Here is a 55,121-nt window from a genome sequence, read left to right as displayed (position 1 = left end):
ATCAAGCGCGAATTGCGTTTCGCCGTTCACTGAACCTAGACGAACTGCTTCTACTTCTTGACCTAATTTTGTTTTTAGCGCAGCGTAGGCAATTGCTGAAGTGATTGAATCAGTGTCCGGATTTTTATGTCCGAAAATAAGTGTTTTTGACATTGTACGACTCCTTAAATGACATTTTTTAGTGAGTGTGCTTCTCATCTCTATATACGATTATACTTAAAATTCTGGGTAAATCCACTACTAAACTAGGAATGTGCATAAATCCACTCGAAATGCTTGGTAAATAGACACATACTCAAGGGATAAAATGAATCTCACCTAGAAAGGCGCCGGTTCGGACAATTTCCGAACCCAATCTTCGAATGGTTTTTGGCTGTCTACCACGATGCGATGCAGTTCCAGTGGCGGTTGATCAGACGACGCCCAGCCTGGATGCGTGGTAAAGGCATACTGAAAGTGGGCCTTTCGTAAAAGCTTTAATGTCACGCGATTGTACTCGCCATACGGATAAGCGAACGTATCCGCTGGTTTCCCCAGCTCTTGCTCGATGCGGGCACGCGCTGCGAGAATCTCCACGCGCTGCTCCTTCTTGCTGAGCTTGGGCAGATGCGGGTGCGTCATCGTGTGCGACGCAATATCCCAGCCTGCTGCGCTCAGCTCTTTGACTTGCGGCCAGGTTAAGTAACCTGGCGTGTTAACGAGACTCGTCGACAAGTATAGTGTCGCAGGAAATCCGTGCCGCTGGAGGATGGGCAACGCCACCTCCGCGTTATTGGCATAGCCGTCATCGAACGTGAGCAGCACGGGGTGAGCCGGTGACGGACGCTTGTGTTCGAGGACGCTGGCGAATTCGGCCAGCGTCAACGGGGTGTAGTGATGCGCGGCCAAATAGTCCATTTGGCGCGCGAACATTTCGGGGTGGAGCACGTACGTGTTCCCAGGGGCCACCCCGATGCTGTGGTAGTTCAGCACGGGGATGGCGATCCCGTGCCCCGCCTCCGACGCGGAGACCGGGGCTTGTGCTGGCGCTGCTGAGCTAGCCAGCAGGAGGCACGCGAGCAGCATGGCTCGCGCGGAGACCGCGAGCGTGCTCTTGCCCGCGATCTTAGTTAGGACAAACTTTTGCAATCGTGTACTCATAGATCGCCTGCCTCTTAGTGAACATACATGTCCAATGGTTGATCTCCTAAGGCTCCCCTATCCCCGCACCTAATATGCAAAAAATCCCAAGCAATTGACCAGAATCGATCCTTAAGAAGAAAGCACATTTTAAGATTTGTCCTCACCATTCTACCATTTTAAACATTTACTAATAATAGAGTTAGGAGGTGTTGAAAATGAAAGAGATGATTCAAAAAATTGTTTCCTATGAACCTTATTTCGAAGAATTGGTTACGGCTATGCAGGAATTACTTCATGAAGGCAATCTTGATTTAGAGGCTCAGGCGCGTCTCCAACAACTACTCCAAGGCGTGCACCTTTTATAGGAATCGTGAAGAAATAATATGCCAATAGCATAAGGGGGTTATGATAATGAGTTTGATTGTAAGTCCGCCCATAGGACAGAGACTGAATCTTACTGATGATAGTACCATTTCCGTACCGTTTGGTTTAGGCTTTACCTTCACCTTTTACGGTATTGTTTATACGAGTGTCTTTGTTAACTCCAACGGTAACTTGACCTTTGGCGCTGGGGATACCTCATTCACTGAATCAGTTCCAGCATTTATTAATGGCCGGCCAAGAATCGCACCGCTCTGGGACGATCTTGACCCGGATCCATTCCCACCACTTAATCCATTTGCCGGTGGAGGCGCAATTTTCGCGAGACAGGAACCCGACCGATTCGTTGTAACATGGTATAGTGTCCCTGAATTCGCAGCAGATAACACAAATACGATGCAAATCGTACTATTTAACACCGGTGTAATCGGTTTCACTTATGATCGCCTAGATTCCAATGATGGCTTAGTTGGTGTTGCAAGTGGAACGGGTGGCCCATCCAGTATCTTTCAATATAACGGTACGACGAACCCACCCGTAACGATTTTCAACGGTCCACAAGGTCAACTGGATTACACTCAGTTGTATTGGGAATTCGATGGAACTAATTATATTCTCGCTATCTTTGATAAAATGAAGGTGGAGGACGGGGAGCTGAAATTCGATAGTCCCAAGATCAAATTCGAGATTGAAGGAAAAATTAAACTTAATAGTAACAGCAATGGAATAGACCCAGTGAATGAACATGTGGTCGTACAGGTCAATAGGCAGACATTAGCCCTCATTCCACCCGGATCCTTTATCCAAAACGGAAATAAGTACGAGTTCTCAAATGCGGTAATGAAGATTAAATTTAAAGTTTACGGTGATACTGTCAAATTTGAGATCAAGTTCCATCAGTTAGAGGTCATTGGTATCGATAACCCACTCCGAGTCGGGCTTGCTATCGGTGGCGATTTCGGATCAACCCTGATCCCTCTCTGCGGAGAAATTGATTTAGAGAAATAAATCGAACTACCTGGGGTGTGACTAAAATGGTTATGGTTACACCCTTTTCCTATTGCTTCGAACTACTTTCGGCCAATTGTATCAACTTGTTCACCGTTTCCCAATTCCGTGTGGTAGCAGCCACACCAAGCTTCTTCTCAATAAAATTGTTGCTGAATTTGGAATCGCCGTAGTTCTTACGAATGAGCAGATATACAGTTAATCCCTTTACGCGATACTCGTCCACTTCACTTTGAGCAGCATGTAACTTAGTAAGTGCAGCATCTGTCGGAGCCTGAGACAGGAATGTGACATATCGTTGCTCATTTTCATCCACATTCACTGTCGGATAAGGTGTGTCTAGAACGACCTCTTGCAACTCGGCCGGGGTCCGAATAATGACAGGGATGTCAAATGTCAACTGAACCTTCAACTCATGTACTATCCGATCACGAAGGACCGCTGGGTCCACCTCTTCACTATCAAAGATCACATTCCCGCTCTGGATATATGTACTCACATTCGTGAACGCCATCGATTCAAAAAGCTGCCTAAGTCGATCCATTTTAATAATTTTCTGGCCACTTACATTAATTCCGCGCAACATAGCGACATATCTAAGCATCGCGAACCCTCCCTTTTCAATTGCTCTACTCCTAAATTCCCCAACCAGCTTACCCTACCTCATTTACACGTATAATATAGGTCAGAATCAGCGTCCGCAAACTCTTCGAGCTGCTGAGTTCCTCCACCTAATGGAACCTCGGATCATTCGGTCGACTAGCCATGAATTGAAGATCCCCCGTACGCTCCAACCTCTCATGAAGCACGCGTTCGTTATCCTCTTCATCCAGTGCAAAACGACAGCGTGTGAACTCTGATAACTTCGTGCAGTCGCGTAACTAACGACCGTTCCCTGCGCAAGTACTTGCGTAAGTACGCTAACTGTATAGTCAGATGGCTTCGCATTGGATCTCAACAAGGTTCCGTCCAAGTCAGTCAAGAAATAGTCTCTTTTCATCCGATTTTCTTCTCAAAGCATAAACTGCTCTTGCTTCCAATATACTCTCCAAAACATTCAATCGGGTAATACCCGCATTTGGTATAGAACGCCACGGCTTCTGGCTGAGCTTCCCCTGCTTCCAAACGAATCGTATGATGCCCATGTCGCAAAGCCTCATTTTCCAAAAAAGCAAGTAAATTCGTCGCAATCCCCTGTTTTCGATAGGTCGAATCAACGAAAAAACGCTTCAGCTCCGTACACTCCGGATCAATCGGACGCAGCGCGCCACAACCGACGGGGATGTCATCCAATAGCGCAATGGCAAACGTAATCCGCTCAACAGAAGGATCGCTAAAATCAACAAAATAAATCTCCTCAATCGGGTATCTTGCCATTAAATCTTGATCTAACTTTGCTATTAAAGCATGTAAAATAGGGTCCGTATGTTGAACGAATTTGATTTCCAAGCTCATTGCTGGTCTCCTCCAAGTCCTTTGTTTTTGCAGACAGTCATTTTTATCCAAAAATTATAGCACAAACGAAGAGAAATTTGCCCATTCCATGCCCCGCGCTCATTTTCAATATCTTCCAATATGATTTATACTAAGGTCAATTACTTCAAATGAGAAAGGATACGGATCACATGGCGCAGCAGCCTGCAGCGACGAATTATGAAATCGCACAAGTGTGTTTACTCGCTGGTAAAATTATGCTGGAAAACGGCGGCGAAACCTATCGTGTAGAAGATACGATGACCCATGTTGCCGAGGCCTTTGGTATTCCGAATTCGCATAGCTTTGTCACGCCAACTGGCATTATTTTCTCGATTGACGGGCCTGAGCAGACAACTCGACTGATTCGCATCTCATCACGATCAACGGATTTACGTAAAGTAACGGTAGTCAACGCCATTTCTCGCAGAATCAGCCAAGGTGAGCTGTCACCTACAGAAGCGTATCAGGAGCTTGAAACCCTGGGTGCGGATAAACGAAGATATCCCGCCTGGTTGCAGGCGTTAGCCGCAGCGATCGCTAGCGGTTGTTTTCTCATTATGTTTCAAGGTGAATGGTCGGACTTTTCCCCTGCCTTCCTTGCTGGTGGAGCAGGTACGATATCCTTAACTTTTTTCCATCGTTTAGTTCCCATCAAATTTTTCGCTGAATTTCTCGCGTCTTTAATCATTGGACTTATTGCTTACTTAACCGTCAAAATAGGGCTCGGTCATAATCTGGACACGATTATTATCGGCTCCGTCATGCCACTCGTGCCTGGGCTGCTTATTACGAATGCCGTGCGCGATTTAATGGCAGGTCATTTCGTATCCGGCGTTTCCAAAGGCGCTGAAGCATTTTTGACCGCATTTGCCATAGGTGCAGGCATCGCTTTTGTCTTAACATTTTATCCAGGGAAGGGGTTCTAGCATGGAAATGTTGGAGCAGCTGGTAACAAGCTTCATATCGACTTCCGCTTTCGGCATCATTTTCAATGTACCTCGAAGAACACTTGTGCAATGTGGTTTTGTGGGTATGATTGGTTGGATGCTCTATTTCTCTTTTCAAAAAACTTATCTAGATCCCATCTTAGCCACTCTCATTGCATCCTTTGTTGTGACGATTATTAGTCAATTTTTTGCCAAAATATATAAAACACCCGTCATCGTTTTCAGTGTCTCCGGTATCATACCACTTGTACCTGGTGGACTAGCCTATGACGCCATGCGTAATGTCGTTCAAAACCACTATGATGTGGCTGTACAGCTTGCAGCAAAAGCATTTCTTCTCTCTGGTGCCATCGCCATAGGACTGGTGTTCTCGGAAGTCATTAACGTGCTGTTAAGACGGACACGAGCTTAAAACAGCCCAAATATCCAATAGCCATCTTAACCTTAATAGGAATTACCTATAACCCTATGTCTTTTACATCTTGGATTTTTTCCCAACTGCCCTTTACACTAAGGGTATGGAGCAAATAAGCCAAGGATTGGAAATGGAGCTGATGACAAATGGACAACAACGCAAATCATCACATTTTAACGAAATTCGATGAAATTGCCCAAAAGTACGATAGCCAGCGGAGAAAGCTGATTCCTTGCTTTGATGATTTCTACAATACGGCCGCTTCCTTAGTCCAGCTAGAGAATGAAACTCCGCGTATTCTTGATTTAGGAGCAGGAACGGGACTTTTCTCATCCTATATACTGAACACTGCATATCCGCAAGCTAGGTTAACCTTGATCGACCTTTCGACGGGGATGCTTGACATTGCCAAAGAAAGATTCGAGCATGCTGGAGCTTCTGAAGTGACTTACCTTACCGGAGATTATTCGTCATTCGAGGATGCAGAGCCTTATGATGCCATCATCTCCTCCCTATCGATTCATCATCTAGAGGACGAGGCCAAACAGGCGCTATTTTCCCACATTTTTCAATTATTGAAGCCAGGCGGCATTTTTGTTAACGCAGACCAAGTCTTAGGTGATACACCATTTCTGGATGGCTTGTACCGTTCAGATTGGGTCGCCAAAATTGAAGCAACGGATCTATCCCAAGAAGCGCTGCAAGCTGCCTACGAGAGAACGAAGTTGGATAAAATGGCTCCACTAGATGCGCAGCTTGGCTGGCTTCGTGACTCTGGCTTTAAGGATGTGGACTGTGTCTACAAGTCCTATAATTTTGTCGTGATGTTTGCGAGAAAGCCATAGCCCACGCCAGGATCGAGAACCCAATTCTCGCTATGTCACCAGATCATCGGCTTGGACACCATGAACCACATCATCGCAAGCGTAATGATCACATACAAAATCAAAGCTTTCCGGAGCTTGTTTACGAGGAGATCACGATCTTCGTGGGGAGCTTTCAGCTGTCTCATAAGTGGTGAGAATGCACGTGCGATGAAGTACAAAGAAGCTACCATGATTAGGACCGTAGCGACAATCCATGAGGTTTTCCAACTCCATGCCGTTATCCAAGTCAGAAGAATACCAGTAGCGACCAGTACATGCCCTGCATGCTTCGTTAGTCGAACTGTAATCCGAAACGGCTCTAAGTAATCAGGAAGCTGCTCAAAAGGGGCTCTGCGAATAAGGACAAGTAAAGGAAAGAGGACGAAATAAGGGCCGATGCTTAATATGACGCTAAAAATATGAATATAGAGCATGACAATGTACCAAGACAAGATGATCATCCATTCTACTATTAATTTGAATAAACCGTGTGAATCCAAGGATCCACACGGTTCTTTGTGTTATTCTGCTTTTTGAAATTCGTGTACCCATACTTTCATATGTGGCAGCCAAGGCATACCAGGATGCATAGCAAGAATACTGTCGCGATACTCATCAACGGTCTCGTGACCTTCCATTTTCGCATGCTCAGGTGTAATTTCACCTAAGGACTGTTGGTACACGTTCGTTACAGTAAATGCTGTGCCTTGCAAATCCATTGTTTCGCCGATATCCGCATAGCGTCCATTGCGACGACAAGCTGTTTTTTGACCAGCTAGTACTTTGCTTACTTCTGCTTCCTTCGTTACCAATCGATCGATGGAACACGTTTTTGGTGGTAAAGTTTCATTCACGTTCGTTTCACTCATGTTAGTTCCCTCCTTTTGCCAGATTTTATTATAACGAATCCCAATCGCTTTGTCGAACTGAGGCGGTTCTTTGCATCCAACAGCCGAAATTACTCTCGCAATGCTTCTTTTAGCTTCGTTGACATGCTCTCCATTGAACCCGACGCAGGAGGCTTAACACCGCGCAGTCGTGCGATCTCCGCCTTCAATCTTTCATTTTCAAGCGATACCGCTTCAACTTTGGCTACCAACTGCTCTCTATCTAAGTGATCCCACTTCCCCATATATACACCCCTTATGATCAAAATACCCCCTCCACGCAAGTCGATCATCCCATCGGATTCTCGCCATGCATCAAAGGGGGTGGTTCCTATCGCTTCATTATCACTTATTTCGATACTTGAATCGTATACAAACGTGCTGTTTCTTCCCAAACCTCACCTGGCTCCAAGGAAACCAGACCAATTTGATCTGCAGGAAGATCCACATTTGGCGCATTGACCAAATTCATTTGCGGCTCTGGACAGAAGAAGCCTTCTGTTTTGCCATTGTTCCAGATCATCCATTGCTTGTAAGAAGTCCCCACATCATAGACGAGTTTGATGCCTTCACGCGCATCTGTTAATGCCATGAAGTTACGGCTGTTCTGCGGAACGCTCGTGTAGTGATTATCCATACCTTCGAAAAATGGCGACAACCCGCCTACTTTCATCTTCTCTTCATCCGCGGAAAGTGCCTGATACTCGCCAGTTGGCAGCATGCGTTCGTTCAATGCCCAACGCTCTCCGATCGTCATTTGGAACGTATAATCGGACGGCTGGCTGTTTACTGCGAAAGGCGCATTAATCGTCGTATGGAACGCAAGCAAGCACGGCATTGCTTCTTTGCCTTCATTATAAACGGAAATTTGTTGATGTAAACCTTGTTCATTCAAGGTGTAGATCAAGCGGATCGTGAAATCAAAAGGTAAGAATTCATGGACCGAATGCCCTTCGCGCACACGCAAAGCTAATGACACGCGACTTTCTTGCTCATCTGCGCTGAAATGCTCAACGTTCCATGGAATATTGTGTACAAATCCGTGTAAATGGTTGCCTGTTTTGGCTTCATTAACTGGGAATTGATAGACGTTCCCTTTCCAAGGGAATTTCCCATCTTCATAGCGGTTCGGTGGGAATAATACCGGAATCCCATGAACGATTGGCCGCTCTTTAAACGCTTCCATCTCTTCTAAAGTTGGCTCGCGCAAAAAACGATATTCTTTCTCTATATCACGAAAAGCAATTAGATTTGCACCGACTTCTGGCAAAACAACAGCCTCATATCGTCCAGCTTGTAACCAAATGGCTTGTTCGCCGTTGTACGTTCCTTCATACGCTTTTGTAGACATTCTCGTATTCTCCTCCTAAATAAACTGCTTATCCGCTATCCAACATATGGACAGCCACATTGATTTCACTTTAGCCCATATCTGCGAAAAAAGTCAATGGACGTAAATCGCTAAAATATAGACAAATGTGACTTCCCATCAAGTAACGGAAAAACCTGGGGCTGAAGGCATCAGGTCATTCGCGATCACGATCTGATTAGCGTTTCCACACTGTTCCAGCTAGTAATCTTGTTCCAAGTATAACACTTGTACGTACAAGTTGGCTACCCTTAATATTTTCAATAAATTAGATGCGTATCGTTGACTCTCGAATGATCAATTCAGGCTTGTACAATTTACCCGTTTCACTGCCATTTGCGCGTTTATTCTCAATCATGTCAATTAAAATGCCCGCTGCGTCACTGCCAAGCTCGGTTTTGGGATGTGAAAGTGACGTTAATTTCACCTCTGTCGCTGTGGCAAGTGTAGAGTCATCGAACCCGATCATTGAGATGTCCTGTGGCACTTGCAAGCCAATTGTACGTACAGCTTCAAGCAAATGAATGGCGAGCTCATCATTGTAGCAAACGAAGGCCGTCGGGCGCTCATGAACATCACGATGTTCGAGCATGACAATTGCGCTTGCATAAGGCTTTTGCCTTTTTTCCTCCGTTGTGTAATGAATGACGAATTCCGGCTGTAACGGGATTTGGTAGTGCTGATGAGCGCGAATAAAGCCCGTTAACCGATTCACACCTTGTAAATCATCCGACTTAAAAAAGCCCGCCAAACGGCGATGTCCAAGCACAATCAAATGCTGCGCAGCCTTAAATCCACCCTCTTCATCATCCACGGTTAAAGAAGGACAGTTCATTTCCGGATATCGCTCGTTGATCATGAGGTATGGTATATGCTGATAATCCAAGGATAGATAGCCGCTGAGATTTGGGTTGCCCTCCGCGCTTTTCGTTGGCTCAATAATCAATCCACTGAGTGGTTGACTCATCATCATATCTAGGCTTTCACGCTCTTTGGCTTTGTCATTATCCGTGGAAGACAGCAGTAAACGGTAGCCTCTAGCCCGCAGCGCGGCCTCTGCCCCACGAACAATATGAGGAAAAATACTCGGGGCTTTGATTGTGAACGTATTTATACCATTCGGTTAACTTGCATGTTTTGATGAGAATGCGGGACATTATGAGATTCTGTAATTACCCACTTAATTTGCTCATCAAAAGCCTGATTTTCGTATCGGTATCGGACCCAATCGACGGCGTATATACACTGCATCTTAGATCCGTTCGTCCTTGCACCTGCAAGGTCGTAAGATCAAACAGCATTTTCCCTACCTTCGCATGGCGAAATTCGATAAACACTTCAGGCGCGGTGCTGACATCACTCTCATTCCAGAAGGCACGAAAATCCTTGCTCCGCTCACTCATGTCCTCAATAAAAGCGCTGTACCAGTTATCACTCACGTATTGGCCGTAGTAGGAACGAAACATCGCCAAAAAGCCTTTCGCAAAGTCGCTCCAGTTGACGGCCAATGCTTTCAACTCTTTTCGGGTAAAAAGCAGCCAAATCATATTACGCTCCCCCTCTGGGAGCTTCGCAAAATCAAGAAACACCGCCGCAGCCGCTTGATTCCAGCCAACAATGTGACATCTGCGGTCGGATACAATCGTTGGGCAATCATGGAGCTCACTCAATATACGATTCAAAGCCGGGCTGATCGTTGGTATTTTATCAACAAAGGTCGTGGGCGCTGGTTGCTCGAGTGCTAGCATGAATAAATACTGCCGTTCATCCTCATTGAGCTGTAAGGCTAATGCGATGCGATCGAGCACTTGTACGGACATTTTGATCTCTCTGCCCTGCTCTAACCACGTATACCAAGTCGTACTTACACCAGCAATCGTCGCGACTTCTTCTCTGCGCAATCCCGGCGTACGCCGCCTAGTTCCACCTATTAATCCAACTTCATGCGGCTGTAATCGTGAACGATGTGCCTTGAGAAAATGAGATAACTCCTGAAGTCTCTCCTTCGTGTTCATGCCCGGTCCCCTCCTCAACCTAGTATCCTAGCAGTCATTATACCAGTATAAACGGTAACTTGTAATAGGATACAGAGTATGACATTCTAAGTGACATACACGGTTATGCCATCCTCTTTGGACGGATGAGTTAATAAAAACATATATAACCGACTTATCGCAAGAATCAGATCATGACTTTAATTGAATTATGGAGGACGACGCGATGCAACGTGTGGTTATTACAGGCATGGGTGTCATTACACCCATAGGAAATAGTGTGGATACATTTTGGGGTAATTTGACGCAAGGTCAATCTGGCATATCTAAAATAGAGCATTTCGACACATCCGATTACAAAACGAACTTTGCTGGCGTTGTAAAGGAATTCAATGCCGAAGCTGAGGTTGGGCGACGTGAGGTTCGCCGCATGGATCGTTACTGCCAGTTCGCTGTTGCTGCAGCCAAACAGGCTATAGATGACGCTGGGCTTGTCATCGACGCCTATAACGAGGAGCGTGTTGGCGTTTATATCGGCTCGGGGATTGGCGGCATTCAAACGATCTTGGACAATTATCGTACGTTACTGTCCAGAGGTCCAAGCCGTGTCAGCCCAACCGTTGTGCCGATGATGATCGCCAATATGGCAGCGGCTCAGGTCAGTATCCTGTACGGTGCCAAGGGTCCGTCCTTGGCACCCGTAACCGCCTGCGCGACAGGTAATAATGCGATAGGCGAAGCTTTCAAGCTCATCCAGCGCGGAGGCGCAGATGCCGTTATTGCCGGAGGCGCGGAAGCGACGGTCACCGACCTCGCGCTCGCAGGCTTCGGCAATGCAACAGCGTTGTCGACGCGCTGTGATGCGCCGGAACAGGCGAGCCGCCCGTTCGATGCGCAGCGCGACGGGTTCGTCGCCTCCGAAGGCGCCGGCGTGCTTGTGCTGGAGTCGCTCGAGCATGCCGAGCGACGTGGGGCTCGGATCCATGCCGAGATCGTCGGCTATGGATCCACCTCGGACGCCTACCACATCGTGGCGACCGATCCTGAGGGCTCGGGGGCCTACCGAGCCATGCGCGAAGCGCTGGTTGATGCGGGGATCGACGCGTCGGAGATCAGCACCATCAACGCGCATGCGACGAGCACTGTCGCGGGTGATCTCTCCGAGACGCTGGCTATAAAGCGTCTGCTTGGCCGCGGCGCGTACGACGTCCCGATCAGCGCGAACAAGTCGATGATCGGCCACATGCTCGGCGCCGCTGGCGGCGTCGAAGCCGTCGCGCTGATCAAAACCTTGCAGGAGGGCCTTATCCCGCCAACCATCAATTTGGACAATCCAGATCCACAGTGTGATCTAGATTATGTGCCTCACGTGGCGAGACGTGCGGAGCTGCAGTATGGGTTGTCGAGTTCGTTTGGGTTTGGTGGGCATAATGCCGTATTGATTTTGAAGAGGTTTGGGTGAGCGATGCTTGGTATGAGGTGTAGATATAGGCAACTTTGGAGACTGCCATTTCGGCAATGTCACGCACCATCATCTACGACAAAAAACCGCGCATAGCGCGGTTTCAGGTTTAACGACTCTATTCGACGGTCGAGGGAAACAAAGTTAGATCACTTCGACAGCGTTGAATGGGGTTAGTTTCTTTTTGACTTATATGCAAGACTATTTCAGTAATGCTTCCCGCGCCGTGTTCACAAGCAAATCAAACCACTCATCTTCTTCAAGCAGCTCCTCTACTGCCTCGATATCCTCTTCCTTCCCGGATTCACGCAAAAAGTGAAGGGCATAGCTCCAGTCGTTTTTGCCTTTCGTACTTTGTAGGGTGATTTCATACGGATGCTCATGGCCTTCCACTTTGAATTCAACATGCCCGAGGTAGCCATCTTCCTTGCTGTGTTCCATACTTGCTTTTAAAATTTCAATCATGTTCAACATCCTTTTCTAATGTTTGTAGCCATGTCCAAATGGTGTGCATGGTGGTTTGTAAATTCGTTGCCTCTTGCCATATGTACGGGGAATGGTCTCGAAAGTAATCCGCATGCCCCCCTATAATGGGGAGCATGGAACGATGTTCAGGCGCATGCTTCATGCGATTCCATTTGCGCAGACCTAAGCGAATCCGACTCCAGCCACCCCAGGTGCCCAGACGTGGAACTGGATCACGCGATTGATTTTGCTGATTCGTCGCATGTACATACAGTACTTTGTGCTTTAAAGATAGCGGAATCGCGCATTTCGGGGATCCAATTTGGATCACGCCGAGCACATCTTCTCCTTCTCGCTCAAGCTCTTTTGCTGCCATGATAGAGGCTACGGCACCGGCACTATGCCCGATAAAGAGCAGCTTTCCCCCATGCTCCATCGTATCTAAGACGAAATGGTGCAAACTTCGACCGCCATACAGGGATTTTTTTCGATGCGCATTATGCCATATGTCTCGTACGATTTCTTGTAGCTGACCTCGCTTCGAGCGGCCCCAATCACCGTATGGAAAATGAACATGAACACGCACACGCTTGCCAACTTGCTCATAGCGCGAAGCAAGTTTAACTGCAAAGTCATCCAGAAAATTAGACGCAGTTGCAAATCCAGCTGAAACATAAATAACGATGTCCGCAGTATCAGCGTGAATAGTCATTGCTTGCTTCGTTCCCTTCTTGGCATGGTTCAGGTTCTTGGCTTCGCACGGTTCGTCGGAATCGCCGCCATGGGATCATCAGGCCAGTAGTGCTTGGGGTAGCGGCCTTTGAGATCTTTTTTCACTTCGAAGTAGGCTTCTCGCCAAAAGCTCGCCAAATCCTTCGTTACCTGCATCGGTCGTTGCGCTGGCGATAACAGGTGCAGAGTGATGGGGACCCTCCCTTTGGCAATTCGAGGCGTATCCGCCAACCCAAACATCTCTTGTAATCGTACAGATAACGTAGGTGACTCCGTATTGCTATAGTCAACGGGTATACGAGACCCGCTCGGCACTTGAATATGCGTAGGCGCCCACTCGTCTAAGGAACGGCGCTGCTCCCATGTTAGCATTTCCTCTAATAGGCTTGTCAAGTTAAGGCGGCTCAGTGCTCCTTTACTTTTCAGCCCATACAGGTGCGGGCCAGCCCATTCCTCTAGGCTATCCAGTAAGGTTTCATCGCGTAGATCAGGCCAATTTTCTGTAAATCGATGCAAAAATATGCTGCGCTCCTGAAGCTGACGCGCATTCCGCGTCCAAGGCAATACATCCAAGGACTCCGAACGAATCCCCGCAAGTAACGCTTGCAGAACGAGATCAGGATTAGGGTCTTGAATCGGTTTATCTTTAACTGTGATGGCGCCGAGCTGCCAACGTTCTCTTGCCTTAACGGAGCCAACTGCGCCATCCCATTCCACAACTTGCTCCTTACGAATGTGCGCTTCAAAAGCGGTGAGCAGCTCCTCCTCATGCAGAGGAGCCGCGAGAAAGATCCGGCTCTCCGTTCCGCTGTCGTCTAGCTCCGCAGCGACGATATACCGCTCATTCGAGAGCGGTTGCAGCTCAGGAAGCACGGCCCCGCGGCCGTTGCTGAGCGTAAACCGCCCCACCGACCGTCGCTGCGCGACGCGGTCGGGGTAGGCGAAGGCGAGCAGCAGCCCGCTCGCCTCCGCTTTATTGTCCCTCGGCCGCACGCCGAGCGACTGCATCAACACCTTGGCCTCCGCCGCGATGCGGCGACAGAGGTGGGCATCCACACCTTCGCGTGCGTCGCCTCGCACCGCACGCCAGAGCACTTCGATGCGGCTGCGCACATCCGCATCCCGCCTAGCTTCGCGCATGAAATCGCGCTCGCTCAGCATGACCGCGAGCTCGCACGCCAGCGCGCCGAGCTCAAGCGGGATGGCTTGCAGCACCATGTGCGCAAGCCGCGGGTGTAAACCTAACGCCGCGACGCTTTTGCCGTGCGGCGTTAATCCGTTATCGTTCAGCGCGCCGAGCTGAACGAGCAGTTCCCGCGCCTGCTGATACGCAGGGGCAGGCGGAGGGTCTAGCCAGACCAGCGCAGCGGGGTCTGGTGCCCCCCAGGCGGCCAGCTCCAGCGCCAGCGGGGCGAGATCAGCTTCGCGGATCTCGGGCGTAGAGCTCGGCGGGAGCTGCCGGTGCTCGGTCTCGGTCCATAGTCGGTAACACACGCCTGGACCGAGACGCCCTGCACGGCCTCTGCGCTGATCCGCAGAGGCGACGGACACCGGCACCGTCGTAAGACGTGTCATGCCGGTGCGGGGCGAGAACCGCGGCACACGCATGAGGCCGCTGTCAATAACAACCGTGATCCCTTCGACTGTTAAGCTTGTCTCCGCGATCGATGTTGCCAGCACGACTTTAGGATGGCCGGGCGAACGGACGGCAGACAGTGCCTTATCTTGTTCTTCAATAGAGAGATTCGCATATAGAGGTGCAATCTCCACCTCTTGTCCTAATCGTAATGCTGCAAGTCCGTTTGCCACGCGATGAATTTCCGCTGCACCAGGAAGGAAGACAAGCAGACTGCCCGTGTGTGTTTGTAACGCTTGCTGGATACTCGCAACAACAGCCGTCTCCATTTTCCCCACTACTTTATTGGGCAAATAATAAGTGTCAACTGGATAGGTTCGTCCTTCACTCTCAATAATCGGTGCATCATCTAATAGCGCAGAAATCGCCTTAGCTTCCAATGTTGCGGACATCAGCAGTATGCGTAAATCGTCTCGAAGCAACATTTGCGACTGACGACACAACGCTAGACCGATATCTGCGTGTAAGCTGCGCTCATGAAATTCATCAAAAATGACAATCCCCACGCCTTCCAAGGCTGGATCCTGCTGCAGCATACGAGTTAGCACACCTTCAGTGATGACTTCAATGCGAGTCTTGGGTCCAATGCGAGTATCATTTTTCACCCGATAACCGATCGTCTGACCGACTTCCTCACCTAACAGCTTTGACATAAAACGAGCAGCTGCGCGGGCAGCCAATCTTCTGGGCTCCAACATGAGAATCTTCTGACCTCGAAGCCATGAGGCGTTCAATAGTGCCAATGGAACCTGCGTCGTTTTGCCGGCACCAGGTTGCGCAACAACGATGGCACAGGTTCGTTCTTGTAAGGTATCTAATAGTTGTGGAATCACTGCGGCTATGGGTAACACGTTCATGGGGTTCACTCCGAGCTTTCTATCTTATTCATGCCATTAAATGTTAGGATATGAAATGAAAGATCACGATTTGTTCATCTGTTTTCTCTGTCGAAACCTGTTCCTTCGCTTTTCAATCGTGTATACTAGAAGACAATCTAGTCACTAAAGGAGAACTTTAACATGAATGTACATGAAGCGATTTCCAAACATTCGAATGCACAACATATGCATCTCGTTCGATTTGCTGAGCTAGATGCACAGCGCGAGCAAGCGATTGATGCTGCTGTTGATTTGTGCAAACGCGGGCAGCCTTTTAACGTTGATGCCATCAACGCCATTACCGCCCGAATTATCGCCCATGCCAAAGAAGGTATTTCTCCCCTCCGTTCCCTTGTTACTGAGGAAATGGTTCGTGATTACGTAAACAAAGGGTAAGGAGATACATTTCCATGGGTGTACTAACTTTTATTTCAATGCTTATCATGGGATCCGCCTTCAGCGCTGGATTCTTGCTGTTGTTTAAGCAGAAAATCGCATGGGGAATCACCTGCATTGGTCTCTCCATCGTATGCTACATCGCTTATGTCTACATTGCGAATGCCTACTTCGTCTAACGAAGCCTTGAAGCTTCGCACTACGAGAACCGCTCAGATCATCTGAATCGGTTCTTTTTCATTCATACATTCATTTGTTCACTTTGCATCTAATCACTTTCTCATTTCCAGCCATGTTCTTCAAGTTTCTGAAAAAGAAGTTCGAAATAAGCCGTAGGATGCGGTACTAATTCCTTTAACGAAATCAGCCATTCTACATCCATGTACTCGCCGTTCATTCCCCTTTTGAAACCACTTGCTGTTATTTCCACCCGTTCTCCGCTAATTAGTTGTTTAAAATCAGAAACGGTAACTGCAAATAGTCCACTCACCTCATCTGGCTGCAATACATAGCTCTTTAAAGCTTGATCGCATCGATAGATGAAAACATGACAGAACTCACGATCAATAAGCTTGTCCGAAATCAAATCTTCCTCCGCAAATACGCCGCAGGAGATCAAAGTCTCGAAGTGGGCGGAAAGACCCAACTCTTCCTCCAGCTCACGGGTTCCTTCTTCTATCGTTTCACCTGCAGCCAGATGTCCTGCACAGGAGATATCCAGCAAATTGGGGAACAAATCCTTGTCTGGATGCCTTAACTGAAGCAGCAGCTTCGGCACGTTCTCTTCCAAGCTGACAATCCAGCATTGAAAGGTCTGATGCCATAGCCCCTTGGCATGAACTTCGGAGCGAGGCGCCACGCCGAGCCAATTCCTTTTCGCATCAAACACATCAAAAAGCTCTTCTGACTTCCTCATCCCTCTTTCCCACTCCGATCCGTAAGTAACACTTGACCATGGACGCTATCTACGTGTTAACTTTGTAACTTTCAGCGCATAGAGATCGTCTTCTAGCACCGTCATTCGGTCTCTTACTCCCTTTAACGCATCCTCGATGGCTTGGTTGTAAATAGGAGCTGTCAGCTGCTGAAGCATGTAGTCTAGCAACTGCTCTGCTGCGATTTGACCTACTGTTACGCCGAGCTCCACGTCCAAATGCTCCTGCAAATCGCTGATCAGTGCATCCTTTTCATCCTTGGGTAATTTTAAAACTTTCATATGTTCACACTCCTCTTACTCGAATACTTGAAAATCGATTTCTTGAAAGGAGCTAACTTCCTTCAACCAACGCTCAGCGACGTACTTGGTATGTACAGGATGATTATTGTAGGCCTCATATGCGGCTTGATTGGTAAAAACCATGGAAAATCCGTAGTCATAATCAGCCTTCGCACTCACTTGACGGAGTACTTCAAATTGCTCAACCCCAGGGATTGTTGTAAGCTCATCTGCACTGACTTTCAGGAATTGCTCGGCTTCTCTGTTCTCCTTGCCTACGTGCAGCTTGAAAACAACCATATGTTTAATATTTGTCGCATTCATCCGTATCATCTCTCCTTCATTTTCCATCTTCGCTTATTATAGCGGATTTTGTAGCTAGGAACTATATGGACTCACTCAGTTACCTCACCTTGCCTAAAAAAGGGAATAAAACCCTTCTTTTATGAACACATTAACGGAGTACTGTAAATCAGAAGAAAAGGAAGTGCTCCTATGGAAAACAAGAAACATGAAGGCAACTATCCAGGAACAACGAATATGAATGCGGAAAATCAAGATATGGCTTTCGTTAATGATACGTTGGAAAACGCGCCAAGCACGACTTCAATCAATCTTGCCAAAGACGATATTAGTGAAGAAAATGAAGAAAAGCAGTTGAACCAAAAATAATCGACCGGGGCCGTACCGAGCAGTCATCTCGTTCCTTTTTAGGAGCTGGTGGCTGCTCTATTTTCGTTAATTCTACTTATTTTCAAGGGTATTCAAACTTGGCATCTCCTACCACGTGCGCTACTATAGACTAAGGAACATGTATTAGAGGAGGTTGTTAATGTGGAACAGGTGATCGTTATTGGGGCGGGTCCTTGCGGATTATCGGCGGCTGTTGCCTTGAAGCGTGCAGGTCTGTCGCCTTTACTCATAGAGAAAAGCTGTATCGTGAATGCCATTTATTTATACCCTACATATTTGCAGTTTTTCAGCACACCAGAACTGCTTGAAATTGGCGGTTATTCGTTTACTACTCCGCATGATAAACCTTACCGCCAGGAGGCGCTGGTTTACTACCGCGAAGTCGCTCGCAGAGAGCAGCTGCGAATTCGTTCTTATGAGGAAGCTGTCCAAATCCAACAAGTCGGTGAAGGCTTTATCGTTCACACAGCCGATCAATTTGGCAACAAAGCTACCTATGAAACGCTTAAAGTTGTTGTCGCTACGGGCTATTTCGATCATCCCAATATGCTTGGTATTCCTGGTGAGGAGCTTCCGAAAACGACTCATTATTATAAGGAAGCTCATCCTTATGCTGGAGCTAAAGTCGCGATCATCGGCGGCAACAATTCTGCTGTGGATGCTGCGATGGATTTACTCCGAGTTGGTGCTGACGTGACTGTTGTCTATCGCGGGAAAGACTTCTCGGCCAATATTAAGCCTTGGGTCCGCCCATTATTTGAAAGTATGGTTGTTAAAGGGCGTATCCGGATGTGGTTTGACTCCCAGGTTGAACGAATTGACGAACACACTGTCCTCGTGCGAAAAGAAAGCGAACTTGTCAACCTGGATAATGACTTTGTTCTTGCACTAACTGGCTTTAGGCCGGATCGGCAGCTGCTCACGGATATTGGTGTGCAGTTTCATGAAGAAACGAACGCTCCCTTGGTCAATCCGGATACGATGGAAACAAACATTCCCGGCTTATATGTGGCAGGTGTGGTTGCCTCATCGAAATATGATGCGAACGAGATCTTCATCGAAACAGGCCGTTTGCACGGACTTTCAATCACGAAACATATCATTTCTGGCCAGAGCCATCAATCATAGAGATTGGTGGTTTTTTTACGGCTTTACTATGAAAATATTTCCTTTTTTTCATAGATTCCTCTTCCATTACGAACATTTGTTTGTTATAATATAAATAAGAACAAATGTTCCAATTAGATGAGGAGGTTGTTAACATGATGAACCCCAGTCACAATTTTCGTTTTATCGAGAGAGATTATTGGTACCAGAAGGCATTGTGTGACACTGACCATCTTCTTCCCGGACAGATTGACGCCATGCTGGACGAAGCTCACTCTTACTATGCCGACTACACGTTCAAGTTCTATGACGATGGTTCGGTGACAATCATAGATAACGATACGAACAATCGCATTAAACCGAAAGAGCTTACAGGCGCTGTTTACGACTTCTACATCCGCAAGCGGATTCATATGATCAAAGCCAACTTAATCGAGAAACAACTCCAACATGCCAATTGAAGCACAATAAGGCCATCTGATTCGGACAATTCGTCCTCTCAGATGGCCTTATGTTTGACTACCTTCTATTCGGTATGATAACAGAAACAGGTTTGGATGTGATCGTTTACCATGCCCACAGCTTGCATATAGGCATAACAAATCGTTGAACCAATAAATTTGAAGCCACGCTTCTTCAAATCCTTGCTCATGCGATCTGAAATTTCAGTCTTGGCCGGTAATTGCCGGCTATCTTCCCAGTTATTCTTGATCGTTTCTCCGCCTACGAAGCTCCAAATGTACGCATCGAACGTACCAAACTCCTGTTGCACCTTAAGAAAGGCCTTGGCGTTCTGAACGACCGCAGCAATTTTCAAGCGATTGCGCACGATGCCGGGATTTTGGATTAAATCCTGGAGCTTTGCCTCATCATAATTCACTATCACATGCGGATCAAAGCCATCAAATGCTTCACGGTAGTTGTCCCGCTTTTTCAAAATCGTATACCAGCTTAAACCCGCTTGAGCGCCTTCCAAATTCAACATCTCAAACAAGACGCGATCATCATGCACGGGAACGCCCCATTCATGGTCATGGTAATCTTGATATAAAGGGTCTTCATTCACCCAACCGCATCGGTTTGTCATGTTTTTCTTTCACCTCACCCAAATATCGAACACTTGTTCTATTATATTATAGAACGATGGCGAACAGTTGTCCAGTTGGATTTAGCGAAGACCTAGTGACAACTGATAAAATCGATGCGTGTTTTGGAGCAAAATGACCGCTGTTTCTTGCACAGATCTAGCCTTCAGCTCAGCGATTTGCTCAACGACTGCATGAATCATGCGAGGATGTGTCTCTTCACCAGCGAACGGCCCTTCAAAAGGCCAAGGACCATCTGTCTCCACCATCATGAGCTCGAGCGGATAATGGCGAACAAGTGAACGAATTTCTTCCTCATAGAGGATATCAGGCGTAATCGAAATGGAATAACCGGCCTTTATCATACGTTCCACTATTTCACTCGATCCCTTAAACCAATGAAAATGGGCCTCCTTGAGCCCATATTTCGCAAGCAGGTCACATACGATCTCAGCATCTTCGTACACCGCATGAAGAACAACGGGCTTGTCCCACTCAGCCGCAAGCTGGAAGAAACGTTCAAGTAGATGAACATATGGCGCCATGTCGAACACCTGTCCCGCAGCTTCCACTTCTTGTCGCGTGTAATAAGGCAGTCCTATTTCGCCAACTGCAATCATTTCGCCCTTATTTTCATGCATCCAGCTGATGAGTGCCTCCAACTGGGCTTCCGTTGGAATCTCCTGTTCCGGATGAAACCCATAAGCAGCAAAGACACGATCTGGGGCACTCATTTGTAATTGCTTTGTGGCTTTACATGACTCTAAATGTCTGGACACCGCAATTAACGCCTGCACCTGTGAAGTTGCCATGTCATCTAACAAAGCATTTGCCTTAGCTCCCGTATACATGTCGAGATGAATATGTGCATCAATGGCTAGCATCATTCGTTTTCTCCCGTCGTAAAAGTCCTTGTATATGCTGCCTAAGCGCAAGAAATTCTGGATCTTGGAGGACAACTTCTTGTCGTGGTCTTGCAAACGGAACCGTCACCTCTTCCAAGATACTTGCAGGCTTGTTCGATAGCACGTAGATCCGATCAGACAGAAACAACGCCTCCTCGATACTATGCGTTACAAATAGAATGGATCGTTTATTTTGCTCCCACATGTTAAGCAGCCACGCCTGCATATCTTGCCGAGTTAACGCATCTAAAGAGCCGAATGGCTCATCCAAACACATTTGCTCCTGTGGACTTAACAACGCTCGCAAGAATGAAACCCGCTGCTGCATCCCGCCTGAGAGCACATGAGGAAGATCCCGTTCGTAGCCGCCTAAGCCGACTTTTGGCAGCCATTCTCTAGCTTTCGCAATCGCAGCATGACGCGACTCCCCAGCCACTTCCAGCCCGAGTGCAACATTCGCCTCGATGGACCGCCATGGAAACAAGGCCGGTTGCTGCGGCATGTAAGAAATTAATCCCTTTTTCCCAGTTACCTGCTCGCCATCTAACCAAACTTCACCCGAATTAGGCTTCAGGAGTCCACCGATGATATGGAATAACGTACTTTTCCCACTGCCGGAGGGTCCGATGATGGAAACGAATTCCCCTTGTTCGACATGCAGATGAATATTTGCGAGCACGGGAACTTGCCCTTTTTTGCTAGGGAACTCATGATGGATCCCCGTAAGCTTTAATTTGCTCAAGGTCACAGCTCCCCTTTCTACGATGACCGTTTGACGTTCCAACGAATGACAATTTTCTCCAGCCCTGCAATCAGCCAGAAAAAGAGTAAACTCAGGATCACGATGATCCCAATCGCTACAAATTCGCGATCCGCACGGAAGGCTGATTTCTGTAAGATCATGTAATAGCCGAGCCCCACATTTCCGCCCAGCCATTCGGCGATGACAGCTCCCATGACACTGTAGGTGGCCGATATTTTGAGTCCCGTAAACAGGAATGGCAGCGCATGCGGAAGCTCTAATTTATAGAAAATTTGGCGTTTCGATGCACCGATCATTTGCATATAGTTGTACATACTTCGATCGGTCTGCATGAAGCCATCTAATGTTGACATCGTCACAGGGAAGAAACAGACAAGTGAAATCAATAAAATTTTAGGTAAAAGGCCAAAACCAAATAAAATAATTAATAGCGGACCCAACGCGATGACAGGGATATTTTGAGATAGGATCAGAAGCGGATAGAACCCAGCCTTAACGAACGGCAGCCTATGTAATAAGCTGGCAACGAGAACACCGCCAAGTGCCCCTACACCAAAACCAATACACATCAATCGCACCGTTGCCCACATATGCATCCAAACGCGAGGCATATCCGTCGTTCCGTCTCGCCAAATTTTAAGTGGACTCGGAAGCAACCAATCTGCGGTCCCCCCCCAAGTGACAGCAAGCTGCCAAATAAACAAGAGAAGGATGACTACCACAAGTGGTGGCCATCCTGCTTTCATCCAACGCCCAATGTTCATTATCTGTATTTCTCCGTCAGCTTGTCCATCGAAGCTCCCGACGGATTGAAATAAATTTTCACTTGTGAGATGACGTTCGGACTCCCCATATCGATCATCGCGGTATTCATATCTTGAATAATCAGTAAGAGTTGATCCAACTCGCCTTCCATCGTCGTCTCTAGTGGGGATACGAAATATTTAACGCCTGACTTTGCGATCACTTCGATCGCGCGGTCAACATAAGGAATAACGTCTTCGCCATTCACTGTTTTAGGAATGATTTGAATGCTGACAAGCGCATTAGCCATTGGAAATCTCCTCTTTTAGCCTATTAGTTTATTTCGTGCTTCCCGGTAAAAATGTGTTCGTGAATGCCGCATCAACATCCAGCTTTTTCTCCAAAAGCTTGTGGTCCAGCATCCAAGCAGCGTAATTTTCCCACACGGATTTCTTCTGCTCGCCCCAACGTGCTGCATCATCCTGATAACGTGGGCTTAACCATTTTTGACTAGCAACGACCAACTTAGGATCAAGATCTGGGACGGCTTTGATCAGAATATTAGCTGCTTCCTCTGGCTTCGTTATCGCATATTGATAACCTTTCGACGCCGCAGCTACGAATGCCTTGACGATTTCAGGTTTCGCCTCGATCATCTTCTCATTTGTCGCCAGAACCGGTGTATAATAATCCAGTTTATCCGAATATTTGTTCAAATAAATCATGTTCAGAGGCTCACCGCGAAGTTCCGCATCAATACCTGTCCAAGCGTAGTAAATCCAAGCAAAATCGATATCACGTTTGACCGCTGTAAAATAATCTGCCTCGCCGATATTGACCATTTTCACTTTCGTCGGATCTGCTTTCTCGGATTGCATCAGGGAATCAATCATCGCACTTTCGGATGGAGCTCCCCAACCGCCGTACGTTTTGTTTTCGAAATCCTTAGGCGTCTTGATGTTCTTGGCAACCGGCGAAGCAAAGCCAGAAGTATTATGTTGAATAACTGCTGCAATCGAGACTAATGGAACACCCTGAATTCGGCCTTGTGTAATACTTTCTTGATAGCTCACGCCAAACTCTGCCGCTCCAGAAGCGATCATCGTATCCGCTCCGCCTTCGCCTGGCGCAATAATCTGAACATTCAAGCCCTCTTGCTCAAAAAAACCTTGATCCTTCGCGACATACAACCCCGTGTGGTTCGTGTTCGGCGTCCAGTCTAGGACTACCTTCACATCGGTCAGCTTTTTAGCTCCATCTGTCGGTTGAACCGACTTCGTTGAATCGTTGCCGCAGCCTGCCATTAACACTGTGAAGCTGACAAGCATAAGTGGTGCAATTTTGTTCCATTTCATTTTTTGTTTCCCCTCTCCGCGTCCCTTTATGTACCCATAAGAAAAAGCCCCCGTTATCCGGGAGCGCCATGTGTAGAAAATGATATGTCCGATCGATATCTTCGATGGATGTGCATTTATATGAGATCTCTACGCTGGCATTACCCAGATCAGATAAACGGTTAGTGACAAAAACGGTCACAATCTCAGCCTGACTTCTCAAGCTCCCGTGGGTTCTTATTAGGTTAGTTTCTACCATACCGCATGTTTCGACAAAATGCAACTGATACGGAATGTCGGCTGCTCTATACCTATCAAAGATGGCTGGCCGCCCTCAGCACATTCAATTATATGAAGCTATCTCACAAGACTTAATTGCCAAGATACACCGAACCGATCACCCACCCAGCCGAATCTTTCACTAAATGGATAGGCATCTAACCCCATATAGACTTTGCCCTCTTGTGATAGCGTTTCAAATACGCGATTAATTTCCTCGACACTATCACAAGTCACAAACAATGATATCGAAGGAGTAAACGTAAAAGCATGCTCAATCGGACTGTCACTGCATATAAATTGTTGTCCATGAATGGAAAATGTCGCTTTCTTAACACTTCCCTCAGCACCAGGCTCATTAGGTCCATAACGTTGAATGCTGAGAATCTCAGACTGATCGAACAATGAGGTATACAGATTCATTGCCTCTTCAGCTTGACCGCTAAACATCAAAAACGTCGTTACTTTCTGTTTTCCTTGACTCATTCCTTGCAACCTCCTAATGTAGTAACCATTCCTTCAACTGTGGTCCAAGTCGTTTCGCATCTTCATATCCAAGCTCATGCAATTTCTCAAGCTTTCGCGGATCCTTCTCCATACGTCCAACTTCCACTTTCGTTGATGGCCGGATAATAATCGCACTTCCATCTGCTTCCATACGTTCAATTGTTTCTAACGTAGAATTGTAAATTTCACTGCGATTCACAAGCACATCCACAAGGCCGTTATATTTCGGATAAAAGCTTTTCGCTAGCCAACGCTGTTTAAAAGGCCTTTTACGGTAACCAAGTTCCTTGGTCAATACTATAATGTGTTTTTTATTGCCGTCGGCTACTGATTTCTGCACGGGGATCGGATCCACCAATCCACCATCAAACAAAGTTCTGCCCTCATATTGAATCGGTGTAGCCACAAAAGGCAACGAGCTTGAAGCTTGTACGATCGGCATCGTTTCTTGTTGGAGCTCATGTTTCGTAAAATAAATTGGCTCCCCAGTATGCGCATCTGTTGTACCAATGGCAAATTGCTGAGAAGAGGCATAGAACGTGTCGTAATCAAATGGCACTAGCCGGTTCGGCAGCTCATTGAAAATAAAATCCATGCCAAATATGCTTTTGCTACGTAATAAATTGCGATAGCTTAAATAACGATGATCCGCGATATAGCCGATCGTCACTTTCTTATTCCGCCCAGGTTGTTTAGAGATATATGAAACGGCATTGCATGCCCCTGCTGATACGCCGACCACATAGGGGAAATATAAATCCTGCTCCATAAAGTATTCCAAGACCCCTGCGGTGTATACCCCTCGCATACCTCCGCCTTCCAGTACGAGTCCAATTCCTTCCATGGTGACACCTTCTTTCTGTCTGTCTCAAGCCCCTTTCTAGCATACAGGAATTGTAAATTAAAAGAAACGGGCTTCTTTCTTCGAAAATGAGACAAAGACGAAGATTTCATCCTACTTTCTAAGACAAATTAGGGGAAATCCTACTTCAACCGTATTTTTGCCGAAATTTACGTGTACGTTAACTTTCTAAAACCTAATTCTGTACACAAATGGGGCGCACACCAAAAAAGCCCTTGCTCCGAGGAACAATGGCTTTTTGGCATACACATGGAACGAATTAAGATTTGTTTTTACTTATGTTATTTAAGCTTGGCGGAAATTCAGCCGCATTTTGCTTCGTTAGCGTCTGCGCCTCTTCCGTGAAGTGAGCGGCATTTTGTTGATTATTTTTCTTATCAGGTCGATTAACTTTTGGCATCCCTTTCACCTCCATCATCTCAACGGTAGTATGAGAAGGTGACCCTGATCTTATGCCATCAGAAATCCTTTAGATGGTTAACGATTTTCTTTATACAATTCTTTGATGACCATAAATTCGTCAAGATGATCTAGAAAGAGATCAACGATGACAGGGTCGAAATGTTTGCCTCGTTCAGACTTCAATAAATCTAATACCCGATCTAGTTCCCAAGCCTTCTTATAAACACGATCGCTGCAAAGTGCATCAAATACGTCTGCTAGGGCCGTTATTCGGCCATACAAGTGAATATTGTCCCCACTTAGTCCTTGTGGATAACCTGTCCCGTCGAATCGTTCATGATGCTGATGCGCAATAATTGCCGCGGCGTGAAGTACTTTCTTATTCGAATGCTTGAGCATTTCATAGCCTAAGTTTGAATGAGTTTTCATGATTTCGAATTCTTCCGTGGACAAGGAGCCTGGTTTATTGAGGACGGCATCTGGAATCCCAACTTTTCCAACATCATGCATCGGTGTCGCTAATCGTATGATTTCGGCTTCCTGCTCGGACAAGCCATACTTCAGAGCTAACAATCGCGAATACTCAGCCACTCTTTTCACATGATGTCCCGTTTCCTGCGACCGTGTCTCTGTGATCTCACCCATCGTGTAGATGATTTCCTGTTGCGTGCTTTCAAGCTCATTGTTCAAATAAATATTCTCGAAAGCAACAGAAACATTCGTGCAATAAATATCGACGAGGTAATGTTCCCATTCACTAAGTGCATTGAAACCATTCATAAAAATGACATTTTCCATCATCATCTTACTCTGGAAATAGATAACGAAACGATCCGCAGCAAATTTGCTTTTGCGAGTCTGAAACGCTAGTTCAATCTCCTCAAGTACATCCATAGGAACTACATCACGTGCTCTCGCATCTTGATTGGCTGCATAATCCCCGCTTGCTGCGAGAATATAAATATCCTCAACACCTTTGGTCACAGCAAAGCTGCAATGAATTGCGTTCTTATGTAAATTAACGATCGAGGTCATTTGGGTTAGTACACCTGAGGCAAATTTCTTCATCGACTGCAATTCAAATAAAGTCGCCGATGACTTAATAATCTCTTCCAAGCCGATCCTGCTTTTCTCAATCGTTTTGATATCCCGGAAGGATCGCAGTGCTGTAACTACCGTTGTAAATAGCTTCTGAGAGGTCAATTCTGTCTTTTCTTTATAATCATTAATATCATAATCCATGATGACGGTTCGCTCAGGCGCTTGACCAGGCTGACCAGTCCGCAAAATAATGCGCACAGCTTGATTATTCAATTCTTCACGAATATATTTAACGATCTGTAAGCCAGCGTCCTCGTATTCCATAACGACATCTAATAAGACGAGGGCCGTTTGTGGTTGCTCTCTCAAAAGTTTCTTCGCTTCTACTGCAGAGAAAGCACTATGAAATTCCAGTTTTCTTCCGGCGAATTCGAAGTCCTGCAGCACCATTTTCGTCACTTGATGAATTTGCTTCTCGTCATCCACAATAAGCACAATCCATGGTTCTTGCTCCACTGTCCTTAGGTTCGCAATTTCATCGTCTTCCTCAGCAGCAAAAAGAAGCTCATCCTGATCGACAGACTCCACTTCATTTGTCATAATTCAGCTTCCTCCTCTTTGGGGATTGTTATAGCAAATAAACTGCCTTGTCCCAATACACTCGTACATTGAATCGTGCCTTTTAAGGTTTCTTTGACAAGGTTATAAACGATATTCATACCTAATCCTGTTCCGCCATGCCCGCGGCTAGTTGTGAAGAATGGATCAAAAATGTGATCCAATACTTCTGCAGTCATCCCTTTGCCATCGTCGGTATAGGCAAGCAGGATATGGTCGGGATAGTCCATTACTCGGATACATAGTTTCCCTTCCTCATTAGCTTCATAAGCGTGATTCAATGAATTCATAACCAAGTTCGTAATAATTTGGGATAATGCACCAGGGTACGTAAATAACTTAAGTTTCTCATCGCAGTCTACTTCCAAGTGAATTTGAGTCTTCTTAAGCGCCGGTTTCAAACTTGCAATAATACCTTCAACATAATCTTTAAACAAGAAAGTCCTCTTAATCTCTACACTTTGATCTACTGAAATCTGTTTAAAGCTTCTTACTAAGGAAGAGGCACGTTCCAAATTCAACTGGACCATCGAAATCGTCTCATGCGTAATGGATAGAAATTGTTCTAAATCTGACTTTTTCATTTTCCCGGACTCATACAAAGACTGAAATTGTTTTGCTTTCTGATCCAGATAACTGATAGCTGTTACGCCAATCCCAATCGGCGTGTTAATTTCATGCGACACACCAGCAACTAAATTGCCCAATGCTCCCATTTTCTCCGAATGGACAAGCTGATCCTGCGTAACCTGCAACGTAGTCAGTGCCTGCTCAAGCTCATGATAACGTTCATCCAAATTGCTGACCATATCATTAAAAGCTTCCGAAACCTCAGCAATCTCCGGCGATGCCTTGAATTGCAGCTTAGGTAGATCCCCGCCTTGTTTAACGATAAGAGCCGCTTCTCGCAAACGACTTAATGGACGAATGACTATAACACGTATAATAAGCCATAATAAGGCTGATAAAAGAATGGCGATGCTAAGCCCTACGATCAAAATCAGCTTAGATCTATGTTGGAGCAGCAACTCTTCTTCCGACGAGTCGATAATAACCTCAACGGCCCCAACAACAACGCCGTCCTCTTGCAGCGGTGCGGTCAAGCGAACAATCGGCATATTCCTTTCTGCCATGGGAACGCGATCTACAATGGTATTATCCTGCGTTGGAATAATGATATGACCGGCTTTCATATAAGTTCCAACTTCTTCACGTCGCGAAGCCGCCAAAATTTTCCCTTGTTTATCGTACAGTTTCATTTCTAGAACACGGTTATTCTTGTACTGAATATAATCGAAAATCTGTTGAATATCTGTGATTGATTTTGATTCTTCGTAACGACCGTTAATAGCAATTGTCATACCGCTAATTTGACTTACATACGCTTCTCGAATCGATTGATTGAGACTAATGGTATCAAACACCATCATCGTCGAAATCATGCCTACAGTTACTGCCGTGACAAGGAATACGATACGCTTTTGCAAGCTTAGCTTCTTTTTTCGAAGAGACATGGCCATACCTACTTCACATCAAACGTCACGATTTTGCTAACATCGTAAGGCGTGTGGTCGTTATTATGTAAGGAAACCTTCACTTCGTGGGTCCCTTTGCTCAAATGATCTAATACCTTTTGCTTATCAGTGACTACGATCTTATCACCTTTGTCTAACGAAATATGAACATGGCCTTCGCCTTGAACACGTTGTTGATCGTAATGTTCCTTCGAAAGTTTTAGATTCGTTGTCAGATCTAAGGTCACCGTGTCGTCTTTAACAACGGCAGTCACCTCTAGAGCAGGAGTAAACGTTGTTGCTGTAGTAGTCGTTGTCTTCGCTGAACTGCAACCGGAAATAACTAACGATAATGCAGCAATCAAATAAAAACCCTTGATTGTATTCATTCTGTAATCCTCCATAAAGATGTTTTTTGTCTAAACATGCCAAAAAACTATCCTCTCTAGCTTAAGAATAATCAGGTAATTTGTCCACTTTTATTTTGGAAACATGTGTAAGAATAGATGTACTCTCGTAGTAGTCATTTTATTCAAAATTGTCTGACAATTGATGTCGAAAATTCATGATACCGCTCACATTTTGCGCTTACCCAGGAAATAATTTCATTTCCCGAAATCGAATGATTTCCCCACTTTTGGTGCAATGTAGTAAAGTCGCTTTCTTAGCTTCTCCCTTTTCATTACGAACCCATAGGAGGTCTTCCCCCAATGACAGAAACCCATCAGCATCAACAGCCGGTTCAGCATGCTATTGACGCCGCTGATCATGCCATGCTACATGCACAAGCCGCCCAGCATGAGCTGCAAGTCGCGATTACAGAAGCGAATCCGCACGCGATCCAATCCGCTCAAGCAGCTCTTGTTCAAGCTTACAAGGAGGTTGAACAAGCGCAGGAACAGCTGCGTACATTTGATAATGAGCAGTTTGGACAACAAATCAAGCAAACTTTCGAGCAATTGAATCAAGCCGCTCAAGATATCGAGGCCAATCAGGAGAAGTTTCATACGCCAAAGCAGATACGATAACGGCTTTCTCATTCTAAAAGTGATCGATATTCGATCGCTTTTTCTTTTTGTGTGCACATTATGTTAAACTACATAGGAAGGTTTTCAAGTTATTTGGGGAGGCACTACATACATGCTCGTGATTGGAATTGCCGGTGGCACCGGTTCAGGTAAAACAACAGTAGCCAGGTCGATCATTACTAAACTCGGATCTACGAATGTGACGTTAATTTCACAAGATAATTATTATCTTCATCATAGCGGACTGACCTTTGAAGAGCGGGAGCGCATTAATTACGATCATCCTCGTGCTTTTGAAAATGAATTGCTCCTACAGCATTTGAAAATGTTGAAAAGCGGGCAAGCCGTCGACATTCCTGTCTACGATTTCTCCCAACATGCACGTTCACAAGAAACAATCCGCATAGATGTTAAACCGATTGTGTTGCTAGAAGGCATTCATGTACTTACGGATGAAGAGCTGCGCGGCGCACTGAATATCAAGGTTTTCGTTGATACAGACCCTGATGTCCGTATCCTCCGTCGTCTATCTCGTGATATTAATGAACGCGGGCGGTCTTTGCAATCCGTTTTTGATCAATATTTAACGACAGTCAAGCCCATGCATGATGCTTTTATCGAACCCTCGAAGAAGTACGCGGACATTATTATTCCAGAAGGTGGAGAAAATCAAATTGGTATCTCCCTGCTTACCATTTTGACAGAACGTTATATGACGGATCAAGCAGCCAATTACGAAATCGGCTAAAGAATGAAGAAGAAGCCACCTCCCTTGGAATCAAGGAAAGTGGCTTTTTATCACTGTGTGCGCGCTCGGAAGATGAAACCTGATAGTTCCATGTAGCCAAATAGCAGCGATGTAATAAGCGGAAACCAAGCCAATGAAATGACGCTTGTTGTTCGTTTATGGGCGGCTTCAGCTCGTTCTGGCTTCTCATTTTGGAGTCTGGTCAGAAGAATCAAAATGAATAAAAAAATGCGCTAGTCGCCATAAAAGGCAGCCAAATCCCTGCTTTTAGCAATGTAATCCCTAAGGGTCCCAAACTAAATCCGATCCTATAAGCCATACCGTAAAGGAGATGTTGAGTCCTCTCTTCTTTTTCGGGCTTGAGGCAACTATCCATAACTGTGTGGCAAAATGCAAAGCACTATCCCCAATGCCCACAAGTAGGCGCAGCACAAACCAAAAGCCAACCTGTTGCCACACTGGGAAAAGTTAGTTAGCGATAATTATTAAGCTCATCCCGATCATAATAACGGGTTTATAGCCGAATCGTCGAACGGGCTTCTCGATGAAAAACATCGTCGAGAAAATCCCAAGATAGAGCGCCGCCGCGTTTACACCATTTGCATACGTTGAAACACCTGAGCTGTCGAGCAAAATCGTAAGCAATGGCAGGAGCATACCTTGACTCATACCTGCCACGATAATCAACATAATTAATGTGGTTAATTGATAATTAGATCGTTGTAATTCAAGTCCCATTCCCGAAATCCACCGTTTCCCATCTCTCGGCATAGTCATTTAGCTTGCCATGAAGGGGAACAAGGAACTGCGTAAAGATAACGAGTCTTGCTTTCTTAATCCACTCTTTGAAGGAAGGGTATGTAACGAATAGATTCGCATAGCGGTCACTCATACAAATAAAATGGGGACTAGGCGATTTCTCTGTCAAAAAACTCAGCGATGTATCTAGCGGCGTGTATTTCTTTCGCTTTCCTTCCCACTTATCTAGTTCTACTTGAAGTGTTGTATCCACATCTTCCAGTAATGCCTCTAAGTGCTTTACACGGGCATAATAGGGCATTTCCGTTCGAATATCCATCCTGCGAAGCGTCTCTTCATGTTGGGGATAGAAGATGACGCGAACGAATTTCCGTTCCTCAGCCCAAGCAATAAAAGCGCTCATTTCGCGCTCAGTCCAGTCCTCGAACGTTTCGAATACTAAGACTGTACCTTTCTGCGCTTCAGACGGGGGTTCATACCCGAAGGGTACCTTGATCTGATCTCTTGCCATAGCGTCCTCCTCTAGTTGTCGTTATATCTGGGTGAATTGTTGAAATAATCTTGCTCCTAAGTGTAGTATACCCCTTCCATCTCCTTGAAGCCATTGCCTTGATTGGATTACAGGAACGCGTTGCGTTATAATTTGCTGGTACGTATTTTTTATTAAGGGAGCCCTACAAAATGAGAGATCCGAGACTTCAAACTTTTGCCCGAAACATTATTCGATATTCCGTAAGCCTTCAGCCCGGTGAGAACATATTGATTGAAATGATTGGTGTCAAAGATCCAGAACTCGCGAAATGCTTAATTGAAGAAGTGTACGCGGCTGGAGGCAACCCATTCATCGAATTGCGCGATCCCGCGATTACGCGGAGCCTCCAGATGAAAGGCACACAAGCGCAATTCAGCGCATGGTCTGACATTGAGCTTGCTCGGATGAAACAAATGGATGCCTATGTAGCTGTTCGAAGTGGTGATAACATCACGGAATCCTCCGATGTGCCTGATGAACAAATGAAATTGTTCCTGAAATATTTCCAACGTCCTATCTTCGATGAGCGTATTAATAATACCAAATGGGTGGTTATGCGATACCCCAATCCTTCGATGGCTCAGTTGGCTGGTAAAAGCACAGAAGCTTTCGAAGATTTCTACTTTAATGTGTGTAACCTTGACTACAGCAAAATGGCGAAAGCCATGGAATCGCTAGTCGATCTCATGAATCGAACAGATCGTGTTCGTTTGGTAGCCAAAGGAACGGATCTCAACTTCTCCATTAAAGGTATCGGAGCTGTGCCTTGCTCCGGACTGCGAAACATCCCCGATGGCGAAGTTTATACAGCGCCTGTGAAAGATTCCGTTAACGGTGTCATTAGTTACAATACACCAACCATCTATTCCGGCACTTCCTTCGAGAATATTGTGCTGACATTCGAAAATGGCCGAATCATTAACGCAACTAGTAACGATACCAAGAAACTAAATGAAATCCTTGATACGGATGACGGCGCTCGTTTCATCGGCGAATTCGCGATTGGCGTGAACCCATATATTCAACATCCGATGAAAGATATATTGTTTGATGAGAAAATTGACGGCAGCATCCATTTCACTCCAGGGCAAGCCTACGAAACGGCGGATAACACCAACCGTTCCTCTGTTCACTGGGATATGGTTCTTATTCAACGTCCCGAATATGGCGGTGGCGAAATTTACTTCGACGACGTTCTCATCCGTAAAGATGGACGCTTCGTCATTCCTGAGCTGGAGAAGCTAAATCCAGAGAACTTAATGTAGTTAATGAATAGCAACACGACTAAAAAAGCAGTTGAGACTTACGAGAAAATTCTCTCGTTAAGCTTCAGCTGCTTTTTTAACCCAACCAATGAAATAGGACCTTTTCTGCCTTTTCCGAATGTATGGGTAAGCTTGCTGGGATTAGTAGTGAGGTGTGATTTACTACTCCAAGAAGAGGAGAACTGCCCGTGTTGGGGAGAATTTGCACTTCAGTCCCCTTGGGAACGAAAGGAAATATTTCCTGTATGTCTTCATTCGTTAGGCGGATACAACCCAAAGATTTATCCTCACCGATGGAACTCTCATCATACGTGCCGTGTAAAGCGATTGCTCCTAGTCCTAAGCCTGCATCTCCATAGCTCTGGGTAGTCTTCCCTTTCGGCTGTTGTACGCGGTCTACGACGTGAAATTTGCCTTCTGGTGTGCTTCCCTTGGCCCCAATTCCAATTTCTTTATCCCACAGTAAATACGGGCCACTAACGAGCTTCAACTGATGTTCAGCCTTATTGACTTCGAGATGGATAGGATCATATGGAATCCCTGCGCCGCCAGTTGTATTCGAATAAAACATATGCGCGACATCTGCCGCTTTGGGATCAAACACCCACCCCCCATCGCCACTGTAAGCATCAGAGATCTCATTAGAGCCCGAGATCGCCTCAACAGGGATGAAGCTCAAATAATTATTTGGATAATCCTTCAGCAGATCATTTAGGTGCATCGGCGCTTGTCCTACGTCCTCTCGATACGTCTCCAACGCGGTTCGAACTAAATTAGCACCAATCGCGCTAAGCGGTTGGTGCTCTTCAAATTCAGCGTTCAGAAACCGGATGTGAACCATGGAGTCTGCCCCTGGTTGATACGTTGCGACGACAATCGCGCGCTTGATAACGTCCTCATTGGTAAGCAGCATAGTTTTTCCTTTATCCCTGTCATCTTGCGAGACAATGCCGTAGATCATAATATTCGCATTTGGTATATCTTTTGCCAAAATCAAAGCTTGATCGTGAAGCTTTTTTTCGATCATTGAACGTTCGGTCTCTGGCGACAGATACAAGATAAATGGCTTGTCCACCGTTTCATAAGTAACCTCGCTGCCTACTCCCCATACTTTCATTTTGGAAATCGTGCGAGAGATCGAATGATCCCCTACGAAAAACAAAACCAAAAGTACATTAAGAACAAGAAGAACAAGCAGCAGCATTTTCATAAATGGAGGTAATAGAGGTTTACGAAGGGCGGGTATGGTTTGTGCTAATGTCGCAGCATGCGAAGCTTCTTGTAAATCTAATTGGTGAATCGCACGATTCGCTGCAGAATAGAAAGGTGATGGGTAAGTTTTCAGTACTTCCTTGTAGTGAAATCGAGCCCGTTTCCAATTCCCTCGCGCACGAAATTTCTGCCCCAAATTAAAATGAGCCTCCGGAGAATTCGCATCCAAATAACGAATCACTTTCTCATGGTACATCGGATCAGAATGACTAATGAACAAGTTCTTGTGCAAATGGATGAGGTGATCATCAAGTTGATTACGGAATCGTTGGTTTCGTCTGATCATTCGGCTCGTCTCCGTTCATGGAATTAGCTTGTCTCCTCAGATGATTGATACATTAAGTATCTTTGATACATAATGTATCATGTGTCAAATAGAAAGACAACCCTTTTATTGTTGAACGGTCGGCACACACGTCAGAACAAAATAGACGCCCTCAGCCAATCTAAGATTGGCAAAGAACGTCTGTTACTTAGTGATGTTAAAGACTTAATGAACCACTGTATTATATGTCATGATCCAGATCGAACCAGCTACGATGGTCAAAAGGATAACTAGACCAAAGATCAACGCCATGATGTTCCAACGTGCATTCTCGCCTTCTTTAACATGCATAAAGAAGAACAATTGCACACCGAATTGCAGGACAGCCATGAGTAGAATTAATACGAGTGTTCCCGTTTTATTCAGCATATGGTTCATGACAGCAACTAACGGGATAATGGTCAAAATAATCGATAATGCAAACCCGATCATATACGATTTCAATGATCCATGAGACTCATGATTGTTATGTGACTCTGTATGTGGTTGACTCACTTACATCACCCCCATGAGATAGACGACCGTAAATACGAAGATCCAAACAACATCAAGGAAATGCCAGTACAGGGAAATGACCGCAACTTTACGCTTCGTTACCGCCGTGATTCCGCGGCGTTTTAATTGAAAGATTAAACCAATCATCCAGATTAAACCCACGGAAACGTGCAACCCGTGTGTACCTACCAATGTGAAGAAGGCAGATAGGAAGGCACTCGTGCTGATTGTAGCACCCTCATGATTAACCATGTTAATAAATTCATTCAGTTCTAACCCAACGAAGGAAGCCCCTAGAAGTACAGTTACGATCAGCCAACCGATCAGTTGCTTCATATTTCCCTTATGCATACCAAGTACAGCTAACCCACTTGTAAAACTGCTAGTGAGCAAAATAAACGTCTCGGCGATAATCCCAGGCATTTTGAATAGCTCTTCTGCTGTTGGCCCACCATTTGTATTCTGATGAAGCACCACGTAGGTTGCGAATAAGGAGCCGAATAAAATACAGTCAGTGATTAGGAATATCCAAAATCCGAATGTTTTGAGTGATTCATGATCATGCTCATGATCGTGTTCATGATCGTGAGCACCATGTGCAGCTGTGTGTGCCATTAACCCTTCACTCCTTTCCACGCGTCTTCAGTCGCTTTCACTTCGGCCGCTGGAATATAGTAATCCGTATCATAGCTGAAGGAACGAGCAATCATACAGATGGCAACACCGATTAAGGCTGGAATCGTCAGCCACATCCAATCCCAAACGAAGCCAAAGCCTGCGAAAAACCACATGGCCGAGATAATGAACGGAATCGCAGAGTTCTTCGGCATATGAATCGGTTCATAGGTTGTAGGTGCTGGTTGCTTTTTCACCGTACCTTGTTTCTCTTCCCACCAAGCATCTGCGACATCCGCTTTTGGCAGCACAGCAAAGTTGTATAGAGGTGCAGGTGAAGGAATTGACCACTCGAGCGTGCGTGCATCCCACGGATCGCCAGTAAGATCTGGTTCTCTGAACTTAATGGAATGGGCAATTTGCCACACTTGGAAAATGAACCCGATGCCCATCAAGAAACCGCCAGCTGTTGAAACCAGATTGAGCGGGCCCCAACCCATATCCCAGCTATATGTGTAGGTACGTCGGGTCATCCCATCTAAACCTAGGAAATACTGCGGCATGAAACATACGTAGAAACCGATGTTCCACAACCAAAATGCCCATTTGCCCAGATGCTCATTCAGTTTAAAGCCGAACATCTTCGGCCACCAGTAATAGAGGCCTGCGAAATAGCCGAACGCTACCCCACCGATTAATACCTGATGGAAATGCGCGATTAGGAAATAACTGTTGTGGAATTGAAAATCAGCAGGCGCTACGGATAATAAGACACCCGTCATCCCCCCAACAACGAAACATGGAATAAAAGCAATCGTCCATAACATCGGTGTGGTAAAGCGAATTTTACCTCTGAACATCGTGAAGAGCCAGTTAAATACTTTTGCCCCCGTAGGAATGGCAATTAGCATGGTACTTATCGCGAAGAAGGCATTCACATCTGCCCCTGAACCCATCGTGAAGAAATGATGCGCCCAAGTGAAGAAGGACAATAAGCTAATAATCAACATGGCGAACACCATCGATTTATAACCGAACAGCTTCTTTTTGGAAAAGGTCGAAACGATTTCCGAGAATATACCGAAGGCTGGAATCACGACAATATAAACCTCAGGGTGACCCCACATCCAAATCAAGTTAATATACATCATTGGATTCCCGCCGCCGTCTAATGTGAAGAAGTGCGCACCCAAGAAGCGGTCTAGGAATAGCAAAGCAAGTGTAACCGTTAAGATTGGAAATGCAAAGATGATCATGATACAGCTTGAAAATACAGACCAAGTGAACATCGGCATTTTCATCAACTTCATACCTGGCGTACGCATTTTCAAAATGGTCACAATGAAGTTAATCCCTGTTGCTAAACTCCCGATACCTGATATTTGAATTCCCCAAAGATAGAAGTTCTCTCCCACACCGGGGCTATGCGACATTTCGGATAGTGGCGGATAGCTTAACCAACCTGCGTCTGGTGAACCACCTATAACGAAGGAAACGTTGAATAGCATTGCACCCCAGAAGAACATCCAGAAGCTTAGTGAATTTAAGAATGGATACGCGACATCGCGCGCTCCGATTTGTAATGGAACTACAATGTTAAATAACCCAAACATAAGCGGCATCGCCATGAATAAAATCATGATAACGCCATGTGTTGTGAAAACTTGATTATAATGTTCTGGCTGTAGAAACTGATTATCCGGAACAGCCAGTTGCAATCTCATCATGAGCGCATCAACACCGCCGCGGAATAACATCATAAGCGAACAGATGATGTACATGATCCCGATTCGCTTATGATCGACACTTGTCAACCATTCGCGCCAAAGCCAACCCCATTTCCTAAAGAAGGTTAGTACGAACACTATGGCTACTAACGAGAGGCCGATACTAACCTGAGCTCCCAGAATCATTGGATCGCCCGTTACGAAAAACTCGGAGGCAAAATCTTTTATTTTATCCAACATGAGCAGATCTCCCTTTCATGAAACTTTGATCTATGATCAATTACTTCGACATATTCATTTGACTATGGTCCATTTGTGAGTGGTCCATGGTATTTTCTTTCTTAGTATCCATACTCTCATGACCAGTCCTGTGACCATTGTGGACGGGCTGACCATTCGTATATTTCGTTACGGTTTGTTCGAAAAGCCCCTCTGGAATCGCTGAGAAATATTTCACGCCAGATTTACCTGGCATCGCTAATTCATCGTAGCCTTCTTTGGTTAATTTCGTAGGAACTTTCTTGGTCTTCGCAATAAACGCATCAAAATCTTCTTGCGAAGTGGCATTGACGTCAAACGTCATGTCAGCGAAATGCTCCCCACTAAAGTTCGCTCCAGTACCGAAATAATGTCCAATCTCATCGGCTTGCAAATATAGCGTCATCGCCATTCCTGACATTGTATAAATTTGCCCCCCTAGTTGTGGAATCCAGAAGGAATTCATCGGTGCATCCGATGTGAGTTCAAACTTAATCGGTGTATCTTCAGGAATTTGCAAATAATTCACGGTTGCAATCCCTTGCTCTGGATACGTAAACAGCCATTTCCAGTCGAGTGATGTCACTTGAATGGTTATAGGTGCTTTATCCGACTTCAAAGGCTTTGAAGGTTCTAGAGCGTACGTGTACTTAATTGTAATAACAGCCAACGTGACAATAATGATGATCGGCACAGCCCACCAAACAATTTCTAGTGACGTGCTGTGAGACCAATTCGGTTTATACGAAGCTTTGTTTCTTTTGCTATCCCGATACCGCCATACAATCCATGCCGTAAGAGCAAGTACTGGAACGAGAATCACCCCACACAATATAGAGGCGATCACAATTAAATCTCTTTGCTCAGCACCTACGGGTCCTTTGGGATCCAATACCATAGCTTGATGGCTGCAGCCTGAAAGTACTGCGATGATGGCGACCATCATGAAGAGCATCCCTGCTTGTACAAGCTTTCTCTTCTTCATCCTCTTTAACCTCCCAATCAACGAATCCTATCTGTTATGCTATCTGTTATCAACATATCATCTTGTTCAACAAAGATCATCATCACAAATCCATCTTAACAAATACGTCAACGGTTCGACGTTGGAATGTAAAACAAATGTCACAGAACGTTTGTTGACTCTGCAAGTAAAATATGAATAGCAAAAAGCCTTTCAAGTATTTAGACTTGAAAGGCTTGATATAGTATTCCTTCGAACCTTCGTTCTCATTCGCCTTTGGAAACACTACGAGAATGTACCAAATGGATCGCAGTCCGAATCACATAAATGTGGACACTTCCTACCATGAAACCAATACCCACCATTAATGTTGTATTGCGATCACTGAAACTTTCTAAACTAAACAAACTAAGTACTAAACCTATAGCAAGCAACGTCCACGCAGCAAAGGTCATCAATTTCACTAATGGCATCACATCACGTTCAACGCGTTCAATTGGATTCACAGATACAGCTCTATTTGACATTGTCATCACAACTCCTGACTTAAATGTAAGTGCTTTATAAATAGTATAACACAAAAAGTCGGTTTTGTTCATATTTTATTCACACGATGATCAAGATTTGGACAAATATCTTTAATATTTTATTGATCAAAATTAATCATTGACATTATTTCATAATTGTGATATGATTATATATTTATTTGACACTTCCTCATCAGATGGATATGATAATCCTATTCCTTTTCACACTTATCATTCCAAATCGGAGGTTTTCGCATGCAAATTTCTGAAGGACTTTTTTCCCTTGAAGTGTCAGTACCCATTATGGGTCGCATTAATGTCATTCACCCCAGCCTTTTGGTAGATGATCAAGGCGCGATTCTTATTGATACCGGCTATCCTGGCATACTCCCGCTTATAGAAAAAGCAATGGAAGGCTGTGGCGTCTCTTTATCAACCTTGGACTCCATCATCATCACGCATCAGGATATTGATCATATTGCGAGTTTGCCTACGCTATTGAAGGAATCCACTCATCCGATAGAAGTTCTGGCTTCAGAACTGGAAAAGCCCTATATTCAAGGGGATAAAATGTTAATCAAAGTAACACCAGCATCTATCGAGCGAGCCGTTGCGAATTTACCTGCGGATACAATACCAGAGTGGCGCGATGCGTTTCGCCGAAATCTTGAGAATCCCCCGAAGGCACCCGTTTCAACCATTTTAGAGGATGGACAAGAAATTGACAGATGCGGAGGGATCATTGTTATCCTAACGCCAGGCCATACACCAGGACATATGAGTCTTTATCATAAAAAGAGCAAAACATTAATCGCCGCGGATTCCATGGTTGTTGTTGACGGCGTTCTTCAAGGACCCCTACCTGCCTATTGTTCCGATTATCCGTTGGCTTTGCAGTCGTTGAAAAAATACGCGCAGTTCGACATCGAGCGAGTCCTATGTTATCACGGTGGTCTCGTCACAGATAACGTGAACCAGAGAATCGCTGAATTAGCTCAAGAAGCAGAGGCTTAACATACAAATAAGGGCTGACCTCGGGTAGTTCATCTACCGAAGGTCAGCCCTTGCTTCTATGTACGTTCTACTTTAGGAGTGTGTAGCTGCCGATAATCGGAAGCGGTTTGACTTGACCTTGTGCGGCCGCAACAATGCCCAGCACTGCCAAAATCACCAAGGCTAAGTTAGCAAGCGGCTGAAGGAACCAACCGATGAACGGGATAATGCCGAGCACGACATTCACAATGACCCATGCCAAAAATAAAGTTAGTCCTTGATTGGCATGGTACCAAGCATACTTGGAGTCCTTCGCAGCGATTAACGGGACAAAAAACAAAATGTACGCAAGAATAGCCATTCCCTTGTTACTTTGAATATCCGTGGAATCGTACATGGACAGCACCTCATCTTCTCAGAGTTTACTCTTCCATTATATTCAGAATCCCACAGCTATTCGCTCACGTCTTGGACGAATCACAAATTATTTTTGTCCACTATTGTTGCGCTTCTCCCAATCCCGCAGCAATTGCTCCTCACGTTCTGGTTTTAATCCAGCCAGCCGAACAACCTCAGGGCTTCGACCTTGGTCCCATGTCAGCGTATCTCTCGCTGTTTCAACGAGCGGCCTCGTAGTTAAACCCGATTTGATAGCTTTCGAGTTGTTCAGCTGCAGCATGCCGATCAGACTGTCGCTTGGCAACCAAAGTGGAAGCTCCATCCACCCTCCTACTCCATGTTCGAGCAAGAACTCTTCCGTCACCCATGTAATCGTCGTCTCTTTGTCTTGCGATCTACAAGCTTCCACGACTTCTTCCATTGAATACTCACTTCCACTTGCATGAATAATCCCTGTTATCCTTTGTTCAATTAAGTCCAACGTCCACGCTGCAAGATCACGCACATCTATAAATTGCAGTCTGCGCTCTTTCGGAAGCGGTACTAGCACTTGACCTCCTCGATGTAAGCGTATTGGCCAATACGTGAATCGATCTGAAGCATCATGCGGCCCAACAATGAGCCCTGGACGAATGATGAGTGCACCATTTGAAAAGGCTGATCTCACAACATCCTCACACGCGGCCTTAAGTGCCCCATACCGTTGCCCAGGATCTAATGCCTCTTCCAATCGTAATACAGGAGCGGATTCATCCAAATAAACCTGCTTTAAATTCGCATACGCAGAAATGGAAGAAATAAACGTATAATGCTTCGCATGACAGTTCAATACCTCGGTAGAAGCGGCTACAGATTCGGGCTGATAACCACTTGTATCAATAACCGCATCCCATTCACCGTCCTGCAGTTTGTCCAAGTCGGTATTCCGGTCTCCAATAATATGCCGAACCTGGGGAAATGCTTGTACATCATGCAGGCCACGATGAAATAAAGTTACTTCATGACCTTTAGCTAACGCTGCTTCCGTTAAGGCTCTCCCCAGAAATTTCGTACCGCCAAGAATTAGAATGTTCATGGTTTACCTCCCCTATGATGTTATTGATTTTCGATGTTATCTAATAATCCCATCTAGAATTGCTCTCGCTTTTCTTACCAAATCCTCATTAACGGAGCCATCCACGCTCCAATTCTCTCTTACTCCTGTCCCCAAATGAACACTTCGCACACCCGTAGAACGTACGAATGACTCCAAGCTTTCAAGTGTAAGTCCACCACCAGCCAATATGCTCATTGCTTGCCCTTGTGTAAGCGACTCTAAAATTCGAATTTGTTCAACTGCTTGGAGTGCACTAGCCACCCCTCCTGAGGTAAGAACGGAACGAATTTGATTATAAGACAGGAGAATGTGCAAGGCTTCTTCCTGATGCTTAATCTCGTCAAAAGCACGGTGGAAAGTAACTGGTAACGAAGTTGCAGCTAGGAGTATTTCTAATGTATGACGATCGATCTCACGTTCAGTGGTTAATACGCCGAATACAAGCGCGCTCGCACCAGCTTGCTCTACCTGTTGAATCGAATTGAGCATACGTGCTACATCATCCTTTGACATATGAAACGACCGAGCATGCGGCCGAATCATAACATGTACAGGCATATGTACGGAAGCTGTAATTTGTTTAACAAGTTCGATATCCGGCGTCAAGCCGCCCTGTCGCAAATCAGCAATCAGTTCTATGCGATCTGCACCGCCTTCTTCAGCACGCTGTGCATCTTCCAGCGTAGTTGCGATTACTTCCAAGAGCATGATTCATTCAACCTGCCTTTCTATGCACAATCCTTCTCATTCACTCTATCATACAATAGAAAACACAAATAAACTCCTTTCATCCGTAAGATGAAGGAGTTGTGACTACGGTTATGAGTAGCTGTAAAGTCCTAGATATTCGAAGCTGTCTGCCATTGTTGCTGCACTTCGACGAGCTCCAAATTGGCAAAGGATCGACTAAGCTTCAACATTTTCTCTGTTGCTGCTAATTTCGGCAGTGGTGCACTCAGAGGCTTGCCTTTGTAACATACGATAAACAACAATTTCATCACCTTCTCTTTCCTGGATTACACCGTTGGATTTCGATTTTCTACTATAACATTCGAAAGACCCCCTCAGTTTTAAGGGGGTCTTTCGACATTTCGACAAGTTTCGCCTTAATCGATTATATGACTATACAATCGCCAAATCAGATAACTTTGCACGAACTTCTTCCACTAACTGAGCAGCATCTGCTGCGCGATTTACAACATCGACCCGATCCATATCAACGATTAACACTTCGGAAGCATGATAATGATTCATCACCCAGTCATCGTAACCTGACCAGAGCTGACGATAATAATCGACCAACGATTGATCCTGTTCAAAGCTGCGACCGCGAAGACCGATGCGATGCATGACCGTTTCGAAGGATCCTTTCAAATATACCATCAGATCTGGTGCTTTCTTAGGAAGCTCAGCAAGCTCTGACATCATATTATCCGCCAAGCCTTCATAAACGTCGAATTCTAGCTGTGAAATGCGACCTAGCTCGCGGTTCACTTTGGCAAAATACCAATCCTCATAAATACTTCGATCCAGTACATTTCGATTATGTACTAATGCCTGTTTAATGGCCTTAAATCTTGTATTCAAAAAGTGCAATTGCAACAGAAATGGATACCGTTGCTTCTCAATTTCTTCAGGTGAAGCTGTGTAAAATAACGGCAAAATCGGATTATCATCTACACTCTCATAGAAAACATTTGAATTTAGTTCTTGCCCAAGTAAAGTGGATACAGATGTCTTACCAAGACCGATCATTCCCCCAACCACAATCACTGCCATTGACCCCTTTCTCCTTCTACCCAATCATAATTAACCTACTGTCAATTCAGCAAAGCTTACCTATTATACAAGGAATTCAAACATGTGGGAACCCACTATTTTTTCCTTAACGTTGTTCTTCCTCTTCTCTGGTAATTCGCTCAATAACCGCATGTAAATCATCAGGGCGGAGTAACTCAATAGGAGAGACGCCTTTCTCGAAATGCAAATAATCCCCTTCAATCAGGATGACATAACGCTCACCTTGTCTTGCGATATGCACCTTTCGCCCATAGTCAGCGAGCTGCGCTTTTACACTGATGTGATCCAGCTTAATGCGCATTTCAAGATCTGGCTTTTGCTCCACCAAATAATTTGCAGCTTCCATCACCAGATCTGTTGACCACTTCTCTTGCAGCTCACGCTTTTCGCTCGCCGCCCATATTTCCAAATCCTTTTCTACCTGTTCACGTTCCTCGGGGTTATGCTCGTAATCCCTCTCCAACTGCTGATGAACAAGACCAATAACCTGACTATGCAAAATTTCTGGCATCGATTGCTCATATTCTACATATTTTAGGAAATCCTCAAAATAGCGGGCATGAGAGGCTTGATGTATCTTCAGCTCCGACGGTTCGATCATCCCTTCCTCAGGCATAAAAGGGTATTGAATCGATTTCATGTTTTTTGCATTAATCGCCATCTCGACTTGGTTGAGCAAGCTCTTCTCATCCGTAATTCGGGCAATTTTCGGCTCGAAATCACATTTCAAGATGAAGACGAAGGGATCATCGAAATATTGATTAAGCTTTACATTAGCTACGAGAAACGCCCCGCCGCGAACAGCACTTGTATGTAAATAGGCATTCAGCAGCTCATCCCCTACATTGAGGAAATCCTGTTTGGTTTCTGCAAAGCGTAAAAGCGCGAATAAATTGAAGTTTGGATTACTCTCTAATTCAAACCCTGGCTCTGTAACAAAACGCCCCACTTTAGTAGGTACCTGCTCTGCACGCGGATTTCGTTCTACCTTCCGCTTGGCAATTCGTGCGAATTCACCATCAAGAAATTGCTGAAGGGCACTATCTTCATAATCGGATTCATCGAGCGTTTGATAATGACGGTAATTTTTAGCGGAGGCTGCATCTGCACCTTCTCCTTGAATAACAAAAAACGAGATGAAGCGGACTGCAAATTTCATGCTGTGTCTCCTTGCATTTTGAAATGAGATTACCTCGAAAATAAGACAACCTTGATTGTACTTGGAAAAAAATCGAAACGCCACAAAAAAATTAAATATCCCGTGTGATGATTTCAATTTCCATAGTGTCTTTATTAATAAGTGCCTTACAATCCTATCCATAAGACAGAGGTGTAATGATGATTTACGGAACGAAGCTACTTGATACGGATTCAGAACTATTTACTGCAGCTCTATCGAAAACGCCTGTTTACGTATGGTCACTCGATCAACTAGGCGTTTATTACCAAGTAACTACAGGCATTATCGTCAAATACACGCCAGATCATGTACAAGTTTACAATGAAAATAACGACACTGTTTCGACTTGGTATTCAAGAGAAACAACGGAATTTAGTATCGCTTTTTAAAAATGAGAAAACCGCCGTTCACGGATCAACCGTCGGCGGTTTTCAGCTTAAATTAGTGTTTGACTCATAGAGAATGATTATGCTCATTCGAATAAGTGGGCAAGAACACATCGATTGTCGTCCCATACCCCACTTGACTCTGAATATTCATGGTTCCTTTGTGCGCTTCAACAATTTTGAAACACATCATTAACCCTAAGCCAGTCCCCTTTTCCTTCGTTGTATAGAATGGCTCCCCCAACTGTTTCAACCGTTCCTCCGGAATGCCGCAGCCATTATCCTGTGTCCGAACTCTAATCAGATCATCCCCCTGTAACGAAACGATCATTTTGATCTGCCCATCTTTCGGGATAGCCTCCATCGCATTTTTGATCAAATTAATGAATAATTGCTTCAAATGCATCTCGGAGCATATTATTTCAGGTATCTCTGATTGGAATTCCAACAATAGCTGTACATTACAGAGTACGGCCTGCGTATCTAAAAGCGCGATGACCGACTGCAGAATACCACCTAAATCACTCTTTTTATACGTGATGGCTTCTGGCTTCGCGATAACCAGAAATTCACTCACAATGAAATTAATGCGGTCCAACTCCGATAGCATGATGTCAAAATAATGCTGCTTCCCTTTCAAATCATGCTTGAGAAGCTGTAAAAATCCGCGAAGCGAGGTGAGCGGGTTACGAATTTCATGCGCAAGCCCCGCCGCGAGTTGGCCAGCGACTGAGAGCTTGTCCGACTTACGAAGAAGCTCCTCGGTTTGTTTACGCTCCGTAATATCTCGCGTAATCCCAGCGAATCCGAAAATCTCACCTTTTTCATTCTTGATTGGCGTTTTCGTAATGCTGACGTGAATCAATTGGCCATCTTTGCGGAGGCGGACCGATTCTTTCCCTGAAATTTGCTTCCCTAATCTAAGCTTGTCGTACATCTCCTTGCGTTCATCTTCCAGATAATCCGGATATATCGGTAATGTTTGATCTCTTAGCTCTTCTTGACTCCAGCCAAAAATATGCTCATGAGCGGCATTAACAGAGATCACTCTCGCATTCAAATCAAGTACACAAATCGCATCTGAAGTATTGTTAATCACCGATTCCAGCAGCTCTTTCGTCTCTCTGAGCTCTGTCTCCATCCTTTTGCGTTCCGTGATATCTACACATGAACCAATCACTTCAATTATGCGATCATTCTCTATAATTGGCCGCAAGGAGGTCAGATACGTGATACCGCGGAAGGTTGCCTCGAACATCACATTTTCTTCGCCATTCCATGCTCTGTGGTAATAGGCTTCTATCGAAGTTGCCAATCCAGTAGGCCAAATGTCGTGCAAACCATTCCCCAAAATGTGTGATGGCTTATATCCTAAACGATACAGCAGCTCACCATCACATAGCGTATGGATGAAGTTTCCATTCATTTTTCTGAACTTCAATGTCATCCCTTGTTGCCTTCTCACGGTGTCATGCAGATCTTGCTGTGCAATCCGAAGTGATTCCCGATCCTTATTGAATTGTGTGATATCCTTCGCGATCAGATACACACCGTCCTCATTTTCATTTACAATAATTGGTACATTTTTCACACCAAGATCAATATGATCGCCGTTTTTATGTATAAAACCCAGCATATAATTATCTTGTTGCGAAATGATAGTCCCCGCTAGCACACTCCCTTGATGATCTTGCGTAAATAATTGATCGATAAATTGGCACATTAATTCTTGTTCCGAGTAGCCTAGAATTCGCTCCATGGCGGGATTCACATTCCGAATACACCCCTGCATATCACAGGTAATAATACCTGCGGGATTATGTTGGATTAAAGACTTGTAACGCTGTTCACTCTCTGCAAGCTTCCGCTCCATTTCAGATTGAAGTGAAAGATCCTTCACTTGCACGATAAAAGCATAGGGCTCATTGTCTGAATTTCGAACAACGGACATAAGCCAATCCACGCCTTTCAGCGATGAATCCTTATGTTTTATGTGAATATTTACCTGAAAAGAACGTAACTCGCCGCCAATCAATTTCTCCATGATGTTATCTATATGACGTGCTTGAAAAGCTTCAAATAAGTTTTTGATTTGTGTAGTAACAAGCTCCTGCTCAGAATAGCCAAGTATACTGCTTAAGCTGCTATTGATTCTCAGCCATTGACCCTCGAGCGAAATAAGAGCCATACCTATTGTAGTGAATTCAAAAATCGCATCGAACGTAGGCTCCATTTTCGATTGCATATTCATACGTTATCCCCCATCATACAAGCTTGGATGGTGACCATCACCGTTTGATACATTCGACAATTCCAGTGGTAATCCTGCCTTTCCAGCCCTTCGCAACGAATTAGTTCACGAAATGCGCCCTAGTTTTTCGGCTATATGTTAAAATAGAAAAGTTCATTATTCTTCATCTCATGTAGGAGGAATGCCCCGTGCCAAATATTTGGACTCATTTCATTTTCGGTCAAAAAGTAATGAATGAACTGGGACACACAACAGTCCTGAACGATAAACAGCAACAACACATCTTCTCACTCGGCTGCCAAGGCCCTGATTTTCTCTTTTATCATAACTTTCTACCTTGGAGAAAAGACAAAAAATTAAATGAGCTCGGAAGTCGTATGCACCAGGACGCCTGTGGACCATTTATTATTGATCTTGTTCGTCAGGTACAAGGCAGAGGCTTATATAATCCAGCTGTTCTTTATGTTCTCGGATTTTTGACGCATCATGTGTTAGACCGAAACCTGCATCCTTATGTATTTTATAAATCAGGCTTCAAGAAATGGGATCATCAACGCTTTGAAATCATCATGGATACCATCTATGCAAAGCATGAGCGAGAGATTCAAACGTGGAAAACGCCGGTGTGGAAAGAAATTTATGTAGGCGAAAAACTCCCCCTCGGTATCGTCCCCGCGCTCTCCGCTGCGGCTTCGATTCATTATCCCGAGCTGGCATCTCAGATGCGTGACTCCGATTGGGATGACGCCTATTACGACATGATCCGTGCACAACGGTTATTCCATGATCCTAGTGGACTTAAACGAGTATTGACATTTGGTCAAATAACGCCTTTGGTATTTACGAAGCATCCGACTCCGCTTGATTATTTTAATGAGGCTAAGACCGTCTGGAATTGTCCTACTGACCTCAATGAAACCTACACCTATACAGTGTGGGAGTTATTGGATATTGCAATGAACGATGCGCTCGTTGTACTTCAAGCAGCTATTCAAGTCTTACAACGAGGTACTGAAGCAGATTATGAAGCATTCCGCGTAGTACTCGGAAACCGTTCCTATGAAACTGGGAAGGACTGTGAGCTCAAATTGCCAATTACTCATGTTCAACCCATTTTATGAAAACTTGGGTTCACACCTAAAACTTAATCATACTGTTCGTTTCTAATCCCAGATTTCGGTCTATAGAAATGAAAAAAAAAGCATGAATGTTGTCATTCATGCTTTTTTTCATGCGTATAGTTGGGGATTTGCCAATCGATTTTTGTCATTTCAAGTCGATTTAGCAAAGCGTTCACCTTTGAAAAGGGCTTACTTCCAAAAAAACCGCGATATGCCGAAAGCGGGCTGGGATGTGCCGAAGTCACGATGAAATGTCTAGTTGTGTCGATAAAGGACACTTTAGACTGGGCATAACTTCCCCAAAGTAGAAAAATTACGGGCTTCTCACGCGCACTTAACGCTTGAATAACGCGATCCGTGAACCTTTCCCAGCCCTTTCCCTTGTGCGAATTGGGCAAAGCCTCCCGCACAGTTAAAACCGTATTCAAGAGCAGAACCCCTTGTTCTGCCCATGACTTCAAAAACCCGTTATCAGGCATAGAGCAGCCGATATCTGACTCTAATTCTTTATACATATTCCTCAGTGAGGGCGGAATCGCCATACCTGTCTTCACTGAGAAACTGAGTCCGTGCGCTTGCCCGCTTCCATGATAAGGATCTTGCCCGAGAATAACTACCTTTGTGTCCTCAAATGAAGTCAGCTCCAACGCACGAAACACCTCTTCCTTTGGCGGAAAAATGGTTAGTGTACGAAATTCATCCTGAAGGAACTGCTGTAATGCCTTATAATAAGGCGCTTCAAATTCATCCTGTAACACAGATAACCAACCGTTCGTTAATGGCCTCACCTAACCGTTCCTCCATCCATTCATTCCGTGCCAAGTGCACCCGTAGCGACATCTATCAGCACAATTTTCCCATCCGTTTCCGTCCCATCAGCAAGAACGAGCTTCAGCTTCGACGTTTTCCCTTTTGAAACAAGAGCTTGTACCTGCGTATCGGTTAAGCTTCGTCCAAAGCTTTCTTTCCAGATGACGAAGCTGCAGCCCTCCTTGTAATGCGAGCAGCCATAGCCTTTACGCCCCATAAAGAGTGAGCCTCCGCAGCTAGGTCTCGGACAGGTGGCAATGAACGTGCTTGTCCCGTCACCGGTAGGCTTGGCTGCAAGAGTTTTCTTCTTAGAAGGGGCTTTAGCAGAGCTATCCCCGCGTGATGCCGTTTTCGCTGAGGCAGAGCCGCGTTTACCGCCAGCCTCTGGCGCATTTTCACCCTCGAAATCCGTTTTCGAAGCTCTCGCTTGCTTTCTTACTTTATCCACGATCAGCGTCGCGAACCTTTTAACATTATGCATAAATTGCTCATCAGAGGCCGTGCCACGGGAGATTTCATTCAATCTGCGTTCCCATTGGCCCGTCATTTCAGGTGATGTCAGCAACTCGATTCCCGCTCCACGAATTAATTCAACAACCATTCTACCCTTCTGAGTCAAAATGATTTTCTTCCCTTGCATGTCGATGTAGCCGACCTTCTTCAACCGTTCGATCGTTGCCGCTCGGGTTGCTGGCGTACCTAAACCAGAGTCTTTCATCGCATCACGCAGCTCTTCATCCTCGATCTGTTTACCTGCACTCTCCATCGCTTTCAGCAGGGTGCCCTCGTTGAAATGCTTGGGCGGCTGCGTGTCCTTCTCCTTCACAATCGCATCCGTGCACAGAGCATCCCCTTGTGAGTCAATAGAAAAGGGCTCGTTGACCTCAACCTCTTCCTCTTCATCGTCTTCCTTTTCTTTTCCCTTCGTGACTTTCGCCTTTTCCTTCTTCTGATCCGCATAAATAACTTTCCAGCCTAAAGAAAGCAATTCTTTGACGGTTGTCTTGAACATCTCTTGTTCAACCTCGGTCATGACCGTATGAACTTTGTAGGCCGCAGGCGGGTAAAATTGAGAAAGGAACCGTCTCACGATGAGATCGTACAATTTTTGCTCATCTGGATTTAAGCCTGAAGCCTTTTTATTGGTAGGTAAAATGGCATGGTGATCCTCTACCTTGGTTGGATTACAAATGAATTTGTTATTAATATGAACAAGATTGCGATTAGCACCTTGAACGAGTTCATGATAGGCCGTACCTTGTAAGGCATTTAACGCCTTATGCATGTCCGGAATATTTTGCTCCGTCACATAGTTGGAGTTCGTTCTTGGGTAAGAAATCACCTTATGCTTCTCATATAGGGCTTGTGCCGTATCCAGTGTTTTCTTGGCGGAGAAAGCATATTTCCCGTTCGCCTCTCGTTGCAGCAAGGTCAAATCATACAATTTAAATGGGAATTCTTTCGTTTCCTTCACTTCATAGGATTGAATCCGGGCTGGCTTCCCTTTTACCTTAGCCGCAAGCGCTTCGGCTTTCTCGCCATCTGTAAATCGTTCCCCCTGCCACATGCCTCGATATGCGGTTTCACCTTGCGCAAAGTGACCCTCCAGCTCATAAAATTTGAGCGACGAGAACGCCTCAATCTGCTTCTGACGATCATAAATAAGCGCTAGGACAGGCGTTTGCACGCGGCCTACGGAAAGCAAGACATTATGCTTGGTCGTAAAAGCGCGAGACCCATTCATCCCAATCAACCAATCCGCTTCACTCCGCGAGCGTGCGGCACGAGTCAAATTCTCGTATTCCGCGCCATCTTTTAAGGTTGCGAAGCCATTGCGAATCGTTTCCGACGTTAAATCAGAGATCCATAAACGCTTAACAGGCTGCTGCAGCCCCAAATGGCGTTGAATAAGGGAGAAAATGTGCTGCCCTTCTCGCCCCGCATCGCAAGCATTAACCAGATGGTCACATTTTTTCGCTAACTCGGCAATCACCTTCAGTTGATCGTACGTACGCGGATTAGGAATCAATTTAAACTCCGATGGAATGATCGGCAAATGATTGATATTCCATTTTTTATATTTTTCATCATAGTGATCCGGTTCAGCCAGCTCAATCAAATGTCCGATGGCCCAAGTGATGATATATTGCTCACCTTCCAGGTGAGACCTCATATTTTTGGCTTTTGGTTCTATTGCGGCAGCTATGTTTCGCCCCATATCGGGTTTTTCCGCAATAATTAATGTCTTCAACCGCAAATCGCTCCTAACATGTGATTCCCCTTACATAGTTGGAAATCAGATTCTGTCGATTCAGTGTATCCCACTTTATAAGAGCCTGCAATATCGATCGTGTGAAATATGACTTTTGGTATGAAAAAAAGCGGATTCCCAAACTTTTCCCTGCAGAGTCACAGTTGAACATGCGGCAACCACGTACACGCACTGTGATCCGTGAGAGCGACCTTAACGTCTACATTTCCTGTTCCTGCATCAGAACGGATCACAAACGCAAAAAAACCTCCACAGCCACTGTTGAGTGGAGTTGGAGGTTTTGAGAATACTCAGCTCATTAGACCAGCTTCCCATTCCAATAATAACTATCTTCTTGGTATACCTTGAACGCAATCTCCACTTCAGGTATGCCAAGTGACAAGATATGCTTCGTTAAAACTTGTGCGTAGGCATCACGAACTTCCTGCCCACGATCGAACCAACCTACTTCAATAAATGGATAGCTCTCGCATATCTCCCCTCGAAAAATGGAGACGGTAGGTAGACATTCCAACATAAAATTGTCTGTTCCACAAGAGCAGACCTCCGCTAATTCGGTAATAAGCATTGTACTGATCGATTGAATCTGCGGTACACTCATACCTCTAATTATCATATGGGGCATTGCAGGGAACTCCTTTTTGTACAGCTATGCTCTCATTAACTCTTTTATCGTTTGCAGGGAGACCCCTGTTTGATGGTAAATTTCAATGAGTGTCGCGCGTGGATGGGCTCGGACGAAATCCTTCACTTTATGTGAATCATTCAGAACTAGCTGTGAACAGCTTGTACACCTTGTTTCCCATTTCGTGAGGAATACGCGCCCACATTTATCACAATTGCAAAGTGACATTCTTCCACTCCCCTCGAAACGATGAATGACCTACTCTCAAAGGTCATTCGTTATGTCCATGCGGTTTCTGGGGGTACATTTGAAAATTAATTTTGAATTTCTACTACATCGCCAACCTTGATCTCGCCTGGGCGCTCGACATAGGCGACTATTCCTCGTGCTTGCTGTGCTCTTTGAATAAATAACTTCGTTAGCAGGGGATCGCCATATTGATTTGCAATGATACGACCTGGGCCCGAGCAAGGCTCATTCTCCCCTTCACACACCAACCCACCGCCGCTTGGAAGCAACATCCGGATGCCCATTGGCAGCTTGGTTAACTCTGGCACACCACTCACGACAATATTGGCACCTAACCAGTCTGGTTTGATTTCTGCCACACCAATACGCTCAGCAATTCCCTGTAGCTCTTCCACAGAAACAATACTGAGTTGACGTCGATTCATGATCTCCTGACCACGCTTGTACATAGGCTGTCGTACATCCGCTTTAGCGAAAATACCAAAATGACGATCGCCCTCCATCCCGCCGAAACGCAGGTCCACCCGTTCAAGCTCTCTTGACACGAATGTCGATGGATCATCGGCAATAAGAATTGCTTCAATTCGTGCATGAATGGGCATACGCATCCCCCCCTTTCATCAATGCCTATAACTGTTCTTCGTTTTGCATTGGCCAATACACGCCATCGTTCCACCCCAATACAAACGCTTCCCAGCGTCTCTCTTCTGGAAAATCAACTAAGTTACCAAAGTATCTCCCAATGGTCACACACTGCGTATGATGGGCTTTCAGCGCAGCAGCCTTTACGGTCCACAGAGTCTCCGTATCAACGAGGATCGACGGTTGATGTCCTTGGGCTCGCAAAAGCGGAGATGCCGCATAATACAGCTTCCTTACACTTGGACAAGATCCGCTATGTACCGCTGCTGTAGTTGCTTTAGAAATGGCGATATGGTCACGATGTCCGTTGCCACCATCCTCAGCAAACGAAAACACGTTCTCAACTTCATACCGCTGAATAAACGAGATAACGCCATCAACCAATGTCTGAAAATCAACCTCATCCAGCTGTCCGTCAGGCCATCCTAAGTACTCAACATTTGAAATCCCTAAGATTTCAGCTGCTACATTCATCTCTTCTTCTCGTAATTCAGCTAGTTCTTGCCGATTCTTTGCACGCTCTAACCCTTGTCTACCTGCATCGCCACGCGTGGCTAACAGCAAGACTGGTGCATTCCCTTCGTCAGCAAAACGGCGAATGAGGCACCCGCTTAAGAACGTTTCATCATCTGGATGGGCATAAATAAACCCGTTTCGTGACCCCATTTCTCGTCCTCCCTTCTTTCTTACTTCCTTTAGGCTAAAACAGACTCAATATCTGCGCTAATATCCGCTGGCTCCGTACGTGCACTATATTGCTTCACAACATTACCATTGGCATCAACTAAGAATTTCACGAAATTCCATTCAATCTCGCCTGTACGATATGGCTCAGGTGTATGGCTAAGCAGATACGTATACAAAGGATGCGCATGCTCACCTTTTACATCAATTTTATCAAACAACGGGAAAGACACCTTGTAGTTAAGCTCACAGAAGGATTGAATTTCTTCGTTCGTACCTGGCTCTTGACCGGCAAACTGATTACAAGGAAAACCGAGTACAACGAGTCCTTTATCTTGGTATTGCTCGTTTAGCTCTTGGAGACCTTTAAAGTGCGGGGTAAGACCGCATGCACTCGCTGTGTTGACAATGAGCAGAGCCTTTCCTTTAAATGCTGAAAGAGTTTGTTTTTCACCTGTAATCGTTTTGACTTCGATATCATAAATAGACATGATTCCCTTCGCCTCCATCTAATAATATACATACCATCTGAGTATACCATTCCTTTCCACAGAAGCCCAAATGTGAGGCAATTCTTTTTACAGAATTGCTTTCTATCTCCAGTCAGGTGTGTTATAGTGTTTACCTGTTTATTACAAATGAATAGACAACATCTGATCTTAGGAGGTAACTGATCTTGGACACAAAGACTCAAAGTGCCTATCAAGAAGAACTTCAAAGGCTCGAACAAACGAATATGGAAATCGATAAACAGCTGGAGCGCCTTAGAGCAACTCCGGTCTATTACGGTCCCGATTTAACCGAGCAAGCCCTTGAAGTTTTACGTGAGAACGGCAGGCACAATTTATCCAAAGCCATCGATGAACCGTATTTCGGCCGCCTTGACTTCGAAGAAACGGGTGCTGGATCACCTGTACCGCTTTATATTGGTAAAGCTGGTGTTGAAGACGAGCGCACAGGTCACCTTCTCGTCATTGATTGGCGCGCTCCAGTT

Annotated in this window: 67 protein-coding genes and 1 pseudogene (2 of these 68 cut by a window edge); 18 read left to right on the top strand and 50 right to left on the bottom strand. The window is 45.3% G+C overall.

The window, feature by feature from the left end; all coding sequences use genetic code 11:
- Positions 1 to 153, bottom strand: partial view of a manganese-dependent inorganic pyrophosphatase gene (locus AC58P7_RS06020; protein WP_497340797.1) — the 5' end (the start) only. It extends 780 nt beyond the left edge of the window; only the first 153 of its 933 coding nucleotides appear in the window; the start codon lies at positions 151 to 153; the stop codon falls past the left edge of the window.
- 165 nt (positions 154 to 318) lie between these two features.
- Positions 319 to 897: a polysaccharide deacetylase family protein gene (locus AC58P7_RS06015; RefSeq protein WP_497340925.1), complete on the bottom strand. Its 579-nt coding sequence runs from the start codon at positions 895 to 897 to the stop codon at positions 319 to 321.
- Positions 898 to 1,337: 440 nt separating this feature from the next.
- On the opposite strand from AC58P7_RS06015, the gene AC58P7_RS06010 reads away from it, so the two are divergent.
- Together AC58P7_RS06010 and AC58P7_RS06005 are read left to right on the top strand one after the other, a co-directional pair.
- On the top strand, positions 1,338 to 1,487 hold the full coding sequence (locus AC58P7_RS06010) for a hypothetical protein (protein WP_497340795.1): 150 nt from the start codon (positions 1,338 to 1,340) through the stop codon (positions 1,485 to 1,487).
- A gap of 46 nt (positions 1,488 to 1,533) precedes the next feature.
- Complete coding sequence (locus AC58P7_RS06005; RefSeq protein WP_497340793.1) at positions 1,534 to 2,511, top strand: NIDO-like domain-containing protein; 978 nt, start codon at positions 1,534 to 1,536, stop codon at positions 2,509 to 2,511.
- A 49-nt stretch (positions 2,512 to 2,560) separates the two neighbouring features.
- On the opposite strand, the gene AC58P7_RS06000 is transcribed toward AC58P7_RS06005, so the two are convergent.
- The 3 genes from AC58P7_RS06000 to AC58P7_RS05990 all read right to left on the bottom strand — a co-directional run bounded on the left by AC58P7_RS06000 (position 2,561) and on the right by AC58P7_RS05990 (position 3,966).
- On the bottom strand, positions 2,561 to 3,115 hold the full coding sequence (locus AC58P7_RS06000; protein ID WP_497340791.1) for a DUF1697 domain-containing protein: 555 nt from the start codon (positions 3,113 to 3,115) through the stop codon (positions 2,561 to 2,563).
- A gap of 87 nt (positions 3,116 to 3,202) precedes the next feature.
- Entirely contained in the window at positions 3,203 to 3,511 is a 309-nt protein-coding gene (locus AC58P7_RS05995; RefSeq protein ID WP_497340789.1) for an HAD family hydrolase, read from the bottom strand.
- A complete protein-coding gene (locus tag AC58P7_RS05990; protein ID WP_497340787.1) occupies positions 3,508 to 3,966 on the bottom strand; it encodes a GNAT family N-acetyltransferase in 459 nt (152 codons plus the stop codon). The genes AC58P7_RS05995 and AC58P7_RS05990 overlap by 4 nt, the downstream gene beginning before the upstream one ends.
- 170 nt (positions 3,967 to 4,136) lie before the next feature.
- Between AC58P7_RS05990 and AC58P7_RS05985 the strand changes: the two genes are divergently transcribed.
- The 3 genes from AC58P7_RS05985 (at position 4,137) to AC58P7_RS05975 (ending at position 6,194) form a co-directional block, all read left to right on the top strand.
- Positions 4,137 to 4,913: a threonine/serine exporter family protein gene (locus tag AC58P7_RS05985; RefSeq protein ID WP_497340785.1), complete on the top strand. Its 777-nt coding sequence runs from the start codon at positions 4,137 to 4,139 to the stop codon at positions 4,911 to 4,913.
- Between the two features lies 1 nt (position 4,914).
- Entirely contained in the window at positions 4,915 to 5,346 is a 432-nt protein-coding gene (locus AC58P7_RS05980) for a threonine/serine exporter family protein (RefSeq protein ID WP_497340783.1), read from the top strand.
- 149 nt (positions 5,347 to 5,495) lie between these two features.
- Complete coding sequence (locus AC58P7_RS05975; RefSeq protein WP_497340781.1) at positions 5,496 to 6,194, top strand: class I SAM-dependent methyltransferase; 699 nt, start codon at positions 5,496 to 5,498, stop codon at positions 6,192 to 6,194.
- A gap of 35 nt (positions 6,195 to 6,229) precedes the next feature.
- On the opposite strand, the gene AC58P7_RS05970 is transcribed toward AC58P7_RS05975, so the two are convergent.
- From AC58P7_RS05970 to AC58P7_RS05945, 6 genes and pseudogenes are all read right to left on the bottom strand, one after another.
- On the bottom strand, positions 6,230 to 6,676 hold the full coding sequence (locus AC58P7_RS05970; protein WP_497340779.1) for a hypothetical protein: 447 nt from the start codon (positions 6,674 to 6,676) through the stop codon (positions 6,230 to 6,232).
- Positions 6,677 to 6,736: 60 nt separating this feature from the next.
- Positions 6,737 to 7,084, bottom strand: coding sequence for an ASCH domain-containing protein (locus tag AC58P7_RS05965; protein WP_497340777.1), 348 nt, complete (start codon positions 7,082 to 7,084; stop codon positions 6,737 to 6,739).
- A gap of 89 nt (positions 7,085 to 7,173) precedes the next feature.
- Positions 7,174 to 7,347 (bottom strand): hypothetical protein, encoded by a 174-nt coding sequence (locus AC58P7_RS05960; RefSeq protein ID WP_497340775.1) that lies wholly within the window; start codon positions 7,345 to 7,347, stop codon positions 7,174 to 7,176.
- A gap of 104 nt (positions 7,348 to 7,451) precedes the next feature.
- Complete coding sequence (locus tag AC58P7_RS05955; RefSeq protein WP_497340773.1) at positions 7,452 to 8,453, bottom strand: aldose 1-epimerase; 1,002 nt, start codon at positions 8,451 to 8,453, stop codon at positions 7,452 to 7,454.
- A 286-nt stretch (positions 8,454 to 8,739) separates the two neighbouring features.
- A pseudogene (locus AC58P7_RS05950) lies at positions 8,740 to 9,555 on the bottom strand (substrate-binding domain-containing protein); the annotation flags it as partial.
- Positions 9,556 to 9,643: 88 nt separating this feature from the next.
- Entirely contained in the window at positions 9,644 to 10,486 is an 843-nt protein-coding gene (locus tag AC58P7_RS05945; RefSeq protein WP_497340771.1) for a helix-turn-helix transcriptional regulator, read from the bottom strand.
- Positions 10,487 to 10,691: 205 nt separating this feature from the next.
- Between AC58P7_RS05945 and fabF the strand changes: the two genes are divergently transcribed.
- Entirely contained in the window at positions 10,692 to 11,927 is a 1,236-nt protein-coding gene (gene fabF / locus AC58P7_RS05940; protein ID WP_497340769.1) for a beta-ketoacyl-ACP synthase II, read from the top strand.
- Between the two features lie 201 nt (positions 11,928 to 12,128).
- On the opposite strand, the gene AC58P7_RS05935 is transcribed toward fabF, so the two are convergent.
- From AC58P7_RS05935 to hrpB, 3 genes are read right to left on the bottom strand one after another with little or no spacing between them, the layout of a single operon-like run.
- Positions 12,129 to 12,392, bottom strand: a complete 264-nt coding sequence (locus AC58P7_RS05935; protein WP_497340767.1) for a hypothetical protein — start codon at positions 12,390 to 12,392, stop codon at positions 12,129 to 12,131.
- Positions 12,385 to 13,104, bottom strand: a complete 720-nt coding sequence (locus AC58P7_RS05930; RefSeq protein WP_497340765.1) for a hypothetical protein — start codon at positions 13,102 to 13,104, stop codon at positions 12,385 to 12,387. Before AC58P7_RS05930 ends, AC58P7_RS05935 begins: the two co-directional genes overlap by 8 nt.
- Before the next feature lie 29 nt (positions 13,105 to 13,133).
- Entirely contained in the window at positions 13,134 to 15,617 is a 2,484-nt protein-coding gene (hrpB, locus tag AC58P7_RS05925) for an ATP-dependent helicase HrpB (protein WP_497340763.1), read from the bottom strand.
- A 162-nt stretch (positions 15,618 to 15,779) separates the two neighbouring features.
- Between hrpB and AC58P7_RS05920 the strand changes: the two genes are divergently transcribed.
- Both AC58P7_RS05920 and AC58P7_RS05915 read left to right on the top strand, forming a co-directional pair.
- On the top strand, positions 15,780 to 16,034 hold the full coding sequence (locus AC58P7_RS05920; protein WP_497340761.1) for a YpbS family protein: 255 nt from the start codon (positions 15,780 to 15,782) through the stop codon (positions 16,032 to 16,034).
- A gap of 14 nt (positions 16,035 to 16,048) precedes the next feature.
- Positions 16,049 to 16,213 carry a hypothetical protein gene (locus tag AC58P7_RS05915; RefSeq protein ID WP_477592817.1) on the top strand — a complete coding sequence of 55 codons (165 nt, stop codon included), beginning with the start codon at positions 16,049 to 16,051 and terminating at the stop codon, positions 16,211 to 16,213.
- A gap of 101 nt (positions 16,214 to 16,314) precedes the next feature.
- On the opposite strand, the gene AC58P7_RS05910 is transcribed toward AC58P7_RS05915, so the two are convergent.
- The 3 genes from AC58P7_RS05910 to AC58P7_RS05900 are packed head-to-tail and all read right to left on the bottom strand — an operon-like array spanning position 16,315 to position 17,574.
- On the bottom strand, positions 16,315 to 16,950 hold the full coding sequence (locus AC58P7_RS05910; RefSeq protein ID WP_497340760.1) for an NUDIX hydrolase: 636 nt from the start codon (positions 16,948 to 16,950) through the stop codon (positions 16,315 to 16,317).
- Between the two features lie 45 nt (positions 16,951 to 16,995).
- Positions 16,996 to 17,250 carry a DUF2164 domain-containing protein gene (locus tag AC58P7_RS05905; protein WP_497340758.1) on the bottom strand — a complete coding sequence of 85 codons (255 nt, stop codon included), beginning with the start codon at positions 17,248 to 17,250 and terminating at the stop codon, positions 16,996 to 16,998.
- Between the two features lie 15 nt (positions 17,251 to 17,265).
- Positions 17,266 to 17,574, bottom strand: a complete 309-nt coding sequence (locus AC58P7_RS05900; RefSeq protein WP_497340756.1) for a Dabb family protein — start codon at positions 17,572 to 17,574, stop codon at positions 17,266 to 17,268.
- A gap of 171 nt (positions 17,575 to 17,745) precedes the next feature.
- Between AC58P7_RS05900 and AC58P7_RS05895 the strand changes: the two genes are divergently transcribed.
- The 3 genes from AC58P7_RS05895 to AC58P7_RS05885 all read left to right on the top strand — a co-directional run bounded on the left by AC58P7_RS05895 (position 17,746) and on the right by AC58P7_RS05885 (position 19,511).
- Positions 17,746 to 17,922 (top strand): hypothetical protein, encoded by a 177-nt coding sequence (locus tag AC58P7_RS05895; RefSeq protein WP_497340754.1) that lies wholly within the window; start codon positions 17,746 to 17,748, stop codon positions 17,920 to 17,922.
- A gap of 162 nt (positions 17,923 to 18,084) precedes the next feature.
- Positions 18,085 to 19,071 carry a YpdA family putative bacillithiol disulfide reductase gene (locus AC58P7_RS05890; RefSeq protein WP_497340752.1) on the top strand — a complete coding sequence of 329 codons (987 nt, stop codon included), beginning with the start codon at positions 18,085 to 18,087 and terminating at the stop codon, positions 19,069 to 19,071.
- 134 nt (positions 19,072 to 19,205) lie between these two features.
- Positions 19,206 to 19,511 (top strand): hypothetical protein, encoded by a 306-nt coding sequence (locus AC58P7_RS05885; RefSeq protein ID WP_497340750.1) that lies wholly within the window; start codon positions 19,206 to 19,208, stop codon positions 19,509 to 19,511.
- A 65-nt stretch (positions 19,512 to 19,576) separates the two neighbouring features.
- Here the strand turns inward: AC58P7_RS05885 and AC58P7_RS05880 are convergent, their stop codons facing one another.
- The 12 genes from AC58P7_RS05880 to AC58P7_RS05825 form a co-directional block, all read right to left on the bottom strand.
- Positions 19,577 to 20,137 (bottom strand): DNA-3-methyladenine glycosylase I, encoded by a 561-nt coding sequence (locus AC58P7_RS05880; protein ID WP_497340748.1) that lies wholly within the window; start codon positions 20,135 to 20,137, stop codon positions 19,577 to 19,579.
- Between the two features lie 81 nt (positions 20,138 to 20,218).
- Positions 20,219 to 21,022, bottom strand: coding sequence for a TatD family hydrolase (locus tag AC58P7_RS05875; protein WP_497340746.1), 804 nt, complete (start codon positions 21,020 to 21,022; stop codon positions 20,219 to 20,221).
- Complete coding sequence (locus AC58P7_RS05870; protein WP_497340923.1) at positions 21,006 to 21,788, bottom strand: ABC transporter ATP-binding protein; 783 nt, start codon at positions 21,786 to 21,788, stop codon at positions 21,006 to 21,008. Before AC58P7_RS05870 ends, AC58P7_RS05875 begins: the two co-directional genes overlap by 17 nt.
- Positions 21,789 to 21,799: 11 nt before the next feature.
- Positions 21,800 to 22,567 carry an ABC transporter permease gene (locus AC58P7_RS05865; protein ID WP_497340744.1) on the bottom strand — a complete coding sequence of 256 codons (768 nt, stop codon included), beginning with the start codon at positions 22,565 to 22,567 and terminating at the stop codon, positions 21,800 to 21,802.
- Complete coding sequence (locus AC58P7_RS05860; protein WP_056621187.1) at positions 22,567 to 22,857, bottom strand: thiamine-binding protein; 291 nt, start codon at positions 22,855 to 22,857, stop codon at positions 22,567 to 22,569. The genes AC58P7_RS05865 and AC58P7_RS05860 overlap by 1 nt, the downstream gene beginning before the upstream one ends.
- 28 nt (positions 22,858 to 22,885) lie before the next feature.
- Positions 22,886 to 23,902, bottom strand: coding sequence for an ABC transporter substrate-binding protein (locus tag AC58P7_RS05855; protein ID WP_497340742.1), 1,017 nt, complete (start codon positions 23,900 to 23,902; stop codon positions 22,886 to 22,888).
- A 336-nt stretch (positions 23,903 to 24,238) separates the two neighbouring features.
- A complete protein-coding gene (locus AC58P7_RS05850) occupies positions 24,239 to 24,646 on the bottom strand; it encodes a VOC family protein (protein ID WP_497340740.1) in 408 nt (135 codons plus the stop codon).
- A gap of 13 nt (positions 24,647 to 24,659) precedes the next feature.
- Positions 24,660 to 25,511, bottom strand: coding sequence for a patatin-like phospholipase family protein (locus AC58P7_RS05845; protein WP_497340738.1), 852 nt, complete (start codon positions 25,509 to 25,511; stop codon positions 24,660 to 24,662).
- Positions 25,512 to 25,788: 277 nt separating this feature from the next.
- Complete coding sequence (locus tag AC58P7_RS05840; protein ID WP_497340736.1) at positions 25,789 to 25,929, bottom strand: hypothetical protein; 141 nt, start codon at positions 25,927 to 25,929, stop codon at positions 25,789 to 25,791.
- A gap of 77 nt (positions 25,930 to 26,006) precedes the next feature.
- Entirely contained in the window at positions 26,007 to 27,572 is a 1,566-nt protein-coding gene (locus AC58P7_RS05835; RefSeq protein WP_497340734.1) for a DUF3369 domain-containing protein, read from the bottom strand.
- Positions 27,569 to 29,104 carry a sensor histidine kinase gene (locus AC58P7_RS05830; protein ID WP_497340732.1) on the bottom strand — a complete coding sequence of 512 codons (1,536 nt, stop codon included), beginning with the start codon at positions 29,102 to 29,104 and terminating at the stop codon, positions 27,569 to 27,571. Before AC58P7_RS05830 ends, AC58P7_RS05835 begins: the two co-directional genes overlap by 4 nt.
- Positions 29,105 to 29,112: 8 nt before the next feature.
- Entirely contained in the window at positions 29,113 to 29,493 is a 381-nt protein-coding gene (locus AC58P7_RS05825) for a hypothetical protein (protein ID WP_497340730.1), read from the bottom strand.
- A gap of 321 nt (positions 29,494 to 29,814) precedes the next feature.
- Between AC58P7_RS05825 and AC58P7_RS05820 the strand changes: the two genes are divergently transcribed.
- Positions 29,815 to 30,132, top strand: a complete 318-nt coding sequence (locus tag AC58P7_RS05820; RefSeq protein WP_497340729.1) for a hypothetical protein — start codon at positions 29,815 to 29,817, stop codon at positions 30,130 to 30,132.
- A gap of 112 nt (positions 30,133 to 30,244) precedes the next feature.
- Positions 30,245 to 30,880 carry a uridine kinase gene (gene udk, locus AC58P7_RS05815; protein ID WP_497340727.1) on the top strand — a complete coding sequence of 212 codons (636 nt, stop codon included), beginning with the start codon at positions 30,245 to 30,247 and terminating at the stop codon, positions 30,878 to 30,880.
- A 468-nt stretch (positions 30,881 to 31,348) separates the two neighbouring features.
- On the opposite strand, the gene AC58P7_RS05810 is transcribed toward udk, so the two are convergent.
- Positions 31,349 to 31,618, bottom strand: coding sequence for a hypothetical protein (locus AC58P7_RS05810; RefSeq protein ID WP_497340725.1), 270 nt, complete (start codon positions 31,616 to 31,618; stop codon positions 31,349 to 31,351).
- Positions 31,608 to 32,150 carry a hypothetical protein gene (locus tag AC58P7_RS05805; protein WP_497340723.1) on the bottom strand — a complete coding sequence of 181 codons (543 nt, stop codon included), beginning with the start codon at positions 32,148 to 32,150 and terminating at the stop codon, positions 31,608 to 31,610. Before AC58P7_RS05805 ends, AC58P7_RS05810 begins: the two co-directional genes overlap by 11 nt.
- Positions 32,151 to 32,320: 170 nt before the next feature.
- On the opposite strand from AC58P7_RS05805, the gene AC58P7_RS05800 reads away from it, so the two are divergent.
- On the top strand, positions 32,321 to 33,436 hold the full coding sequence (locus tag AC58P7_RS05800; RefSeq protein WP_497340721.1) for an aminopeptidase: 1,116 nt from the start codon (positions 32,321 to 32,323) through the stop codon (positions 33,434 to 33,436).
- A gap of 76 nt (positions 33,437 to 33,512) precedes the next feature.
- Here the strand turns inward: AC58P7_RS05800 and AC58P7_RS05795 are convergent, their stop codons facing one another.
- The 6 genes from AC58P7_RS05795 to AC58P7_RS05770 all read right to left on the bottom strand — a co-directional run bounded on the left by AC58P7_RS05795 (position 33,513) and on the right by AC58P7_RS05770 (position 39,619).
- A complete protein-coding gene (locus AC58P7_RS05795) occupies positions 33,513 to 34,994 on the bottom strand; it encodes a L,D-transpeptidase family protein (protein ID WP_497340719.1) in 1,482 nt (493 codons plus the stop codon).
- A 204-nt stretch (positions 34,995 to 35,198) separates the two neighbouring features.
- Positions 35,199 to 35,528, bottom strand: a complete 330-nt coding sequence (gene cyoD / locus AC58P7_RS05790) for a cytochrome o ubiquinol oxidase subunit IV (protein ID WP_497340717.1) — start codon at positions 35,526 to 35,528, stop codon at positions 35,199 to 35,201.
- Positions 35,529 to 36,143: a cytochrome o ubiquinol oxidase subunit III gene (gene cyoC, locus AC58P7_RS05785; RefSeq protein ID WP_497340715.1), complete on the bottom strand. Its 615-nt coding sequence runs from the start codon at positions 36,141 to 36,143 to the stop codon at positions 35,529 to 35,531.
- Positions 36,143 to 38,110 carry a cbb3-type cytochrome c oxidase subunit I gene (locus tag AC58P7_RS05780; protein ID WP_497340713.1) on the bottom strand — a complete coding sequence of 656 codons (1,968 nt, stop codon included), beginning with the start codon at positions 38,108 to 38,110 and terminating at the stop codon, positions 36,143 to 36,145. The genes cyoC and AC58P7_RS05780 overlap by 1 nt, the downstream gene beginning before the upstream one ends.
- 40 nt (positions 38,111 to 38,150) lie before the next feature.
- Entirely contained in the window at positions 38,151 to 39,113 is a 963-nt protein-coding gene (gene cyoA, locus AC58P7_RS05775) for a ubiquinol oxidase subunit II (protein ID WP_497340711.1), read from the bottom strand.
- A 245-nt stretch (positions 39,114 to 39,358) separates the two neighbouring features.
- Positions 39,359 to 39,619: a hypothetical protein gene (locus tag AC58P7_RS05770; RefSeq protein ID WP_497340709.1), complete on the bottom strand. Its 261-nt coding sequence runs from the start codon at positions 39,617 to 39,619 to the stop codon at positions 39,359 to 39,361.
- Positions 39,620 to 39,874: 255 nt separating this feature from the next.
- Between AC58P7_RS05770 and AC58P7_RS05765 the strand changes: the two genes are divergently transcribed.
- Complete coding sequence (locus AC58P7_RS05765; protein WP_497340707.1) at positions 39,875 to 40,633, top strand: MBL fold metallo-hydrolase; 759 nt, start codon at positions 39,875 to 39,877, stop codon at positions 40,631 to 40,633.
- A 67-nt stretch (positions 40,634 to 40,700) separates the two neighbouring features.
- Here the strand turns inward: AC58P7_RS05765 and AC58P7_RS05760 are convergent, their stop codons facing one another.
- The 6 genes from AC58P7_RS05760 to AC58P7_RS05735 all read right to left on the bottom strand — a co-directional run bounded on the left by AC58P7_RS05760 (position 40,701) and on the right by AC58P7_RS05735 (position 45,066).
- Positions 40,701 to 41,009, bottom strand: coding sequence for a DUF4870 domain-containing protein (locus AC58P7_RS05760; RefSeq protein ID WP_497340705.1), 309 nt, complete (start codon positions 41,007 to 41,009; stop codon positions 40,701 to 40,703).
- A gap of 87 nt (positions 41,010 to 41,096) precedes the next feature.
- Positions 41,097 to 42,086, bottom strand: a complete 990-nt coding sequence (locus AC58P7_RS05755; RefSeq protein WP_497340703.1) for an NAD-dependent epimerase/dehydratase family protein — start codon at positions 42,084 to 42,086, stop codon at positions 41,097 to 41,099.
- Positions 42,087 to 42,122: 36 nt separating this feature from the next.
- Positions 42,123 to 42,815, bottom strand: coding sequence for a copper homeostasis protein CutC (locus AC58P7_RS05750; RefSeq protein WP_497340701.1), 693 nt, complete (start codon positions 42,813 to 42,815; stop codon positions 42,123 to 42,125).
- A 131-nt stretch (positions 42,816 to 42,946) separates the two neighbouring features.
- On the bottom strand, positions 42,947 to 43,105 hold the full coding sequence (locus AC58P7_RS05745) for a hypothetical protein (RefSeq protein ID WP_497340699.1): 159 nt from the start codon (positions 43,103 to 43,105) through the stop codon (positions 42,947 to 42,949).
- Positions 43,106 to 43,229: 124 nt separating this feature from the next.
- Positions 43,230 to 43,886 (bottom strand): deoxynucleoside kinase, encoded by a 657-nt coding sequence (locus tag AC58P7_RS05740; RefSeq protein WP_497340697.1) that lies wholly within the window; start codon positions 43,884 to 43,886, stop codon positions 43,230 to 43,232.
- A gap of 106 nt (positions 43,887 to 43,992) precedes the next feature.
- Positions 43,993 to 45,066, bottom strand: a complete 1,074-nt coding sequence (locus tag AC58P7_RS05735; RefSeq protein ID WP_497340695.1) for a DUF3900 domain-containing protein — start codon at positions 45,064 to 45,066, stop codon at positions 43,993 to 43,995.
- A 176-nt stretch (positions 45,067 to 45,242) separates the two neighbouring features.
- Here AC58P7_RS05735 and AC58P7_RS05730 point away from each other — a divergent pair, with 176 nt between their 5' ends.
- Positions 45,243 to 45,476, top strand: a complete 234-nt coding sequence (locus tag AC58P7_RS05730; RefSeq protein ID WP_497340694.1) for a hypothetical protein — start codon at positions 45,243 to 45,245, stop codon at positions 45,474 to 45,476.
- 64 nt (positions 45,477 to 45,540) lie between these two features.
- On the opposite strand, the gene AC58P7_RS05725 is transcribed toward AC58P7_RS05730, so the two are convergent.
- Positions 45,541 to 47,724: a PAS domain S-box protein gene (locus AC58P7_RS05725; protein WP_497340692.1), complete on the bottom strand. Its 2,184-nt coding sequence runs from the start codon at positions 47,722 to 47,724 to the stop codon at positions 45,541 to 45,543.
- A 188-nt stretch (positions 47,725 to 47,912) separates the two neighbouring features.
- Here AC58P7_RS05725 and AC58P7_RS05720 point away from each other — a divergent pair, with 188 nt between their 5' ends.
- Positions 47,913 to 48,845: a zinc dependent phospholipase C family protein gene (locus AC58P7_RS05720; RefSeq protein ID WP_497340690.1), complete on the top strand. Its 933-nt coding sequence runs from the start codon at positions 47,913 to 47,915 to the stop codon at positions 48,843 to 48,845.
- Between the two features lie 92 nt (positions 48,846 to 48,937).
- Here AC58P7_RS05720 and AC58P7_RS05715 read toward each other — a convergent pair whose 3' ends face one another.
- The 6 genes from AC58P7_RS05715 to AC58P7_RS05690 all read right to left on the bottom strand — a co-directional run bounded on the left by AC58P7_RS05715 (position 48,938) and on the right by AC58P7_RS05690 (position 54,618).
- Positions 48,938 to 49,633, bottom strand: a complete 696-nt coding sequence (locus tag AC58P7_RS05715) for a uracil-DNA glycosylase (RefSeq protein ID WP_497340688.1) — start codon at positions 49,631 to 49,633, stop codon at positions 48,938 to 48,940.
- A 20-nt stretch (positions 49,634 to 49,653) separates the two neighbouring features.
- Complete coding sequence (locus tag AC58P7_RS05710; RefSeq protein WP_497340686.1) at positions 49,654 to 51,906, bottom strand: type IA DNA topoisomerase; 2,253 nt, start codon at positions 51,904 to 51,906, stop codon at positions 49,654 to 49,656.
- Between the two features lie 319 nt (positions 51,907 to 52,225).
- Entirely contained in the window at positions 52,226 to 52,552 is a 327-nt protein-coding gene (locus tag AC58P7_RS05705) for a DUF1904 family protein (RefSeq protein ID WP_497340684.1), read from the bottom strand.
- 314 nt (positions 52,553 to 52,866) lie between these two features.
- The gene (locus AC58P7_RS05700; protein ID WP_497340682.1) at positions 52,867 to 53,403 is read right to left on the bottom strand and encodes an MOSC domain-containing protein; all 537 of its coding nucleotides are present in this window, start codon (positions 53,401 to 53,403) and stop codon (positions 52,867 to 52,869) included.
- Positions 53,404 to 53,428: 25 nt separating this feature from the next.
- A complete protein-coding gene (locus AC58P7_RS05695; protein ID WP_497340680.1) occupies positions 53,429 to 54,109 on the bottom strand; it encodes a PIG-L deacetylase family protein in 681 nt (226 codons plus the stop codon).
- Positions 54,110 to 54,138: 29 nt separating this feature from the next.
- A complete protein-coding gene (locus AC58P7_RS05690; protein WP_497340678.1) occupies positions 54,139 to 54,618 on the bottom strand; it encodes a glutathione peroxidase in 480 nt (159 codons plus the stop codon).
- A 185-nt stretch (positions 54,619 to 54,803) separates the two neighbouring features.
- Here AC58P7_RS05690 and AC58P7_RS05685 point away from each other — a divergent pair, with 185 nt between their 5' ends.
- Positions 54,804 to 55,121: the 5' portion of a HelD family protein gene (locus AC58P7_RS05685; RefSeq protein ID WP_497340676.1), read on the top strand. The gene runs 1,845 nt beyond the window's last position; 318 of the gene's 2,163 nt are visible here — the first part of the coding sequence; its start codon is at positions 54,804 to 54,806; the stop codon falls past the right edge of the window.

The sequence above is a fragment of the Paenibacillus sp. J22FR5 genome (assembly GCF_059691975.1).
This window is presented reverse-complemented; position numbering and strand designations above follow the sequence as displayed.

Bases quoted from the DNA above. Each gene is read 5' to 3' on its own strand.
- AC58P7_RS06015 (WP_497340925.1), bottom strand. From the start codon at position 897: ATGGACTATTTGGCCGCGCATCACTACACCCCGTTGACGCTGGCCGAA.
- AC58P7_RS06010 (WP_497340795.1), top strand. From the start codon at position 1,338: ATGAAAGAGATGATTCAAAAAATTGTTTCCTATGAACCTTATTTCGAA.
- AC58P7_RS06005 (WP_497340793.1), top strand. From the start codon at position 1,534: ATGAGTTTGATTGTAAGTCCGCCCATAGGACAGAGACTGAATCTTACT.
- AC58P7_RS06000 (WP_497340791.1), bottom strand. From the start codon at position 3,115: ATGCTTAGATATGTCGCTATGTTGCGCGGAATTAATGTAAGTGGCCAG.
- AC58P7_RS05995 (WP_497340789.1), bottom strand. From the start codon at position 3,511: ATGAAAAGAGACTATTTCTTGACTGACTTGGACGGAACCTTGTTGAGA.
- AC58P7_RS05990 (WP_497340787.1), bottom strand. From the start codon at position 3,966: ATGAGCTTGGAAATCAAATTCGTTCAACATACGGACCCTATTTTACAT.
- AC58P7_RS05985 (WP_497340785.1), top strand. From the start codon at position 4,137: ATGGCGCAGCAGCCTGCAGCGACGAATTATGAAATCGCACAAGTGTGT.
- AC58P7_RS05980 (WP_497340783.1), top strand. From the start codon at position 4,915: ATGGAAATGTTGGAGCAGCTGGTAACAAGCTTCATATCGACTTCCGCT.
- AC58P7_RS05975 (WP_497340781.1), top strand. From the start codon at position 5,496: ATGGACAACAACGCAAATCATCACATTTTAACGAAATTCGATGAAATT.
- AC58P7_RS05970 (WP_497340779.1), bottom strand. From the start codon at position 6,676: ATGATCATCTTGTCTTGGTACATTGTCATGCTCTATATTCATATTTTT.
- AC58P7_RS05965 (WP_497340777.1), bottom strand. From the start codon at position 7,084: ATGAGTGAAACGAACGTGAATGAAACTTTACCACCAAAAACGTGTTCC.
- AC58P7_RS05960 (WP_497340775.1), bottom strand. From the start codon at position 7,347: ATGGGGAAGTGGGATCACTTAGATAGAGAGCAGTTGGTAGCCAAAGTT.
- AC58P7_RS05955 (WP_497340773.1), bottom strand. From the start codon at position 8,453: ATGTCTACAAAAGCGTATGAAGGAACGTACAACGGCGAACAAGCCATT.
- AC58P7_RS05945 (WP_497340771.1), bottom strand. From the start codon at position 10,486: ATGAACACGAAGGAGAGACTTCAGGAGTTATCTCATTTTCTCAAGGCA.
- fabF (WP_497340769.1), top strand. From the start codon at position 10,692: ATGCAACGTGTGGTTATTACAGGCATGGGTGTCATTACACCCATAGGA.
- AC58P7_RS05935 (WP_497340767.1), bottom strand. From the start codon at position 12,392: ATGATTGAAATTTTAAAAGCAAGTATGGAACACAGCAAGGAAGATGGC.
- AC58P7_RS05930 (WP_497340765.1), bottom strand. From the start codon at position 13,104: ATGACTATTCACGCTGATACTGCGGACATCGTTATTTATGTTTCAGCT.
- hrpB (WP_497340763.1), bottom strand. From the start codon at position 15,617: ATGAACGTGTTACCCATAGCCGCAGTGATTCCACAACTATTAGATACC.
- AC58P7_RS05920 (WP_497340761.1), top strand. From the start codon at position 15,780: ATGAATGTACATGAAGCGATTTCCAAACATTCGAATGCACAACATATG.
- AC58P7_RS05915 (WP_477592817.1), top strand. From the start codon at position 16,049: ATGGGTGTACTAACTTTTATTTCAATGCTTATCATGGGATCCGCCTTC.
- AC58P7_RS05910 (WP_497340760.1), bottom strand. From the start codon at position 16,950: ATGAGGAAGTCAGAAGAGCTTTTTGATGTGTTTGATGCGAAAAGGAAT.
- AC58P7_RS05905 (WP_497340758.1), bottom strand. From the start codon at position 17,250: ATGAAAGTTTTAAAATTACCCAAGGATGAAAAGGATGCACTGATCAGC.
- AC58P7_RS05900 (WP_497340756.1), bottom strand. From the start codon at position 17,574: ATGAATGCGACAAATATTAAACATATGGTTGTTTTCAAGCTGCACGTA.
- AC58P7_RS05895 (WP_497340754.1), top strand. From the start codon at position 17,746: ATGGAAAACAAGAAACATGAAGGCAACTATCCAGGAACAACGAATATG.
- AC58P7_RS05885 (WP_497340750.1), top strand. From the start codon at position 19,206: ATGATGAACCCCAGTCACAATTTTCGTTTTATCGAGAGAGATTATTGG.
- AC58P7_RS05880 (WP_497340748.1), bottom strand. From the start codon at position 20,137: ATGACAAACCGATGCGGTTGGGTGAATGAAGACCCTTTATATCAAGAT.
- AC58P7_RS05875 (WP_497340746.1), bottom strand. From the start codon at position 21,022: ATGATGCTAGCCATTGATGCACATATTCATCTCGACATGTATACGGGA.
- AC58P7_RS05865 (WP_497340744.1), bottom strand. From the start codon at position 22,567: ATGAACATTGGGCGTTGGATGAAAGCAGGATGGCCACCACTTGTGGTA.
- AC58P7_RS05860 (WP_056621187.1), bottom strand. From the start codon at position 22,857: ATGGCTAATGCGCTTGTCAGCATTCAAATCATTCCTAAAACAGTGAAT.
- AC58P7_RS05855 (WP_497340742.1), bottom strand. From the start codon at position 23,902: ATGAAATGGAACAAAATTGCACCACTTATGCTTGTCAGCTTCACAGTG.
- AC58P7_RS05850 (WP_497340740.1), bottom strand. From the start codon at position 24,646: ATGAGTCAAGGAAAACAGAAAGTAACGACGTTTTTGATGTTTAGCGGT.
- AC58P7_RS05845 (WP_497340738.1), bottom strand. From the start codon at position 25,511: ATGGAAGGAATTGGACTCGTACTGGAAGGCGGAGGTATGCGAGGGGTA.
- AC58P7_RS05840 (WP_497340736.1), bottom strand. From the start codon at position 25,929: ATGCCAAAAGTTAATCGACCTGATAAGAAAAATAATCAACAAAATGCC.
- AC58P7_RS05835 (WP_497340734.1), bottom strand. From the start codon at position 27,572: ATGACAAATGAAGTGGAGTCTGTCGATCAGGATGAGCTTCTTTTTGCT.
- AC58P7_RS05830 (WP_497340732.1), bottom strand. From the start codon at position 29,104: ATGTCTCTTCGAAAAAAGAAGCTAAGCTTGCAAAAGCGTATCGTATTC.
- AC58P7_RS05825 (WP_497340730.1), bottom strand. From the start codon at position 29,493: ATGAATACAATCAAGGGTTTTTATTTGATTGCTGCATTATCGTTAGTT.
- AC58P7_RS05820 (WP_497340729.1), top strand. From the start codon at position 29,815: ATGACAGAAACCCATCAGCATCAACAGCCGGTTCAGCATGCTATTGAC.
- udk (WP_497340727.1), top strand. From the start codon at position 30,245: ATGCTCGTGATTGGAATTGCCGGTGGCACCGGTTCAGGTAAAACAACA.
- AC58P7_RS05810 (WP_497340725.1), bottom strand. From the start codon at position 31,618: ATGGGACTTGAATTACAACGATCTAATTATCAATTAACCACATTAATT.
- AC58P7_RS05805 (WP_497340723.1), bottom strand. From the start codon at position 32,150: ATGGCAAGAGATCAGATCAAGGTACCCTTCGGGTATGAACCCCCGTCT.
- AC58P7_RS05800 (WP_497340721.1), top strand. From the start codon at position 32,321: ATGAGAGATCCGAGACTTCAAACTTTTGCCCGAAACATTATTCGATAT.
- AC58P7_RS05795 (WP_497340719.1), bottom strand. From the start codon at position 34,994: ATGATCAGACGAAACCAACGATTCCGTAATCAACTTGATGATCACCTC.
- cyoC (WP_497340715.1), bottom strand. From the start codon at position 36,143: ATGGCACACACAGCTGCACATGGTGCTCACGATCATGAACACGATCAT.
- AC58P7_RS05780 (WP_497340713.1), bottom strand. From the start codon at position 38,110: ATGTTGGATAAAATAAAAGATTTTGCCTCCGAGTTTTTCGTAACGGGC.
- cyoA (WP_497340711.1), bottom strand. From the start codon at position 39,113: ATGAAGAAGAGAAAGCTTGTACAAGCAGGGATGCTCTTCATGATGGTC.
- AC58P7_RS05770 (WP_497340709.1), bottom strand. From the start codon at position 39,619: ATGTCAAATAGAGCTGTATCTGTGAATCCAATTGAACGCGTTGAACGT.
- AC58P7_RS05765 (WP_497340707.1), top strand. From the start codon at position 39,875: ATGCAAATTTCTGAAGGACTTTTTTCCCTTGAAGTGTCAGTACCCATT.
- AC58P7_RS05760 (WP_497340705.1), bottom strand. From the start codon at position 41,009: ATGTACGATTCCACGGATATTCAAAGTAACAAGGGAATGGCTATTCTT.
- AC58P7_RS05755 (WP_497340703.1), bottom strand. From the start codon at position 42,086: ATGAACATTCTAATTCTTGGCGGTACGAAATTTCTGGGGAGAGCCTTA.
- AC58P7_RS05750 (WP_497340701.1), bottom strand. From the start codon at position 42,815: ATGCTCTTGGAAGTAATCGCAACTACGCTGGAAGATGCACAGCGTGCT.
- AC58P7_RS05745 (WP_497340699.1), bottom strand. From the start codon at position 43,105: ATGAAATTGTTGTTTATCGTATGTTACAAAGGCAAGCCTCTGAGTGCA.
- AC58P7_RS05740 (WP_497340697.1), bottom strand. From the start codon at position 43,886: ATGGCAGTGATTGTGGTTGGGGGAATGATCGGTCTTGGTAAGACATCT.
- AC58P7_RS05735 (WP_497340695.1), bottom strand. From the start codon at position 45,066: ATGAAATTTGCAGTCCGCTTCATCTCGTTTTTTGTTATTCAAGGAGAA.
- AC58P7_RS05730 (WP_497340694.1), top strand. From the start codon at position 45,243: ATGATGATTTACGGAACGAAGCTACTTGATACGGATTCAGAACTATTT.
- AC58P7_RS05725 (WP_497340692.1), bottom strand. From the start codon at position 47,724: ATGAATATGCAATCGAAAATGGAGCCTACGTTCGATGCGATTTTTGAA.
- AC58P7_RS05705 (WP_497340684.1), bottom strand. From the start codon at position 52,552: ATGCCCCATATGATAATTAGAGGTATGAGTGTACCGCAGATTCAATCG.
- AC58P7_RS05700 (WP_497340682.1), bottom strand. From the start codon at position 53,403: ATGCCCATTCATGCACGAATTGAAGCAATTCTTATTGCCGATGATCCA.
- AC58P7_RS05695 (WP_497340680.1), bottom strand. From the start codon at position 54,109: ATGGGGTCACGAAACGGGTTTATTTATGCCCATCCAGATGATGAAACG.
- AC58P7_RS05690 (WP_497340678.1), bottom strand. From the start codon at position 54,618: ATGTCTATTTATGATATCGAAGTCAAAACGATTACAGGTGAAAAACAA.